At 64.8% G+C, this 57,671-nt stretch carries 48 protein-coding genes, 2 tRNA genes and 2 pseudogenes (1 of these 52 running past the window's edge); 34 read left to right on the top strand and 18 right to left on the bottom strand.

What is annotated here, in order from left to right:
- The 3 genes from AC1DKD_RS07595 to AC1DKD_RS07585 form a co-directional block, all read right to left on the bottom strand.
- Positions 1-484, bottom strand: the 5' portion of a protein-coding gene (locus AC1DKD_RS07595) for an AzlC family ABC transporter permease (RefSeq protein ID WP_441629317.1). The gene continues 335 nt to the left of window position 1, outside the view; only the first 484 of its 819 coding nucleotides appear in the window; it begins with the start codon at positions 482-484; its stop codon lies off the left edge, out of view.
- Between the two features lie 228 nt (positions 485-712).
- A complete protein-coding gene (locus AC1DKD_RS07590) occupies positions 713-1,738 on the bottom strand; it encodes a Bug family tripartite tricarboxylate transporter substrate binding protein (protein WP_441629315.1) in 1,026 nt (341 codons plus the stop codon).
- Positions 1,739-1,915: 177 nt separating this feature from the next.
- Complete coding sequence (locus tag AC1DKD_RS07585; RefSeq protein WP_477143154.1) at positions 1,916-4,855, bottom strand: DEAD/DEAH box helicase; 2,940 nt, start codon at positions 4,853-4,855, stop codon at positions 1,916-1,918.
- Between the two features lie 1,080 nt (positions 4,856-5,935).
- Between AC1DKD_RS07585 and AC1DKD_RS07580 the strand changes: the two genes are divergently transcribed.
- From AC1DKD_RS07580 to AC1DKD_RS07555, 6 genes and pseudogenes are all read left to right on the top strand, one after another.
- A complete protein-coding gene (locus AC1DKD_RS07580; protein ID WP_477143151.1) occupies positions 5,936-6,856 on the top strand; it encodes a branched-chain amino acid transaminase in 921 nt (306 codons plus the stop codon).
- Between the two features lie 58 nt (positions 6,857-6,914).
- Positions 6,915-7,040: pseudogene (locus AC1DKD_RS07575) on the top strand (zinc-finger domain-containing protein); the annotation flags it as partial.
- A gap of 20 nt (positions 7,041-7,060) precedes the next feature.
- Entirely contained in the window at positions 7,061-8,011 is a 951-nt protein-coding gene (gene waaF, locus AC1DKD_RS07570; protein WP_477143150.1) for a lipopolysaccharide heptosyltransferase II, read from the top strand.
- Between the two features lie 57 nt (positions 8,012-8,068).
- The gene (locus AC1DKD_RS07565) at positions 8,069-8,509 is read left to right on the top strand and encodes a YybH family protein (protein ID WP_035869293.1); all 441 of its coding nucleotides are present in this window, start codon (positions 8,069-8,071) and stop codon (positions 8,507-8,509) included.
- 55 nt (positions 8,510-8,564) lie between these two features.
- Positions 8,565-9,638: a YheT family hydrolase gene (locus tag AC1DKD_RS07560; protein ID WP_441629309.1), complete on the top strand. Its 1,074-nt coding sequence runs from the start codon at positions 8,565-8,567 to the stop codon at positions 9,636-9,638.
- 123 nt (positions 9,639-9,761) lie between these two features.
- Complete coding sequence (locus AC1DKD_RS07555) at positions 9,762-10,361, top strand: DUF2946 family protein (protein ID WP_441629307.1); 600 nt, start codon at positions 9,762-9,764, stop codon at positions 10,359-10,361.
- A gap of 37 nt (positions 10,362-10,398) precedes the next feature.
- Here the strand turns inward: AC1DKD_RS07555 and AC1DKD_RS07550 are convergent, their stop codons facing one another.
- Positions 10,399-12,153: a M48 family metallopeptidase gene (locus AC1DKD_RS07550; protein ID WP_441629330.1), complete on the bottom strand. Its 1,755-nt coding sequence runs from the start codon at positions 12,151-12,153 to the stop codon at positions 10,399-10,401.
- A 204-nt stretch (positions 12,154-12,357) separates the two neighbouring features.
- Here AC1DKD_RS07550 and moaC point away from each other — a divergent pair, with 204 nt between their 5' ends.
- From moaC to AC1DKD_RS07530, 4 genes are all read left to right on the top strand, one after another.
- Positions 12,358-12,840 (top strand): cyclic pyranopterin monophosphate synthase MoaC, encoded by a 483-nt coding sequence (gene moaC / locus AC1DKD_RS07545; RefSeq protein WP_441629305.1) that lies wholly within the window; start codon positions 12,358-12,360, stop codon positions 12,838-12,840.
- Between the two features lie 400 nt (positions 12,841-13,240).
- Positions 13,241-13,786 carry a Cache 3/Cache 2 fusion domain-containing protein gene (locus tag AC1DKD_RS07540; RefSeq protein WP_441629303.1) on the top strand — a complete coding sequence of 182 codons (546 nt, stop codon included), beginning with the start codon at positions 13,241-13,243 and terminating at the stop codon, positions 13,784-13,786.
- Between the two features lie 743 nt (positions 13,787-14,529).
- Entirely contained in the window at positions 14,530-15,030 is a 501-nt protein-coding gene (locus tag AC1DKD_RS07535; protein WP_477111783.1) for a hypothetical protein, read from the top strand.
- An 83-nt stretch (positions 15,031-15,113) separates the two neighbouring features.
- Positions 15,114-15,647 carry a YMGG-like glycine zipper-containing protein gene (locus AC1DKD_RS07530; protein ID WP_441629299.1) on the top strand — a complete coding sequence of 178 codons (534 nt, stop codon included), beginning with the start codon at positions 15,114-15,116 and terminating at the stop codon, positions 15,645-15,647.
- Between the two features lie 79 nt (positions 15,648-15,726).
- Here AC1DKD_RS07530 and AC1DKD_RS07525 read toward each other — a convergent pair whose 3' ends face one another.
- From AC1DKD_RS07525 to recA, 7 genes are all read right to left on the bottom strand, one after another.
- Positions 15,727-17,574: a PglL family O-oligosaccharyltransferase gene (locus AC1DKD_RS07525; protein WP_441629297.1), complete on the bottom strand. Its 1,848-nt coding sequence runs from the start codon at positions 17,572-17,574 to the stop codon at positions 15,727-15,729.
- A gap of 158 nt (positions 17,575-17,732) precedes the next feature.
- On the bottom strand, positions 17,733-18,428 hold the full coding sequence (locus AC1DKD_RS07520) for a TerC family protein (RefSeq protein WP_276291409.1): 696 nt from the start codon (positions 18,426-18,428) through the stop codon (positions 17,733-17,735).
- Positions 18,429-18,733: 305 nt separating this feature from the next.
- Positions 18,734-19,615 (bottom strand): succinate--CoA ligase subunit alpha, encoded by an 882-nt coding sequence (sucD, locus tag AC1DKD_RS07515; protein WP_035869320.1) that lies wholly within the window; start codon positions 19,613-19,615, stop codon positions 18,734-18,736.
- An 81-nt stretch (positions 19,616-19,696) separates the two neighbouring features.
- Entirely contained in the window at positions 19,697-20,863 is a 1,167-nt protein-coding gene (sucC, locus tag AC1DKD_RS07510; RefSeq protein WP_441629294.1) for an ADP-forming succinate--CoA ligase subunit beta, read from the bottom strand.
- 68 nt (positions 20,864-20,931) lie between these two features.
- Complete coding sequence (locus AC1DKD_RS07505; RefSeq protein ID WP_477143149.1) at positions 20,932-21,606, bottom strand: DUF2889 domain-containing protein; 675 nt, start codon at positions 21,604-21,606, stop codon at positions 20,932-20,934.
- 300 nt (positions 21,607-21,906) lie between these two features.
- Positions 21,907-22,374: a recombination regulator RecX gene (gene recX / locus AC1DKD_RS07500; RefSeq protein WP_441629290.1), complete on the bottom strand. Its 468-nt coding sequence runs from the start codon at positions 22,372-22,374 to the stop codon at positions 21,907-21,909.
- Between the two features lie 138 nt (positions 22,375-22,512).
- Positions 22,513-23,580: a recombinase RecA gene (gene recA, locus AC1DKD_RS07495; protein WP_045237253.1), complete on the bottom strand. Its 1,068-nt coding sequence runs from the start codon at positions 23,578-23,580 to the stop codon at positions 22,513-22,515.
- Between the two features lie 310 nt (positions 23,581-23,890).
- Here recA and AC1DKD_RS07490 point away from each other — a divergent pair, with 310 nt between their 5' ends.
- From AC1DKD_RS07490 to AC1DKD_RS07440, 11 genes and pseudogenes are all read left to right on the top strand, one after another.
- A complete protein-coding gene (locus AC1DKD_RS07490; RefSeq protein ID WP_035869333.1) occupies positions 23,891-24,577 on the top strand; it encodes a response regulator in 687 nt (228 codons plus the stop codon).
- A 97-nt stretch (positions 24,578-24,674) separates the two neighbouring features.
- Entirely contained in the window at positions 24,675-26,231 is a 1,557-nt protein-coding gene (locus AC1DKD_RS07485) for a sensor histidine kinase (RefSeq protein ID WP_441629288.1), read from the top strand.
- Positions 26,228-26,545, top strand: a complete 318-nt coding sequence (locus tag AC1DKD_RS07480) for a DUF4212 domain-containing protein (RefSeq protein WP_477143148.1) — start codon at positions 26,228-26,230, stop codon at positions 26,543-26,545. The genes AC1DKD_RS07485 and AC1DKD_RS07480 overlap by 4 nt, the downstream gene beginning before the upstream one ends.
- 257 nt (positions 26,546-26,802) lie before the next feature.
- A complete protein-coding gene (locus tag AC1DKD_RS07475; protein WP_477143147.1) occupies positions 26,803-28,503 on the top strand; it encodes an MFS transporter in 1,701 nt (566 codons plus the stop codon).
- A 182-nt stretch (positions 28,504-28,685) separates the two neighbouring features.
- Positions 28,686-28,762 (top strand) — tRNA-Met (locus AC1DKD_RS07470).
- 103 nt (positions 28,763-28,865) lie between these two features.
- Positions 28,866-29,027: pseudogene (locus tag AC1DKD_RS07465) on the top strand (ParA family protein); the annotation flags it as partial.
- A 20-nt stretch (positions 29,028-29,047) separates the two neighbouring features.
- Positions 29,048-29,419, top strand: coding sequence for a hypothetical protein (locus tag AC1DKD_RS07460; RefSeq protein WP_441629282.1), 372 nt, complete (start codon positions 29,048-29,050; stop codon positions 29,417-29,419).
- Positions 29,420-29,454: 35 nt separating this feature from the next.
- Positions 29,455-29,907 carry a calcium-binding protein gene (locus AC1DKD_RS07455; protein ID WP_441629280.1) on the top strand — a complete coding sequence of 151 codons (453 nt, stop codon included), beginning with the start codon at positions 29,455-29,457 and terminating at the stop codon, positions 29,905-29,907.
- Between the two features lie 384 nt (positions 29,908-30,291).
- Positions 30,292-31,971: an ABC-F family ATP-binding cassette domain-containing protein gene (locus AC1DKD_RS07450; RefSeq protein ID WP_477143146.1), complete on the top strand. Its 1,680-nt coding sequence runs from the start codon at positions 30,292-30,294 to the stop codon at positions 31,969-31,971.
- Positions 31,972-32,594: 623 nt separating this feature from the next.
- Positions 32,595-34,799 (top strand): OsmC domain/YcaO domain-containing protein, encoded by a 2,205-nt coding sequence (locus AC1DKD_RS07445; RefSeq protein WP_441629276.1) that lies wholly within the window; start codon positions 32,595-32,597, stop codon positions 34,797-34,799.
- 280 nt (positions 34,800-35,079) lie between these two features.
- A tRNA-Met gene (locus AC1DKD_RS07440) sits at positions 35,080-35,156 on the top strand.
- A 270-nt stretch (positions 35,157-35,426) separates the two neighbouring features.
- On the opposite strand, the gene AC1DKD_RS07435 is transcribed toward AC1DKD_RS07440, so the two are convergent.
- The 3 genes from AC1DKD_RS07435 to AC1DKD_RS07425 are packed head-to-tail and all read right to left on the bottom strand — an operon-like array spanning position 35,427 to position 40,720.
- Complete coding sequence (locus tag AC1DKD_RS07435; protein ID WP_441629274.1) at positions 35,427-37,928, bottom strand: spermidine synthase; 2,502 nt, start codon at positions 37,926-37,928, stop codon at positions 35,427-35,429.
- Between the two features lie 15 nt (positions 37,929-37,943).
- Positions 37,944-38,660: a protein-L-isoaspartate(D-aspartate) O-methyltransferase gene (locus AC1DKD_RS07430; protein WP_441629328.1), complete on the bottom strand. Its 717-nt coding sequence runs from the start codon at positions 38,658-38,660 to the stop codon at positions 37,944-37,946.
- Between the two features lie 23 nt (positions 38,661-38,683).
- Positions 38,684-40,720, bottom strand: a complete 2,037-nt coding sequence (locus AC1DKD_RS07425) for a thioredoxin domain-containing protein (protein ID WP_477111784.1) — start codon at positions 40,718-40,720, stop codon at positions 38,684-38,686.
- Positions 40,721-40,958: 238 nt separating this feature from the next.
- Between AC1DKD_RS07425 and AC1DKD_RS07420 the strand changes: the two genes are divergently transcribed.
- Together AC1DKD_RS07420 and AC1DKD_RS07415 are read left to right on the top strand one after the other, a co-directional pair.
- Positions 40,959-41,396, top strand: coding sequence for a universal stress protein (locus tag AC1DKD_RS07420; RefSeq protein ID WP_441629272.1), 438 nt, complete (start codon positions 40,959-40,961; stop codon positions 41,394-41,396).
- Positions 41,393-41,518, top strand: coding sequence for a hypothetical protein (locus AC1DKD_RS07415; protein ID WP_441629270.1), 126 nt, complete (start codon positions 41,393-41,395; stop codon positions 41,516-41,518). The genes AC1DKD_RS07420 and AC1DKD_RS07415 overlap by 4 nt, the downstream gene beginning before the upstream one ends.
- 57 nt (positions 41,519-41,575) lie before the next feature.
- Here the strand turns inward: AC1DKD_RS07415 and AC1DKD_RS07410 are convergent, their stop codons facing one another.
- A complete protein-coding gene (locus AC1DKD_RS07410; RefSeq protein ID WP_477143145.1) occupies positions 41,576-44,422 on the bottom strand; it encodes an AMP-binding protein in 2,847 nt (948 codons plus the stop codon).
- Between the two features lie 194 nt (positions 44,423-44,616).
- On the opposite strand from AC1DKD_RS07410, the gene AC1DKD_RS07405 reads away from it, so the two are divergent.
- From AC1DKD_RS07405 to AC1DKD_RS07360, 10 genes are all read left to right on the top strand, one after another.
- Complete coding sequence (locus tag AC1DKD_RS07405) at positions 44,617-45,318, top strand: TetR family transcriptional regulator (protein WP_441629324.1); 702 nt, start codon at positions 44,617-44,619, stop codon at positions 45,316-45,318.
- A 217-nt stretch (positions 45,319-45,535) separates the two neighbouring features.
- Positions 45,536-46,540 carry a 1,2-phenylacetyl-CoA epoxidase subunit PaaA gene (gene paaA / locus AC1DKD_RS07400; RefSeq protein ID WP_477143144.1) on the top strand — a complete coding sequence of 335 codons (1,005 nt, stop codon included), beginning with the start codon at positions 45,536-45,538 and terminating at the stop codon, positions 46,538-46,540.
- Between the two features lie 13 nt (positions 46,541-46,553).
- A complete protein-coding gene (gene paaB / locus AC1DKD_RS07395) occupies positions 46,554-46,838 on the top strand; it encodes a 1,2-phenylacetyl-CoA epoxidase subunit PaaB (protein WP_035869507.1) in 285 nt (94 codons plus the stop codon).
- Positions 46,839-46,849: 11 nt separating this feature from the next.
- Positions 46,850-47,653: a 1,2-phenylacetyl-CoA epoxidase subunit PaaC gene (gene paaC / locus AC1DKD_RS07390; protein ID WP_441629264.1), complete on the top strand. Its 804-nt coding sequence runs from the start codon at positions 46,850-46,852 to the stop codon at positions 47,651-47,653.
- 6 nt (positions 47,654-47,659) lie between these two features.
- Positions 47,660-48,205, top strand: a complete 546-nt coding sequence (paaD, locus tag AC1DKD_RS07385; RefSeq protein ID WP_477143143.1) for a 1,2-phenylacetyl-CoA epoxidase subunit PaaD — start codon at positions 47,660-47,662, stop codon at positions 48,203-48,205.
- A gap of 23 nt (positions 48,206-48,228) precedes the next feature.
- Positions 48,229-49,317: a 1,2-phenylacetyl-CoA epoxidase subunit PaaE gene (paaE, locus tag AC1DKD_RS07380; protein ID WP_035869387.1), complete on the top strand. Its 1,089-nt coding sequence runs from the start codon at positions 48,229-48,231 to the stop codon at positions 49,315-49,317.
- A 45-nt stretch (positions 49,318-49,362) separates the two neighbouring features.
- Positions 49,363-51,051 (top strand): phenylacetic acid degradation protein PaaN, encoded by a 1,689-nt coding sequence (gene paaN / locus AC1DKD_RS07375; RefSeq protein ID WP_477111782.1) that lies wholly within the window; start codon positions 49,363-49,365, stop codon positions 51,049-51,051.
- 285 nt (positions 51,052-51,336) lie between these two features.
- Positions 51,337-52,662 (top strand): phenylacetate--CoA ligase PaaK, encoded by a 1,326-nt coding sequence (gene paaK / locus AC1DKD_RS07370; RefSeq protein ID WP_477143142.1) that lies wholly within the window; start codon positions 51,337-51,339, stop codon positions 52,660-52,662.
- A gap of 138 nt (positions 52,663-52,800) precedes the next feature.
- Positions 52,801-53,763: a Bug family tripartite tricarboxylate transporter substrate binding protein gene (locus AC1DKD_RS07365; protein WP_477143153.1), complete on the top strand. Its 963-nt coding sequence runs from the start codon at positions 52,801-52,803 to the stop codon at positions 53,761-53,763.
- 178 nt (positions 53,764-53,941) lie between these two features.
- Complete coding sequence (locus AC1DKD_RS07360) at positions 53,942-54,181, top strand: DUF2789 domain-containing protein (protein ID WP_441629254.1); 240 nt, start codon at positions 53,942-53,944, stop codon at positions 54,179-54,181.
- Between the two features lie 75 nt (positions 54,182-54,256).
- Here the strand turns inward: AC1DKD_RS07360 and AC1DKD_RS07355 are convergent, their stop codons facing one another.
- From AC1DKD_RS07355 to ku, 3 genes are all read right to left on the bottom strand, one after another.
- Complete coding sequence (locus AC1DKD_RS07355; RefSeq protein WP_441629252.1) at positions 54,257-54,568, bottom strand: hypothetical protein; 312 nt, start codon at positions 54,566-54,568, stop codon at positions 54,257-54,259.
- 115 nt (positions 54,569-54,683) lie between these two features.
- The gene (locus AC1DKD_RS07350) at positions 54,684-55,490 is read right to left on the bottom strand and encodes a MerR family transcriptional regulator (protein WP_441629250.1); all 807 of its coding nucleotides are present in this window, start codon (positions 55,488-55,490) and stop codon (positions 54,684-54,686) included.
- Positions 55,491-55,497: 7 nt separating this feature from the next.
- Entirely contained in the window at positions 55,498-56,391 is an 894-nt protein-coding gene (gene ku, locus AC1DKD_RS07345; protein ID WP_477143141.1) for a non-homologous end joining protein Ku, read from the bottom strand.
- Between the two features lie 372 nt (positions 56,392-56,763).
- Here ku and tolA point away from each other — a divergent pair, with 372 nt between their 5' ends.
- Positions 56,764-57,477 carry a cell envelope integrity protein TolA gene (gene tolA, locus AC1DKD_RS07340; protein ID WP_441629246.1) on the top strand — a complete coding sequence of 238 codons (714 nt, stop codon included), beginning with the start codon at positions 56,764-56,766 and terminating at the stop codon, positions 57,475-57,477.
- Positions 57,478-57,671: the final 194 nt, after the last annotated feature.

Raw genomic sequence — 57,671 nt, 5'->3', positions numbered from 1 at the left:
GCCACATGGCGAAGTTGGTCAGCGCCATGCCCCAGAAGTAGCCCTCCTTGCCCGGCTCGTGGCCCGGCGTGGCATAGCGCTGCATGAAGTAGACGAAATGCAGGTCGCCGTTGAAGGACCCCAGCAGGGTGCGGCGCCACAGCGGCAGGTAACTGAAATGCGGCTGCAGTCCCGCACTGAAGATGACAAATCGCAGGTTGACGATGGCGGCGGTCAGCCAGACCGTCCACAACGGCAAACCCGCCGCGAACAGCGGCAGCACCGACAACTGGGCCGAGCCCGCGTAGACCAGCAGCGACATGCCGATCGCCTCGGGCACGTTCATCACCGATTTGCTCATGGCCACGCCGGTCACCAGCCCCCAGGAGAACACCGCGGGCAGGGACGGGGCGAAATAGCGCGCGCCCTCGATAAAGCCGGCCCGCTCGGCCGGGGCAATACGATGCCAGGGACGCAGCAGGGCCTGGGGCGGTCGGAATGTCATGTTCTAAGGTCTTGGGGGGAAGCGGCGCCGGCTCCGCCACAGTGGAAAGCCTGGGGCACGTGAGTTGCCCGACGGGCGGGGCCCGCGGGCAAGGCCCCATTATAGGGCCAGCCCCGGCCACTCGTAAGCAACCGCTTAACAGATTCGCCGTTGCCCTTGGCTGGGCTGCCTGCAAATAAAAAGCCCCCGCATGCGGGGGCCCTGCAGGTGGGGACGGCCGTGCGGGATTCAGTCGATCGAGGCGCCCACGCTCTTCACCACGCCGGCCCACTTCTGGCGATCCGCCTTCACGGTGGCCCGGAACTGTTCGACCGTCTCGATCCGCGGCGAATTGCCGGCATCGATCAGTTTCTGCCGGATCGCCGGCGTTTCCAGCGCGACCTGGACCGCGTCATTGATCTTCTTGCTGATCCTGGCGTCCAGTCCCTTGGGTCCGAAGAAACCAAACCAGATGGTGCTGTTAAACCCGGCCAGGCCACTCTCGGCAATCGTCGGCACCTCCGGGATCACCGCCACTCGGTTCCTGGTGGTCACGCCCAGCAGCCGGACCTTCCCCGCCCTGTATTGCGGCAACACGCTCTGCACCTGATTAAAAATGCAGCAAACCTCGCCCTTTAGCACGGCCTGCAACGCATCCGGGCCGCCCTTGTACGGCACGTGGACCATGTCCAGGCCGGCGCGCGCGTTGAACTCGGCGAAGGCCAGGTGGGTGCCGGTACCGTTGCCGGTGGACGCGTAGTTGTACTTGCCCGGATTGGCCTTGACCTTCTCGATGAATTCCTTCACCGACTTCACGTCGATCACGGACGGGTTGACCGTCAGCACATTGGACACTTCCACCAACGGTGCCACGGGCGTGAAATCGGCCTCGGCGTCGAACGGCAGGCTCTTGTACAGGGCCGGGTTGATGCCGTGGGTGGCGGCGGTGCCGAGCAGCAGGGTGTATCCGTCTGGCTTGGCGTGCGCGACCACTTCGGAGGCCACGTTGCCGCCCGCGCCGGGGCGGTAGTCATAAATGATGGTGGTCTTGAGCGACTTCTGCAGCGATTCCTGCAGGGTGCGGCCGACCATGTCCACGCCCGAACCGGCGGTAAAGCCCATCAGGATGGTAATCGGCTGGGCGGGCCATGCCGGGTCCTGGGCACGGGCCGGCGCGGCCAGCGTGCAAAGCGCGGCCAGGGCGCCCAGACCGGCTGCCAGGCGAGAAACCGGGCGGGAAACAAGGGAAATGCGGCGGGATGCAATGCGGAGCATGGGGGTACCGTCGGAAAAATGAATGCGGGTCGGGGCTGCCGGCCGGGGTCTGGCGCCCCGGGCCAAAACAGCAAGATACCAACGATCCGCCGCATTACCAACGATGGAGTTCGCTTGAAGGTATGCCATGTTGGTATAAGCAGACATGGAGCGGAATCGCGATGGGCAACGACGCCCCTAGTTGCGCAGCAGACCCACCAGTTCGTCGATGTCTGGCAGCGCGGCCGCCGTGCCGGTCAAGCCGTCCCCGCCCTCCCCGATCTCCAGGATGCCGTCGGCCAGCGCCCGCTTGCCGTGGTGCAGCGCAAGGATGCGCTCCTCGATGGTGCCCGCGCTGATCAGCCGGTACACCGTCACCGGCCGCTGCTGCCCGATGCGGTGGGCGCGGCCCATGGCCTGGTCCTCGGCGGCCGGGTTCCACCACGGGTCGGCGATGATCACGTAGTCCGCCGCGGTCAGGTTGAGGCCGAAACCACCGGCCTTCAGGCTGATCAGGAAGACATCGCCCTGCCCCGCCTGGAAAGCCGCCACGCGCCGGGTGCGCTCGGCTGCCGGCGTGGCGCCGTCCAGGTACTGCCACGCCAGCCCGGCCTCGTCCAGTCCCCGGCGCAGCAACTGCAGGAAGTCGACAAACTGGCTGAACACCAGCGTCTTGTGGCCGTTGGCGGCCAGTTCGCCGGCCAGTTGCACGAACGCGCGCACCTTGGCGCCCTCCTGCCCCAGATCCAGCTCGGGCGTGACCAGGCGCGCGTCGCAGGCGGCACGGCGCAGCCGCATCAGTTGCGCCAGCACATGGATGCGTGCCTCGGCGCCGGGCTGGCCGGAGGCGGTCCGGCGCGCCTTCGGGCCGCTGACCGCTGCCTCGGCTTCGGCCAGCGCCTGGCGGCGCAGCGCTTCATAGTGAGCCGCCTCGACCGGCTCCGGCTCGATGCGCAAGACCAGTTCGGTGCGTGGCGGCAGTTCGTCCAGCACCTGGGCCTTGGTCCGGCGCAGCACGAACGGCGCGATCATGCGGCGCAGCCGCTGGGCCGCCTCGCGCACGCCGTTGCGCTCGATCGGCACGGCGAAGTATTCGTTGAAGCGGACCAGCGAGCCAAGCAGGCCCGGGTTGCAGAAGCGCATGATCGACCACAACTCGGCCAGGCGGTTTTCCACCGGCGTGCCCGACAGCGCCATGCGGAAGCCGGAGCACAGCTCGAACATCGCCTGCGAGCGCTTGGTGGCGGCGTTCTTGAAGGCCTGCGCCTCGTCGGCCACCACCGTGTGCCATTCCCGCTTGCAGAACGCTTCCCGGGCCTGGAGCAACAAGGTGTACGAGACGATCACCATGTCATGCGGGCCGGCGTGTTCCAGCAAGGCCGCGCGCTCGCCCTCGGCATAGATGTGCACGCGCAGCGTCGGCGCGAAGCGCCGCGCCTCCTCGGCCCAGTTGCCGCAGACCGAGGTCGGCGCGATGACCAGCGCGGCGCCGCCGTCCGCCCGCGCCAGCATCACCGCCAGCGCCTGCAGGGTCTTGCCCAGTCCCATGTCGTCGGCCAGGCAGGCGCCGAAACCGGCTTCGGCCAGCGACATGGCCCAGCGGAAGCCGTCCTCCTGGTAAGGCCGCAACTCGGCGGCAAGGTTGGCAGGCAGCCGGGCATCGCCGTCGCGCGCCCGGCGCAGGCGCGCCACGCGCTGGCGGAAATGCGCGTCGGGATCGATGCCCGCGCCGGCCAGCACATCGTCCAGCCAGGGCGCCGCCATCAGCGGCACCTTGATGCCGCCGGGCACGCTGTGCGCCACGCTCGCGAGGTCGCGCAGCCGCGCGCGCAGGCTGCGCGTGAGCGCCACGTAGACGCCCTGGCCCATCGGCATGAAGCGCCCCGCATGGCTGCCGGCCCACGCCAGCAACTGGCCGAGCTGCAGCACCAGCCCCTCGGCCACGCTCAACTCGCCGACCAGCTTGAACCATTCGCTCTCGGTTTCGATATGCACCGCCAGTTGCGGGATGTCGGCGCCCACCACCCGTATTTCCTTGCCCCTGGGCCACTCCACCGCCAGCACGCCAGGCAGCCCGGGCAGCTGCTCGACCACCRACAGCGCTTCCTCCGGGTCGGCCAGGGTCCAGTCGTATTCGCCGCTCTCGGGCGAGCGCGGCACCAGGAAAGGCAGCGCGTCAAAGACTTCGGCCACGTGGGTCAGCTCGGACTTGAGATCGCGCACCGTGGCGAGGCTCTCCCCCTTGACCGCCGCCATCAGCCGTTCGCGCCCGCTGCCCGGCGCCAGCCGTGGCCCGAGCGGACCGAGCGGCGTCACCACCAGGCGCAGGGCCAGGCCCTCGCCCAGCGGCGACAGCTCGGCCCGCAGACGGCTCTCGGTCTCGAGTTCGCGGGCGCTGCCGTCGTGGTCAGAGTGCACCTGGAAATGGCCGGACAGCGCGCGCAGCGTGGCGTCGAGCTGGGCATGCGCTTCGGCTGGCACCGCCAGCCCGTCGGCGATCAGTTGCGCCGCGCCTTGCTGCGCGGGCGTCAGCCGGATCACGCGCAGGCGCTGCGAGCCTTCGCGCAGCACGGTGATCTGGCGCAAGGCCTCGGCATCCGCGCGGCTGCCGGCGGGCAGGAAGCTGTCCAGCGCCGGCGCCTCCCGCACCGGCGGCGAGACCCGCAGCGTATAGCGCCCGCCCTGGCGCACGACTTCCAGCGTGGGCGCCCCTTCCACCACTTCCAGCGTCTGCTCGGGCGCTTGCGCCAGCACGACGCCAGGATGCCCGACCAGGGCGAGCATGGCCGCGGCGCGATCGAGTACGTAGCGCCGGTGATAGGACTGGTCACGGCGGACCGCGCGGGCTACGCGGGCATCCCAGGGCTCCAGGCGGTCGTCCTCGGCGAGCCGGGCCAGCGGCAGCGGCCGCGGCTTGTTCCAGCCGCGCGGACCGCGCAGCTGCTCCAGCGGCTCGATGGTGCCGAGCGCGCCGTCGGCGTCCAGGCTGAGCGCCCACAAGATGCGGCTGGCACTGGCGCCGTCGGGCGCGCGCGCCTCGCCCGCAAGGGCCTGCAGCGCTTCGAGCGCCAGCCGCCAGCTCTCCTGGCGCTGGCCGGCGAAGAAGACGTCCGGCACCGGCTCGCCGGCCTCCAGCATCCGGGCCGCATTGAGTTGCTGCCCGAACCAGCGCAGGCCACAGGCTTGCAGACGGACATGCAGGCCGTCGATGGCTTCGGCGCGGGCCGCCGCTGGCTGGCGGCGTCCGCTGGCTTGCGCCACATCGCCCAGCCAGGCGCGCAGCATCACGCGCCAGAATTGCGCGAGCGGCGGCACTTCGGGACGCAACTCAAATGCGGCTTCGTCCAGGCGAGCGTCGCCGCGATGCACCGCGAGCGCATGACACCACAGCCCCCAGCGCCCGGTAGGCGCAGGGGTGCGCGAGCCGGCTTCCGCCTGGCAGAACTTGCGTGCCTGATCGAGGTGCGCGGGCGTGCGCTGGGCGAGCAAGGACAGCGGGTAGTATGGCGCCAGCGCGGGCGACAGCAAGCCGGTGCGCTGGCCGCGCTCGGTTCGCAGGCTCTTGAGCGCGGCTTCGAAACCGGCCTGGGCCCCCGCCCAGTCGCCATCCCCGGCATGCGTAAAGGCATGCAGCGCCAGCGCCTGGCCGCTGCCGGGCACCGTGGCCAGCACCGCCAGCGCACGCTGGCGCTCGCCGCCATACAGCAAGCCCTCGGCCAGCACCCCGCGTAACCGCCCCGGCACCGTGGCGAATTCGCCGTCGCCGCGTGCCTGCGCATCGGCCAGGTAGTCCAGATAGGGCCGCAGGGCCGGGTCCCAGTCCGCATACAGCGCATCCAGCACCGCGTGCAGCATGCGCCAGCGCCACGGCGATACCACCCGCGCCAGCGCCGCCGGCCCGCCGCTGCCCAGCGCCGCGGATACCAGCAGCCGGGGCAGGCCGGAACCCGTCTCCCATGGCGCCAGCAATTCGTCGATCTCCGCCTCCGGCGCCCCGGCGAACAGCATCCCGCGCAGCCGTTCGGCGCGCACACCGGCAAGCGGATCGGAATCAGAGGCGGCGGGTCGTGATGATGGCGAAAGGGGCACGGGTGGCGGTGGCGGCATACACAATGTGACGATTTTAGACCCCCGCGAGCCCGCGCCCGCGTTGGCACAAGGGGTCCCGGGGTTTACAATGCCTCCTTTGCATTGCTGACGGCCTCACGGAGAAGAACCATGTCGATGGCGGATCGCGACGGAAAAATCTGGATGGACGGCAAGCTGATCGAGTGGCGCGACGCCAAGATCCACGTGCTGACCCATACCCTGCACTACGGCATGGGCGTGTTCGAGGGCGTACGCGCCTACAAGACGCCGGCCGGGACCGCGATCTTCCGCCTCAAGGAGCACACTCGCCGCCTGTTCAACTCGGCCAAGATCTTCCAGATGCAGATGCCGTTCGACGAGGCCACGCTGGCGGCGGCGCAACGCGAGGTGGTGAAAGCCAACCAGCTCGAATCCTGCTACATCCGCCCGCTGGTCTGGATCGGCTCYGARAAGCTCGGCGTCTCSGCCARGGGCAACACCATCCACGTGGCSATCGCCGCMTGGMCSTGGGGCGCCTACCTGGGCGAAGAAGGCATGGAGCGCGGCATCCGCGTCAAGACCTCCTCCTTCACCCGCCATCACGTCAATGTCTCGCTGGTGCGGGCCAAGGCCAGCGGCTATTACATCAACTCGATCCTGGCCAACCAGGAAGCCACCAGCCTCGGCTACGACGAGGCCCTGCTGCTGGATACCGAAGGCTATGTGAGCGAAGGCTCGGGCGAGAACGTGTTCGTGGTGCGCAACGGCGTGATCTATACGCCTGACCTGGCCTCGTGCCTGGACGGCATCACCCGCGACGCGATCCTCACCATCGCCCACGATCTCGGCATCGAGGTGCGCGAGAAGCGCATCACGCGCGACGAAGTGTACTGCTCGGACGAAGCGTTCTTCACCGGCACCGCCGCCGAAGTCACGCCGATCCGCGAACTCGACGACCGCGTCATCGGCGAAGGCCGGCGCGGCCCGGTGACCAAGCGCATCCAGGATGCCTTCTTCGCCGCCGTCGGTGGCACCAGCGAACAATACAAGCACTGGCTGACCCTGGTCTGAACACCGGCCAGCCACTTACCTAGTCCTGACAAAAGACCAAGTCCATCCCCGCAACACCATGACGCAAACCGCATCCGTAATCGAAATCGGCGCAGAAGATCTTCCCCTGCACTGCCCCACCGGCAATACGCCCGCCTGGAATTACCATCCGCGCGTCTTCCTCGACGTGACCGACACCGGCGAGCGCAGCCGCTCTTCGCGCTGATGAAAGCGCGCCATCCGCGCCTGCAGATCGACGCACTCGCCCCCAAATGGGTGGCGCCGGTGCTGGCACGCATGCCCGAGATCCACCAGGTATTCCCCAGCGAACTGGCGCACGGCAAGCTGCAACTCTCCGCACGGCTGATGTTCGCCCAGCAGCTCAAGAACGAAGGCTACGACGCGGCCTACGTGCTGCCCAATTCGCTCAAGTCGGCCCTGATTCCCTGGCTGGCCGGCATCCCGCTGCGCGTGGGCTATCGCGGCGAAGCGCGCTTCGGCCTGCTCAATATCCGCCACGGCAACCCGCCGCGCGACCACCGCCCGCCCATGGTCGAGCACTACGCGCGGCTGGCGCTCAAGCCAGGCGCGCGCCTGCCCGAAGACCTGCCCGAGCCGCGCCTGCGCATCGACCCGGTGCGCATGGCCAAGACCGCGGAGCGCTTCGGYATTGCGCCGCAGACCCGCCTGATCGCCTTCTGCCCGGGTGCGGAATTCGGCCCGGCCAAGCGCTGGCCGGCGGCGCACTTCGCGGAACTGGCGCAGATGCTCAAGCGCTCGTTCCCGTATGCGCAGATCATCACGCTTGGCTCGCCCAAGGATGCCGCGATCGCCGACGAGATCGTCAAAGGCGCGCCGTTCGTGCGCAATCTCTGCGGCCAGACCTCGCTCGACGACGCCGTCGACCTGCTGGCGATGGCCGAAGGCGCCGTATGCAACGACTCCGGCCTGATGCACGTCACCGCGGCGCTGAACCGGCCGCAGGTGGCGGTGTTCGGCTCCAGTGACCCACGCCACACTCCCCCGCTGTCGCAGGCTGCGAGTATCATGTGGCTGCAGCTCGAATGCAGTCCGTGCTTCAAGCGTGAGTGCCCCCTCGGACACTTGCGGTGCCTGAAGGACATCGAGCCCGAAATGGTGTTTGTGGAGCTGCGCAAGCTCCTGCACCGGGCCTGAAGCGCTGACCCGCCGTTCGTAATCATCCGGCCAACGAATCCCTGAGCCCAGTCCACCATGCCTCGTTTTGCCCGCCTGTTCGATTCCGCCGAAGACATCGTAGAAGCCTTTCGCGAGGCCATGAAGCTGCGCGATGCGGACGGCGCCCTGCGCCTGTGGCTGGATGAGGATTCGGTAACGTGCGTGATGCCCGACGGCCAGCGCCTGATCGGCCACGAGCACCTGCGCCAGGCCTTCGCGCAGTTGCTGGCCTTGCAGCCGGTGCTGATCGACGTGATCGAGACCAGCAGCCACACCTCGATGGGGGTCGCCATCTTCGACGTGACCGAAGCCCTGCGCTTCGGCGACGACCGCATCGAAGCCGACCTCTACGTGCACACCACCTATGTGCTGATGCAGAACCACGAGGGCTGGCGACTGGCGCATATCCATTGCAGCCCGGCCAACGCCAGCCAGGTCGCCACCGTCAGCACGGCGCCGGGCCAGGCGCTTCACTAGCGGGATCCGGCGCGGCGCCACGGCCCGGCAGCCCGCCAGCTCCAAGCATCCAGGCATGAGCCAGCTTCCGCCATCGCACCACAGCCCCCCAGGGGCGGTGTCACCCGTTCCGGGCGCCTCCTCGTTCGGCGGCGGCCGCCGCATGCCGTGGTGGCTCTCCGGCGGCCACGCCCAGACCATCATCCCGGCGCGCTTCACGCAGCGCCCTGCGCGCGTGGCCTTCAAGCGCGAGCGCTGGACCGCGCCCGACGACGACTTCGTCGACCTCGACTGGACCACGCACCCGGTGGCGCCCGATACCCCGCTGCTGGTGATGTTCCACGGCCTGGAAGGCGACTCTGGCAGCCACTACGCGCAGGCCATGATGCATGCGCTGGCCGCGCGCGGATGGCAGGGCGTGGTCCCGCACTTTCGCGGCTGCTCGGGAGAGCTGAACCTGGCGCCGCGTTTCTATCACTCCGGCGACTCGGAGGAGGTCCACTGGATCCTGGAACGGCTGCACAGGCAGTATTGCGCGCATGGGCGCAAGCTGCTGGTGGTCGGCATCTCGCTGGGCGGCAATGCCCTGCTGCGCCTGCTCGGCGAACAGGGCAGCGGCGCGGCCTTCATCGGCGCCGCGGCGTCGGTGTCGGCGCCGCTGGACCTGGCCGGCGGTGGCGCGGCGCTGTCGCAGGGCTTCAACATGCTGTACACGCGCATGTTCCTGCAAACCCTCAAGCGCAAGTCCCTGGCCAAGCTAAAGCAGTATCCCGGCCTGTTCGACCGGGAAGCCATGCTCGCCAGCCGCGACCTGTACGCCTTCGACAATATCGTCACGGCGCCGCTGCATGGCTTTCGCGACACCGACGATTACTGGGCGCGCGCCTCCAGCAAGCCCGTGCTCGACCGCATCGCCGTGCCCACGCTGGTGCTCAACGCGCGCAACGACCCCTTCCTGCCGGCGCGCCACCTGCCGGGCCCGGCCGACGTCAGCCCGCAGGTCTGGCTGGAGCAGCCAGAGCACGGTGGTCACGTCGGTTTCATGACGCCGCGCGAAGATAAGCTGCGCGTGTTGCCGGTACTGCCCTATGCGGGGCATATCGAGTGGCTGCCGGCGCGCATCCTGCGGTTTTTCGACGCCGTGGCTTAGCGCGCCGGCGCAGCCCCGCACACCCGTTGCGAACGGATGGCAAACCCGGGCGGCCACCTGAATGAATGCGAGCGGGATGCCCTTCATGGACGGCATGAACGGCCCCGCAAGGAGACAGCGACGATGGATGACACAGTCAAGCAAGCAATGGCCCGCTGGCCCAACGTCCCCAACTGCTACGGCTGGCTGGCGCTGGACCGGCGCGGGCAATGGCGCATGCGCAACGAGTACGCCCAGCAGCACGGCCTGTCCGGCGACCCGATCCGGCACGAAGCGCTGATCGCGTTTATCGAGCGCAACTACCAGCACGACGAGCGCGGTGCCTGGTACTTCCAGAACGGCCCGCAGCGCGTGTTCGTGTCGCTGGCCTACGCGCCGTGGATCGCGCGGCTGCATCAGGGCCAGCTGCGGACCACATCGCAGCACGCCTTCGCGCTGCGCGCCTGCCATGCGGACGAGCATGGCAATGTGCTGCTGGTCGGCGAGGTGGAAGGAGAGAGCGGGAATGCGGGCAAGCCGCAGGTCGCGCTGCTGCACGACCATGACCTCGATGCCTTCAGCAGCGCCTGCACCTGGCACGGCGAGGCGTGCGGCGGCAATCTCGGCGTGTTTCATTTCAACGGTACCGACGTGGCGATCGAACCGATTGTCGAAGACGAGGTGCCGACGCGCTACGGCTTCGTGCGCCAGCCGCTGCCGCCCGCGGGCGAGCAGGCCGCCTGAGCGGCGGCGGCGGGAACAGCGGTAGCGGGCGTGGCCGTCAGTTAGGCATGCCCTTGCTGTCCTGCTTCTCTTCGCGGAACTGGCGCTCCAGCTGGTGCAGGCGCGCATCGACCTCCGACAGCGTGTAGAAATCGCCATCGCCCGCCTTGCGCGCGATCTGCAACTGCTCGATGGCGGCCTGGTAGGCGCCATCGACCGCATACTTCTCCGCCAGCGCCTGGTGCTGCTGTACACGCCGGCCCTGCGCGGCATAGGCCCGCGCCAGCATGTCCCACCACTCGGAACGCGCGACCTCTTCGCGCGTGCGTTCGCGCAGGAAGGTCACCGCCTGGTCCGTCCGGCCGGCACCGAGCAAGGTCGCCGCGTAGCTCAGCGCCACCGCGTGCGACAGCGGAAACGCCTTCATCGATACCATGGCCTGATTCAGCGCATCCTGCTGCCGGCCCTGCGCGCGCGCCAGCTCGATCGCCATCACATCGAGCATGGCGCTGCCGGAAGTGGCGCCGGGAATATTGCCGTACAGCCGGCGGGCTTCGGCCAGGGACTGCTCCGCGGCAGCGTTGCGGCCCAGCCGCTGCTCGGCGAAAGCCATCCCGTAATACAGCGCCGGCAAGCGCACCGGTGAAGCTGCCGCCAGTTGCGTCTGCAGCGCGGCACGCACGTTCTGCAGGTCGCTAGGCGTGGTTTCCTGGATGATGCGCGCACGCATGCGAGCGAACTCGTATTCCGGGGTATTTGGCACCTTGCGCACCGCCACATGGCTTACGCGGTCCTGCATGTCGGCGATCCGCTCCGAGGTGAGCGGGTGGGTGCGCACGTAGGCCGGCACCGAATTCTCCGAGATGCCCATCACCCGCTGCAGCCGCTTGAAGAAGTCAGGCATGCCCTGCGGATCGAAGCCGGCGGCGGTCATGATCTGGAACCCGACCCGGTCGGCCTCCCGTTCCGCCCCGCGCGAGAACGACAACTGGTTGGAGATGGCGGCCGCCTGCCCGCCCATGGCCAGCGCCGCGGCCGCATCGCCGCTCTTGGTGGCCGCCAGTCCCGCGAGCACCATCGATGCCAGCGCGATCCACATCGACTGGTCCTGCGTGGTGATGCCGCGCGCGATATGCCGCTGCATCACGTGGCCGATTTCGTGGCCGAGCACCGAAGCCAGCTCGGACTCGGTATCCGACTGCACCAGCAGGCCGGTGTGCACGCCGATGTACCCGCCCGGCAGCGCAAAGGCATTGATGGTACGGTCGCGCACCGCGAACAGCTCGAAGCCGGTCGCAAAGGTGCCGGCACCGTTGGAGCCGGAGATGTTCTGCCGGCGCGCCGCCTGCACCAGGCGATAACCAAGCATGTTCAGGTAATCGGCCAGCAGCGGATCCGACACATAGTCCGGATCGCGCCGGATATCGCGCATGATGCGATCGCCCAGGCGCTTTTCCATATCGGGCGTCAGCGACGCCGTGGACGGGTCTCCCAGGTCGGGCAACTGCGCGCCGTTGGTCTCTACCACCGTGTTGTTGCTGCGCAGCCCGAATTCGGACTTCTGCCCCGCCTTGACGCTGCGGTTCAGGTTGTCGTAGACCTGGTCGCTGCCACCGCCATCCGTCCCCGTGGTGGCGGCTGCGGCGGTGCGCGCGGGATCGTTCAGCAACACGCGCTGCTGGGGCCAGGCGGGTAACGCCATCGTCAGCGCCAACAGTGCCGCCAGCGAACGGCGCGCAAAGCGCCCCGGTTTCGCGGACGCGCGCAGGGGTACGGCCGCGGGAACGGCATCGGCATGGCGCACGGGGCCCATGCGAGATTTGAGGCGCGCCTGTCGGGCGGGCGAGGAGAGCGCTCCGGCGAGCGTTTGGTTCTTGCGCATATTGCTATGATAGCGGCCTCCGGAGGCCATTCCCACCGGGCATCGCCCGGTCTTGCCACGCCCTGCCCCGGCTAGCGCGGCAAATGCGGCGGACGCCTCCGCCACGCTTTCCTCTCGACTCCGCAGGTCCATGCCATGAGCCAGCTCACCCATTTCGATTCAGCCGGACAAGCCCATATGGTAGACGTCGGCGCCAAGGCCCATAGCCACCGCGTGGCCGTGGCCACCGGCACCATCACCATGCTGCCCGCCACATTCGCGCTCGTGCGGGACGGCACCGCCAAGAARGGCGAYGTGCTCGGCATYGCCCGSGTGGCCGCSATCATGGCSACCAAGCGCACCTCCGACCTGATCCCGCTATGCCACCCGATCTCGCTCACCAAGGTAGCGGTGGACTATGCGCTGGACGAAGCCAGCGGCACCATCCGCTGCACCGTGCGCACCGAGACGCACGGCCAGACCGGCGTGGAGATGGAAGCGCTGACCGGCGTGCAGGTGGCCCTGCTGACCATCTATGACATGTGCAAGGCGGTGGACCGGGGGATGGTGATGGGGGATGTGAAGTTGCTGGAGAAGCATGGGGGGAAGTCGGGGGACTGGGTGGCCGGCGACAGTTAAGCGATTGTTTTATAAGCCTTAGCCTGACGCACGTCATCACCCGCCCTGCTGACCAATTGCCTCATTGCCTTGACGGCAACGGATGCCATGGAGTGACGCAGAATCGATTTTGACCAAATTTTCTCCAAATGGTCACGGGAGATGGAATCGATGCGGCATTGGGAACAAGCGGCAGGCACGGGTTTCGCGCAACGGATTTCCACCGGAAGCAACGACTTCGATCGCGCCCAATTCGTTGAAATTCCCGCTGTCCCCAAGTAATGGTCTCCATAAGTGCTATTTGCCATCGTGCTGGTAAGCAAATCACGGCAACCTATACTCCAGACGGATGAATGGGCAATCGATCCTGTCCCGGGGATGTTGCCGCCCCGTTGCATCGGCAATCCTGTTCGGAGATGACATGATGCCGAATGTAAAGCGGACGAATTTCATTTTACGCTGGGTTGTCCTGGCGGCACATGGAATTGCATTCTCGATTTTTCTCCCCACCGTGGGTCACGCACAATCGGTGGACAACGTCAGATACGCCATGGTGCTGTTGAAGATGAAAGTGCTCAATTTGGGCGCACCGGCGATCAAAGGAGAAGAAGCCGTTGCCGGAAAACCCGCACCGGCCTTGTATTTTGGCGCTAACAAGATGAACAATAACTTTGCCGTGGTTGACGATGTGAAAAACACGGTGGGCGGTACCGCAACGCTATTCGTGAAGAGCGGTGAGGAATTCATCCGTGTGGCAACGAATGTGCAGAAAGACGATGGGTCGCGCGCCATTGGCACCGTACTCGATCCCAACGGCAAGGCTATCGCGGCAATTCGCGGCGGTGGCGCGTACTATGGCGATGCCGACATTCTCGGAAAGTCCTATATCACAGGCTATGAACCGATACAGGATCCCCTTGGCAGAGTCATCGGCATCTACTACGTAGGTTATCTCAAGGCGCAGTGAGTCTGCGTAGGCTCTACTTTATACCCCGCGTCGCCACCCCGGCGACGCGGGGCCCCGAAAGCCCGCTCACAGTAGGCGACACTACCGGCAATGGTCTGAACACTACTCCGAAAAAGCGCTATCCACGATAGCTTTCGGCCAAATTCCCAGGCATTCCGAATAGCACACTAAGCCTTGCTTCTACTTAAGGCACTTCCACCACACTTTCCCCTGACCAGCAATCTATTTCCAGATTTTGTCGGGATGCGCGCGACGCCATTATGGTCCGACGAAATTCCCTTATCAAATCCAAGAACCATCTCCTTGGACGGATCCGATCGAACAATGATTTTCCTGGTATCCAGTTCGATGCCATCAAAATTACCAACAACATCGGTTATCCCCAAGACACAAACGATTGACGCACCGCAGGAGCCCGTTACGTTCTTGGTTTCGACTTCATCCAGGGATTTCTCCCCTCTGCGCTTGCAGGGCGGGCGGTGGCCCACAGCAATCAAAGATGGATCCCGCCGGATCTCTGGCGCGCGCCTGCAAGTATCCGATCCGCATCACAGCCCCCCGCCTCTCTTATCCGCCATGACACACGCTTACGCCGTGGCCCCTTCCGCTGTAACAAGCGTAACGCCGCATTTCGCCAGCAGGGGGCACCGCGCCACATGCGTCAAATTGGTATTCAATGCAGTTAAGGGGGTGCAGGTGCAGCCCCGCGGGACATCGTTCCGCGTCGATCCAGGGTGAGCAACATGAACGGGCGTAGGGTTGGCCAGCTTTTGCTGGTGTTGGCGGCGCTGAGTGCGGGCGGGACGGCCCTGGCAGGCGGCGGCCACGGTGGAGGCGGCGGCGGCGGACATGGCGGGGGAGGCTGGCACGGGGGCGGCGGCTGGCACGGGGGCGGCGGCTGGCACGGCGGCGGTGGCTGGCATGGCGGCTGGCACGGGAGCGTGGGGATCTATGTCGGGCCCGGCTTTGGGTATGGATACGGTTGGGGCTACCCCTACTCCCCCTACTACTACCCTCCTGGCTACTACTATCCGCCCGCGGCAGTGGGAGTGCCGAGTTCTCCACCGCAATACATAGAGCAGGGCCAGGACGGATCGTGGGAAATGAACAGCGGCGCTGTCGCGGCACCGGCGCCCCGGCAGGAGGCGTACTGGTATCACTGCGCCAGGCCGGATGGCTACTATCCGTATATCAAGGCGTGCCCCGGCGGCTGGCAGAAGGTTCCAGCGCAGCCACCCGCCTAGCGCCTGGAGCGCGCGTTTCCAACCTGCGGCGCGCAGCACCGCTGTGTGCGATGTTTCGATGACCGAGGTACCGAGGTGCCGAGATGAAAGCCTTTGACCGTCCCAGCTTGCCTGGACTCCCGATCTTGCTGAGCCTGCCGCTGGCAGCGCTTGTTCTGGCCGGCTGTGCCGTGATGCCCAGCGGTCCCAGTGTGATGGTGCTGCCAGGCACCGGCAAGAACTTCGACCAGTTCCGGGCCGACGACTATGCCTGCCGCCAGTTCGCCTTCGGCCAGGTGGGCGGCGTGACCGCAAACCAGGCGGCAACCAACAGCGCGGTCGGCAGCGCCGCGGTCGGCACCGCGCTGGGAGCGGCAGCGGGTGCGGCGTTCAATGGCGGCTCCGGCGCGGCAGTGGGTGCGGGCATCGGCCTGCTCACCGGCGCGGCGATCGGCTCGAGTAATGCCCAATACGCCGGCTACGGCAGCCAGCGCCAGTACGACGCTGCTTATGTGCAGTGCATGTACGCCAGCGGTCATCGGGTGCCGGTCTACGGCAATATGGCGGCGGCCCCGCGGCCTGCCGCCCCGACTTACTACTATCCGCCGCCCCCTCCGGGCTACTACCCGCCGCAGTAACCCTGCGAGCCCCGGCCCGGGGTGCCGCAGCCGCGTACGGGCAGACTCCGCGCGCCGCGATCCGCCCGCCGTGGAGCGCTTATTCCGGCTTGCCCTTGTTGCGCGCCTTCACCCAGTCGCAGAAATCGCGCGGCCGCGCCGCCGCGTCGACTTCGGCGCAGAAGCGGGCCAGTTCGGCGAACTGGTTTGCCTCGTCGCCAGCAAAGTAGAAATGCAGGCGCTCCAGCCATGCGCGGCCCTGAACGGGATCGCCGCTCAAGGCCAGCAGCCAGGCGGTGCGGGCAATCAGCGTAGGCGTGGGCAGCAGGTGGACGGCGGCGATATGGGGCGCCAGCAGCTGCGCTGCATTCTCCGGCGTGATCCTGGCATCCTCGGTCGCATCCGCCGCGGCGGCCTGGCGAAACCAGAAATGCGGCATCGGCAGCGCTTTCCGGTGTTCGTCACGCGCATATTCGCGTGCCTCGGCACGCCGGTAGTCCTGCCACATGGTGGCAAGGATGACGGTCGTAGCGCCGATGAACGCCCCAACGGCCAGCACGGCAAGCCAGCGCGGCGTGCGCACGCGGCCGAACCCCGAGGGCTCCAGCCAGCCCAGCATGAAGCAGAACGGCAGCATGAAATACAGGTAGTGCAGCGGGTACTCCAGCATCGAATGTGCGCATAGCATCGCCAGCCACGTGAGCACCACCACCGTCTGCGCCCGGTCCGGCCCGTCTCCAAGCCACAGCCGCCGGTGCGCTACACGCCATAGCCACGCCAGCAATGAGAGCACGACACCGGCGGTGCCGACCAGGCCCGTTTTCGCCAGCAGGTCCAGCAGCGCGTTGTGCGCATGCAGGGACATTTCCACCGTCACGCCGACTTGCGCCAGCTGCTGGAACTGCGCCCAGCCGAACTCGCCCCAGCTCACCCCCAGCCAGGGATGCGCGCGGAACATTGCCCAGGCGTGGGACCACAGCGCCCCGCGCGCCGACACCTGGTCGGCTTGCCCCAACTGCGCCAGCGTATCGAACAGGCGCCAGTCGAAGACGTGCCCGGCGCTCTTCATCAGCGGCTGCAGGATCACCAGCACCACCACCATCGCCACCGCGGCGAAGGCAAGCCCGGCTGGCCGGCTCATGGGGTTGTGACCGGCATGGCCCGGACGTTGCATCGCACCCGGCCCGTCCCGCCCTGCCCCGCGCGCCATCCATGCGGCGAGCAATGCGTAGGCCGAGGCCAGCCCGACATGGAGGACACCGGTGCGCGATCCGGACAACACGATACCGCTCTCCAGCAACAGCACCGCCGCCAGCCAGGCTGGTGGTCGCAGCCAGCCGCGCGCGGCCAGCCACACGGCTGCCGCAAGCGCCAGGCCCTCAACCGTGGCCTGGTGATTGGGCTGGTTGAGGTTGCCCCACAGGCGTCGGTTGTCGTCGTAGAAGTAGGTGGAGACCATCCCGAACGTGTCGGACTCCAGGCCGAAGACCTGGACCCACTGCGCCAGCGTGCCGAGCAATCCGGCCACCAGCCAGGCAATCGCGAGCGCATCGGTCATCGCCTGGCGCTCGAGCGGAGACGCTGTCCGGCCTTGCCGCCAGGCTGCCCATATCACTGCGGCGGCAAGCGCGAGCACGAGTTCGGTGATCAGCCGGCTGCCCGACAGGTCCCTCATGCCGGTTAGCCCTTGCGTGACGCCGGTGGCGATCAGCCAGAGGGCAAATACGACGATCCACGGGAACTGAGCGGGAACGTCCCGATAAGCGAGCCCCGAGGCTTGCGGGTTTGCCACGGCAGCAAGCGCGATGACGGCCAGCGCGAACAGCAATGCCGAGGCCCATTCGCCATAGAAAGTGGCAATGGGGAGCGTGTGACGGGAGACCAGTAGCGGCGCAATCAGTGCGACGGCGAGGAAGCTGAGAGGTATGGCTGACCGGGAGGGCAGCATGCGGGGCGCCTTGTTATGCCTTGTTGGCAAAAGGCGGATGATAGCTCGGGGAGCAGGCAAAGAAAAAGCGCCCGAAGGCGCTTTTTCTTTCCGGACGGGCCGCACGCTGCCGTGCGGCCCGTCCATCGACAGACCGTCTGCCGACGGACTATTGTCCGTCAGGCCGGTTGTACCGACCGTTTCTGCAGCAGCTTGCCCACCACCACCACCAGCGCCGCGCCGATTGCGCCAAACACCAGGTGCGCATGCGGCACATGCATCTCGAACCACGCGGCGTCCACCGGATCGCTCACCAGCATCTCGCCTGCCAGGTAGCCCAGCAGCGCCGCGCCCAGCACGATGATGATGGGGAAGCGGTCCATGACCTTGAGCAGGATGGTGCTGCCGAACACGATCAGGGGAATCGACAGGCCCAGGCCAACGATCAGCAGCATCAGCTGGCTGCCTTCCGGCCCCTTCTGCGCCGCGGCGGCCACGGCCACCACGTTGTCGAGCGACATCACCAGGTCGGCGATCAGGATGGTGCGGATCGCGGACCAGATATTGTCCTTGGCGTCGTGGCCGTCCTCGTCGTCTTCGCCGGTCAGCAGCTGCACGCCGATGTAGACCAGCAGCAAGGCGCCGACGATCTTCAGGTAAGGCAGGCTCAGCAGCTTGACCGCGGCCACCGTCAGCACCACACGCATGATGATGGCGGCGGCACTGCCCCAGAAGATGGCTTTCTTCTGCTGGGCGGGCGGCAGGTTGCGGGAGGCCAGTGCGATCACCACGGCGTTGTCGCCGGAGAGCACGATGTTGGTCAGGATGATGGATCCCAACGCGATCCAGAACGCAGTGGAGGACAGCAGTTCCACGGTAAAGCTCCTCGAGTTTCTAAATTATGATTCGAACGCCACATATGTACCGATTATCACCGGTGCTTACGGAATTTCGGATGTCTGAGTCTTCAGACATGAAGATTTACCGTATCAAGCTTTCGATTCGGTTTCAATCGGCATGTCGCGCGCCTCCGGAGATACCCTAGGTGACTGGCGCTCCAGAATGAGATGCCCCCGCACGGAGGCGGGGGCATCGAGGTCCGATGTGCGGTTGCAGTCATGCAGCCGCACCGGCTCCGGCAATCTCTCCCGCCCGCGGGCGGAAAAGCTGCTGTTCGGTATTACAGGATCGACTTGAGCAGGCGAGCCATTTCCGACGGATTCTTGGTGACCTTGATACCGCAGGCTTCCATGATTTCCAGCTTGGCYTGSGCSGTGTCSGCACCRCCCGAGATCAGCGCGCCGGCGTGGCCCATGCGCTTGCCCGGAGGCGCGGTCACGCCAGCGATAAAGCCAACCACCGGCTTCTTCATGTTTTCCTTGATCCAGTAAGCCGCGTTGGCTTCGTCCGGGCCACCGATTTCGCCGATCATGACCACGGCGTCCGTTTCGGGATCGTCGTTGAACATCTTCATGATGTCGATGTGCTTCAGGCCGTTGATGGGGTCGCCACCAATGCCCACTGCCGACGACTGGCCCATGCCCAGCGCGGTCAGCTGACCCACCGCTTCATAGGTCAGCGTGCCCGAGCGCGACACCACGCCGATGCGGCCCTTGCGGTGGATGTGGCCCGGCATGATGCCGATCTTGATTTCATCAGGCGTGATCAGGCCCGGGCAGTTGGGTCCGAGCAGCAAGGTCTTCTTGTTGCCCTTCACCATCTTGTCCTTGAGCTCCATCATGTCGCGCACGGGGATGCCTTCGGTGATGCAGACCACCAGGTCCAGGTCAGCGTCAACGGCTTCCCAGATCGCGGCAGCGGCGCCGGCGGGCGGYACGTAGATCACGGAAACGGTGGCGCCCGTCGATGCCTTGGCATCCTTGACGCTGGCGTAGATGGGAATGCCTTCGAAGTCTTCGCCGGCTTTCTTCGGGTTCACGCCGGCAACGAAGCAGTTCTTGCCGTTGGCGTAGTCGCGGCAGCCACGGGTGTGGAACTGGCCGGTCTTACCGGTGATGCCCTGGGTGATGACCTTGGTGTCTTTATTGATCAGAATCGACATGCTGTAATCCTTTGCTTGGCTCAAAGCAGCGCGCGAAGGCCTGGCCCCGGCGCGCTGCTGGCGTTCGTGTTCGCGTCTGGCTTACTTGCCCGCGGCAGCGGCCACGACCTTCTGGGCGGCTTCTTCCATGGTGTCGGCCGCGATGATGGGCAGGCCCGAGTCGGCCAGCATCTTCTTGCCGATCTCTTCGTTGGTACCCTTCATGCGCACGACCAGCGGCACGGACAGCGACACGGCCTTGGATGCAGCGATCACGCCTTCGGCGATCACGTCGCAACGCATGATGCCGCCGAAGATGTTGACCAGGATGGCCTTCAGGTTCGGGTTCTTGAGCATCAGCTTGAAGGCTTCGGTCACCTTCTCGGTGGTGGCACCGCCGCCCACGTCGAGGAAGTTGGCCGGCTCGCCGCCGAACAACTTGATGGTGTCCATGGTGGCCATGGCCAGGCCGGCGCCGTTCACCAGGCAGCCGATATTGCCGTCCAGCGAGATGTAGGCCAGGTCGAACTTCGAAGCTTCGATTTCAGCCGGATCTTCTTCGTCCAGGTCGCGGTAAGCGACGATTTCCGGGTGACGGAACAGGGCGTTGGAGTCGAAGTTGAACTTGGCGTCGAGCGCGATCACCTTGCCGTCGCCGGTCAGGATCAGCGGGTTGATTTCAGCCAGCGAGGCGTCCGTGTCCCAGAATGCCTTGTACAGGCCTTGCAGGGCCTGGCGGGCTTGCGCCACGCTTGCGTCGGGCACGCCGATCTTGCGGGCGATGTCGTCAGCGTCCGCGTCGAGCAGGCCGGCCGACGGATCGATGATCAGCGTGTGGATCTTTTCCGGGCTGTGGGCAGCGACTTCTTCGATGTCCATGCCGCCTTCGCTGGAGGCCATCAGGGCCACCTTTTGCGAAACGCGATCGACGACCAGGCTGACGTACAGTTCCTTCTTGATGTCCGCGCCTTCTTCGATCAGCAGGCGGTTGACCTTCTTGCCTTCCGGGCCGGTCTGGTGCGTGACCAGCGTCATGCCCAGGATGTTGCTGGCGTAGGTCTTGACCTCGTCGATGCTCTTGGCCACCTTCACGCCGCCACCCTTGCCGCGGCCGCCCGCGTGGATCTGCGCTTTGACGACCCATACCGGGCCGCCCAGTTGTTCAGCAGCCTTCAGGGCCTCATCGACCGAGAACGCGGGGATGCCGCGCGGAACCGGCACATTGTATTTGCGCAGGATTTCCTTGCCTTGGTACTCATGGATATTCATGCGTGTTTCCTTTCGGGTAGGCGTAAAAAGTGGAGATGGAATCTCGGCGGATAGCAGGCCGGCCTGGCTTAGCCAGAGGTGCCGGTAGGCCTGCGGGACGTGGCGCCGCCATCGGTGGCGGCGAGCGYCTCCGAAGGTTGCGCCGCCGGGATCGGCGACCCTTCGGTCTTGATCCTCGGCTTTGGCTGGTGACCATACCAGCGCGGGTAAAACTGGCGCACCACCTCACCTTCGAAATGCAGGGCATGGCAGCCGTGCAACTGGTAAGGCGGTTCGGGATTGGTGTCTTCGGTGCCGGCGTCACGGATATTGAACACGTCGCCGGCAAAGGCCTGGATCGCGGTGGTCGGCAGCACGCCGGCCAGCTCGGTCAGGTGGGTGCAGCCCGACACGCCGGACAGGCGCTCTTTCACCGCCTTGCGGAAACCCTTCATCAGGTTCAGGCCGATCAGCTTGCGATAGGCCGGGCCGATGGTGTCGCACTGGCCGGGATACGGTACCCAGTCGGAACAGGCGTCGGCGTCCACGACGTTCATGCGCAGGTCAATGGTGATGCGCAGCCACAAATCATGCAGCGGCTCGCCCAACGGGCGCACGCCACCACCGGCAAGCGGGATCTCGCGGGGCTTGGTGTCGGTCAGGCGCGCTTCGATATCCCATAGGCCATCGTCCCTAAGATAGGCCTCGGCCGTGATGGCACGGCGGTGGCGCAGGGCGCGATTGACGGGCGGGGAAAGCGGCATAACACCAGGCAGGAGCGGGAGAAAAGGACGGCTGGGCCGGAAAACCGCAGGATTTTAACATGCCGGACAACTTTGGCCGGGAACAAACTGCACCCAGGGCTGTTGCCGGGAATTGTCGTGTGACGGGCAAGCGCTGTGGAGCGTCAAAATGCGCGGATGCGCGGGACTGAACCGGTGCCCGGATCACATGCGGTCAGCGCGGAATACGCCTACTGACAAAACAGGTATGCGCACCGCGCCGGTGCAAGACGCCATCGCGGCATCACTTCGGACCGCGATCCGGCAGGTCCGCCCACGGCATCAATCGCTGCCGTCCAGCCACTCATCCGCCCCCTTGATCACCTGGCTCACCACCGAGCGGGAAAAACCGCGCGCCACCAGAAAGCGGATCTGCCTGGCCTTTTCCTCGGGCGTGGCGGGTGGCGTGCCGAAACGCTTCTGCCAGACCGCGCGGCCACGCTCCAGTTCGGAGCCGCACAGGCGCTCCTGCAGGTCGGCGAGCTGTTCGCCGCCGAGCTGGTGGGTGCGGGCTTCCTGCATGACGCGGGCGGCGCCATAGCGGCTGGCGCGCCGGTGCACCAGGCTATCGACGAAGCGCTCGTTGGACAGCCAGTTCTCGCGCTCCAGCGCATCCAGCAATTGCTCAAGGGCTTCGGGCGATTCGGCGTGCGGGGCCAGCTTGCGTGCCAGCTCCGCCCGGCTGTGCTCGCGCCGCGACAGGTAGCCTACGGCGCGGGCCTTCAGGGAAAGAGGGGGACGGGTGGCCATGAGGATGGAGCTCGGCAGTGTGAGCTCGACATCGAGCTGTGAAAATGCGCTTCAAAAACGCAAACCGGGGCGGCGCGCGTCGCTGCGCGTGCCGCCCCGGGCGGGGTTCGCGGCCGGGAGCGCCCCGGCCGGCGAAGCTCAGTCTTCGGCGGTGGCCACAGCGGCGGCCGGCGTGCCATTCATCAGCACCACGCCCAGCGATTCGCGCACCTTGTTTTCGATCTCGTCGGCGATATCGGGATTTTCGCGCAGGTATTCRCGCGCGTTGTCCTTGCCCTGGCCGATCTTCTCGCCCTTGTAGCTGTACCAGGCGCCGGACTTCTCGACGATCTTGGCGTCCACGCCCAGGTCGATGATTTCGCCCTGGCGCGAGATGCCCTGGCCATACAGGATGTCGAAGAAGGCTTCGCGGAACGGCGGCGAGACCTTGTTCTTGACCACCTTGACCTTGGTTTCGTTGCCGATCACCTCGTCGCCCTTCTTGATCGAGCCGATGCGGCGRATRTCCAGRCGCACMGARGCGTAGAACTTCAGCGCRTTRCCRCCGGTRGTGGTTTCGGGCGAACCGAACATCACGCCGATCTTCATSCGGATCTGGTTGATGAAGATCACCAGGCAGTTGGTGCGCTTGATGGTGCCGGTCAGCTTGCGCAACGCCTGGCTCATCAGGCGGGCCTGCAGGCCAGGCAGCGAATCGCCCATCTCGCCTTCGATTTCGGCCTTGGGCACCAGGGCCGCCACCGAGTCGATCACGATCAGGTCGACCGAGCCCGAGCGCACCAGCGCATCGGTGATTTCCAGGGCCTGCTCGCCGGTGTCCGGCTGGGAGATCAGCAGATCGCCAACCGCCACGCCCAGCTTGCTGGCGTAGTTGACGTCGAGCGCATGCTCGGCGTCGATAAAGGCGCAGGTGCCGCCCAGCTTCTGCATCTCGGCCACGACCTGCAGCGTCAGGGTGGTCTTGCCCGAGGATTCCGGACCGTAGATTTCCACCACGCGGCCGCGCGGCAGGCCGCCAACGCCCAGCGCGATGTCCAGGCCCAGCGAGCCGGTGGACACGACCTGGATATCCTGCTCGACTTCGGCATCGCCCATTTTCATGATCGAGCCCTTGCCGAACTGCTTCTCGATCTGGGCCAGCGCGGCCGCCAGCGCCTTCTGCTTTTCGGCGCTTACGCCAGCACTCGCCTTCTTGCCGTCATCCATGGTCGTCCTTCCGTCAATGGTGTATAAATAGGCCGCATGTGGCGCGCCACCCGCTTTTTTCGGGCAACCGCCCAGCCCGCGCCGCGCCGCGAACTCCTGATGACGATGAACCTGGCAGCAGGGGCAAACATTGGGGCGAACGTTCGGTAAAAAACCAGTACAAATTCGGTAAAGCCCGGTTTGCATCGAAGACAAATCGAATGCGACCGGCATAAGCGGGTACTGTATAAAAAAACAGTATGCTTGGCAAGTCCCGCCCGCGTCATTTGATGGAAAGGGGCGACACAGCCGGGCCAGGGTGGAGACAACCATGCGTATTCTGATCGCCGAAGATGACGATGTGCTGGCAGATGGCCTGACGCGCTCGCTACGTCACTCGGGCTATGCCGTCGACCATGTGGCCAGCGGGGTCGAAGCCGATTCCGCGCTGTCGACCCAGACCTTCGACCTGCTGATCCTCGATCTCGGCCTGCCGCGCATGCCGGGGCTGGAAGTGCTCAAGCGGCTGCGCACGCGCGGCGCCATGCTGCCGGTGCTGATCCTGACCGCGGCCGATGGCGTTGACGAACGTGTCAAGGGCCTGGACCTGGGCGCCGACGACTACATGGCCAAGCCCTTCGCGCTCTCGGAGCTGGAAGCGCGGGTGCGCGCGCTGGTGCGGCGCGGCACGGGCGGCGGCGCCACGCTGACCCACCACGGCCCGCTCGCCTTCGACCAGGTCGGCCGCATCGCCTACCTGAACGATCAGATGCTGGATCTCTCGGCGCGCGAAGTGGGATTGCTGGAGATCCTGCTCACCCGCACCGGGCGGCTGGTGTCGAAGGAGCAGCTGGTCGACCACCTGTGCGAATGGGGCGAGGAAGTCAGCAACAACGCCATCGAAGTCTACGTGCACCGGCTGCGCAAGAAGATCGAGGTGGGTGGCATCCGCATTGCCACGGTACGCGGGCTGGGCTACTGCCTGGAGAAATTCCAGGCCGCCGTGGCGCACGACTAGGAGTCGCCATTAGAATCGGAATCAGCAACAGAACCCGCGCCATCCTTGCTTCATTGCCTGCCGGCCACGCCGCCAGGCCCTGCCACACCTTTTCCCAATGAGCCTGCTGCGACTGCCCCGGCGGCGCCAGCGGCCCGCGCGCGCCGCCCCTCCTCCCTCCGCGCCTGACGAGATCGTCAGCGACGAAGCGCTGGCCGGGGCCCTGCCACACCTTGAAGACAGCGCCGGCCACCCGTCGCCGCGCTCGCTGTTCGGCGAGATCCTGGACTGGATGCTGGCGCCGCTGCTCCTGCTGTGGCCGATGAGCATTGCGGTGACTTACCTGGTGGCAAAATCGATCGCCAACGGCCCTTTCGACCGCTCGCTGGAAGCCAGCGCCATTGTGCTCTCGCAGCAGGTGCGCGAGGTCAACGGGCGCGTCACGCTGCAACTGCCGCTGTCCGCGCGCGAGATCCTGCGCGCCGATGAAACCGACAATATCTACTACCAGGTGGTGGGCACGCATGGCGAATTCGTCGCCGGCGACAACGACATGCCGCTGCCAGGCGAAGACGACCGCGGCCATGCCGGGCTGGTCTCGCTGCGCGACGACCGCATCGCGGGCAACGACGTGCGCGTGGCCTACACCTATGTCGATCTCGAGCAGGGCGGCGACGCGCAGCCGGTGTTGGTGCAGGTTGGCGAAACCCTCGACAAGCGCGCGCGCCTGGCCAACGAAATCATCAAGGGCGTGATCCTGCCGCAGTTCGTGATCCTGCCGCTGGCGGTGGTGCTGGTGTGGTTCGGCCTGACGCGCGGGCTGGCCCCGCTGACCGCGATCCAGCAGCGCATCCGCGCACGCAATCCCGGTGACACCAGCCCCATCGACGAACACGCCGCACCGCAGGAAATCACGCCGCTGGTGGCCTCGTTCAACGACCTGCTGGCGCGGCTCGACGTTTCCGTGCAGACGCAAAAGCGCTTTATCGCCGATGCCGCCCACCAGATGAAAACGCCGCTGGCCGGGCTGCGCATGCAGGCGGAACTGGCGCAGCGCGAACAGTCGCCGGAGGAACTGCGCAAATCGCTGGCGCAGATCGCCGGCAGCTCGGAGCGCGCCGCCCACATGGTGACGCAGCTGCTGTCGCTGGCACGCATGGAAAACCTGGCCGGCGCGGGCAACATGGCGCCGCTTGATCTGGCCGCCCTGGCGCGCGAAGTGGTCAAGGACTGGTTGCCGCAGGCCTGGGCGCGCCGCATCGATCTGGGCGTGGATGCCGACGACCACCCCGTGATGGTGCAAGGCAACCGCCTGATGCTGACGGAGATGCTCAACAACCTGATCGACAACGCCATCCGCTACACGCCCGCGGATGGCCACGCTACCGTGCGGGTCAGCGCCGATGCATTCGAGCCTTTCGCGTATCTCGAAGTGGAAGACACCGGGCCCGGCATCCCGGTGTCCGAACGCGAGCGCGTGATGGAGCGGTTCTACCGCGTACTCGGCACCAAGACCCAGGGCAGTGGCCTGGGCCTGGCCATCGTGCGAGAGATCGTGCAGCAGCATGGCGGCGACGTCAGCATTCTCGACCACGTCTACCAGACGGAGCCGCGCCTGGCCGGCGCCTGCTTCCGCATTACGCTGCGCCGGCCCTCCACCCTGGAGCCAGCATGAACGATCCCGATCACACACGCGGCGGGCGCGACCAGGCCGACCAGTCCGAACGGCGCGCCTGGCATCGCAACCTGCGCTGGATCGCCGTGCTGCTGTCGATCTGGTTCGTGGTCACCTTCGGCGTGGCCTGGTTCGCCCGCGAGCTGCGCTTCGATTTCTTCGGCTGGCCCTTCTCCTTCTGGGTCGGCGCGCAGGGGGCGCTGRTCGTCTACGTCCTGATGGCGGCGCTATATGCCTGGCGCATGAACCGCGACAATGACGAAGATGCCGACAACGGTGGCGCGCCCGCCCGGCAGCATGACGATGCTGCATAGCAAGAAATACAGACGCGCCCCTTAACACTGGTTCCGGTGCGATTTTCCGCGGCCGCGCGCGTCGCGGCGCAGCAATGCCAAGCCCGTTTTTTGCCTAGCGTATACCCCGAGCACTTTGCGGCGTACGGCGCGGAAATTGTCAGAACGCAGTAAGTTTCACCACCCACAATCCATTGCAACTTCGGAGGTAATCGTGCGTGCTAGAGCTGGAGCGCGCATGCGGCCCCGAAAGATTCCGATCACAAACGGAGGAGACAATGGCTAATGCACAGAACGTGGCGGTGCCCGGAAGCAGCGCCCAGAGCTCGGCAATGACCGCCGAAGAGAGGAAGGTGATTTTTGCCTCCTCGCTCGGCACGGTGTTCGAGTGGTACGACTTTTACCTTTACGGTTCGCTGGCGGCCATCATCGCCAAGCAGTTCTTCGCCGGGCTGGATCCGACCGCGGCCTTCATCTTCGCGCTGCTCGCCTTTGCCGCTGGCTTTATCGTGCGCCCGTTCGGCGCGCTGGTATTCGGCCGCCTGGGTGACATGATCGGGCGCAAGTACACCTTCCTGGTGACAATCCTGATCATGGGGGTCTCGACCTTCATCGTGGGCCTGTTGCCGGGCTTCAACACCATTGGCTGGGCCGCCCCGATCATCCTGATCGGGCTGCGCATGCTACAGGGCCTCGCGCTCGGCGGCGAGTACGGCGGTGCTGCCACCTATGTGGCCGAGCACGCGCCGCACGGCAAGCGCGGCGCGTACACGGCCTGGATCCAGACCACCGCSACGCTCGGCCTGTTCCTGTCGCTGATCGTGATCCTGGTGTGCCGCAACCTGACCGGTCCGAACTTCGACGTATGGGGCTGGCGCATTCCGTTCCTCGTTTCGATCCTGCTGCTCGGCGTATCGGTGTATATCCGCCTGTCGATGAGCGAATCGCCCGCCTTCCAGAAAATGAAGGCCGAGGGCAAGACCTCCAAGGCACCGCTGACCGAGTCGTTCGGCCAGTGGCGCAACCTGAAGATCGTGATCCTGGCGCTGGTGGGCCTGACCGCCGGCCAGGCCGTGGTCTGGTACACGGGCCAGTTCTACTCGCTGTTCTTCCTGACCCAGGTGCTGAAGGTCGACGCCACCACCGCCAACCTGCTGATCGCGGGCGCCCTGGTGATCGGCACGCCCTTCTTCATCTTCTTCGGCTCGCTGTCGGACAAGGTTGGCCGCAAGTGGATCATCATGGCCGGCTGCGCGCTGGCGATGCTGACCTACTTCCCGCTGTTCAAGGCCCTCACCCACTACGCCAACCCGGCGCTGGAACGCGCGCAGCAAAGCGCCCAGATCGTGGTGACCGCTGATCCGAAGCAATGCTCCTTCCAGGGCAGCCCGATCGCCCGCGAAATCGATTTCCGCAGCTCCTGCGACATCGTCAAGCGGACCCTGGCACAAGCCTCGGCCAGCTATGAAGTCGTGGAAGCCCCGGCCGGCACGGTGGCATCGGTGAAGATCGGCGACAAGGAGATTGCCTCCTTCAACGCCGCACTGGTACCGGCGGGCCACAGCTTCGACGACGTCAGCAAGAAACAGATCGCCGCGTTCAAGAAGCAGGTGGGCGAATCGATGGCCTCGGCCGGCTACCCGACCAAGGCGGACCCCGCGCAGATGAACACCATCATGGTGCTGGTGATCCTCGTCATCCTGGTGATCTACGTGACCATGGTGTACGGCCCGATCGCGGCCATGCTGGTGGAAATGTTCCCGACCCGGATCCGCTACRCCTCGATGTCGCTGCCGTAYCACATCGGCAAYGGCTGGTTCGGCGGCCTGCTGCCCACCATCTCGTTTGCCCTGGTGGCCCAGAACGGCAACATCTACTACGGGCTCTGGTACCCGATCATCATCGCTGGCATCACCCTGGTCATCGGCTCGCTGTTCATCCGCGAAACCAAGGATGTGAACATCTACGCCAACGACTGATCCTGGCATCCAGGGCAACRAGCTCATGCACGACTGATCCGGTAATCAGTCGCTCCACCCGGCGGGCCACAAGGTCCGCCGGTTTTTTTTTGGGCGCGGCGAAGGCGCCTTGCACCCCCACAAAGTTTTTAGGAGAGGGTGTTGACAGGTCCAAATCCACATGTATAATAGCGGTCTTCGTTGGCGAATTAGCTCAGTCGGTTAGAGCGACGGAATCATAATCCGCAGGTCCGGGGTTCGAATCCCTGATTCGCCACCAGTATTTCTGTAGGAAATCAGTACTTGCCAGCCCCTTCAGGTCTCAGACCTGAAGGGGCTTTGCTTTTGGCCCTCCCGAAGTTTTCACTTTCGGAGCGCCAGCAATGATCAAGTTCTGCATGTTGTCCACCAAGGGCGGGGTCGGCAAGACCACGCTCGCCGCCTCCCTCGGCGGTCTGCTCGCCGATATGGGTCTGCGCGTCCTCCTCATCGACGCCGATATCCAGCCCTCCCTCTCCAAGTGCTACCCCGGATCCTGGAGAGCCGCCGGCACCTGCATATCGGCATGACCGCCAGCTACGTCGCCGACGATCTCATCCAGCCGCTGCGGCAGGGCCGTATCCTCGAGCTGCGGCAGACGCAGGCCGTGGTCGAGGACACCGCCACGCGCCGGCGCTGGGCCTTGCCCTATGCCGCGGTCATCGCCGATGCCACCGCTGCGGCCCAACCGTCACCGCAAACCTCTCCATCCCCGCCCCGTGCGCAACGTGCTGACTTCATGGTTGGTGACACGGTGGCCTTCACGGATCAGCACTTGCACGAGCGCATCGGCACCATCGTACGCGTCAACCAGAAGACTGCTTCTGTGCAGTGCAATCCCGATGAGGGCCACTGGCGTGTCTCGTTTGCACTTCTGCACAAGGTCGTCGACCTCTGAGCTTCCAGCCTTCCATCAACATCAGTACGACAAACATGCCTAAACGCAAGATCGAGCCGGACCGCGAACAGCGAATCGAGATGGAGGTGGTCGTCGACGCCTACAACTCAGAGGAGCGGTCTATGGCATGGTACGACTACCTCGAGGAGCAACTCACCATTCCGTTTGAAGCTGAGGTTCGCAAGAGATCGCCAACCTCACCGCTCAGCCCCGGCGACCGGGCTCAGGTGATCGCAATAGCGCCGGAGGAAGTGTGCGAGACTGAAGCCTTCATGTGCATACGATGGAACAAGCGCAAGCTTGCTGTACCACTAGCGCAACTCGTGCCACTGGCGAGCGACGAGCTGACGCAGCAGTATTCCAAAGTCAACATGGGCTCTGCTGACGGATACGTTTCAATCGCAGATGACGCTGCATATGAGCCAGTGCCGGACAATCGATTTCACTGGCTACCTCGGGTATGGCCGCTTCCCATCTTCGAGGAATAGATCGATAAGCATCAGATTCAGAACAGACGGAAGGTCGCCGCGCCCCACACTGCATCAATCCGGGACGCGCAAATGCGGCTTAATTTGTAGCCGATGAGCCGCCGTTTGGCTCGATGCGACTCAATGAACGTCCACGGAAGACTCTGAACTTCGATACACCGGCTGAACGATTCCATCAATCCGTTGCATCGACCGGTTGAATCCTCAGTCCAAGAGCCGTCATTCACCGCTATGTTCGCCGGCCCCGCAGCCGGTACGCCCGGTGCGCCAGGGCCTGCCTTGCTTTGTGGCCGGTGGGCGCCGCAAAGCGCAAGCGGCTCAGAAAAGAGACAGCCCTGCGCGTCCGGTCGGCTATCATGCTGATCCTCTCCGAAGTGGCTCCTTATGATTTCCGTCCGTAATGTCACGCTGCGCCGCGGCGTCAATGTCGTACTCGACCGCGCGTCCGTCACTTTCACCCCCGGAGAAAAGATTGGTCTTGTCGGCCGCAATGGCGCCGGCAAGTCATCCTTCTTCGGCCTTCTCAACGGCACGCTGCACGAAGACAGCGGCGAGTTCTCGATTCCCGCCGCATGGAAGATGGGCCAGGTCGCGCAGGAGATGCCGGAGACCGAGCAGAGCGCGACCGACTTCGTAGTCGAGGGTGACACCGGGCTGCTGGCCGCGCAGGCCGAAGTAGCCGCCGCCGAGGCCAGCGACGACGGCATGCGCATGGCGCACGCCTACATGGCCCTGCACGACGCCGGTGCACACGATGCCCCCGCACGTGCCCAAGCGCTGATCCTCGGCCTTGGCTTCAGTGCTGAGCAGCTTAGCCAGCCGGTCAACAGTTTCTCCGGCGGCTGGCGCATGCGACTGCAGCTGGCGCGCGCGCTCATGTGCCCGTCCGACCTGCTGCTGCTCGACGAGCCGACCAATCACCTCGACCTCGACGCGCTGGTCTGGCTGGAAGCCTGGCTCAAGCGCTATCAAGGAACCCTGGTAATGATCAGCCACGACCGCGAATTCCTCGACGCGGTGACGCAGGTGACGGTGCACGTCGACAACGCCAAGCTCGTGCGTTATGGCGGCAACTACAGCAAGTTCGAAGACATGCGCGCTGAGCAGCTCGTGTTGCAGCAGGCCGCGATGGCCAAGCAGGTGGAAAAGATCGCCCACCTGCAGAAATTCATCGACCGTTTCAAGGCCRAGGCCTCGAAGGCGAAGYAGGCGCAGAGCCGGGTCAAGGCGCTCGAACGCATGGAGAAGATCGCACCGGTGCTTGCCGATGCGGAGTTCAACTTCGAGTTCAAGGAGCCCCTCAACGTCCCGAACCCGCTGTTGTCGATGCTGGACGCGAGCTTCGGCTACCCCGCGCCGGCCGGCGCACTGCCGGGCACGCCGCCCACGGTCATCGTGCGGGGCATCAACCGTTCCGTGCTGGCAGGGCAGCGCATCGGCATTCTCGGTGCCAACGGCCAAGGCAAGTCCACGCTGGTGAAGACGGTGGCGCACGCGCTGGCGCCGATTGCCGGTGAAATCAGCGAAGGCAAAGGCCTGAACATCGGCTACTTCGCACAGCAGGAACTCGACGTGCTGCGCCCGCTCGACACGCCGCTGGAACACATGATCCGCCTTGCCAAAGAGACGCCAGCGCACATGCGCGCCCCTGGCCAGAGTGGCACCGAACAATCGCTTCGCACCTTCCTCGGCACATTCAGCTTCAGCGGCGACATGGTCCATCAGGCGGTTGGCACGATGAGCGGCGGCGAAAAGGCGCGGCTCGTGTTGTGCATGATCGTGTGGCAGCGTCCCAACCTGCTGCTGCTCGACGAGCCTACCAACCACCTCGACCTGGCCACACGCGAAGCGCTAGCCATGGCGCTCAACGAATTCGAAGGCACGGTGATGCTGGTCAGTCACGACCGGGCCCTGCTGCGCGCCGTATGCGACGAGTTCTGGCTGGTCACCAAGGGCGGCGTCGAGCCCTTCGACGGCGATCTGGACGATTACCAGCAGTTTCTGCGCGACGAAGCGCGTCGCATGCGCGAGCAGGCTGCCGCAGAGCAGAAGGTCTTCGCCTGAGATTTACCGCTGGCGGGCGGCGGGCGTTGCATGGGAGGCGAAGCGCGGACGTTCGCCAAGGACTTCAGCAATCGTGCGGACAGGCGCGCCAGCTGCCGGCGACTAACGCCAACGCATGGCGAGCCCGACGATACTTGGAACGCATGGCGCGAATAGGCTCAAGGCTGTCTGCAGTCTGATCGGTGGCGACGTGGGCAATGCGGCCACCAGTGCACAACGTCGTTCCGAAATCGCCCGCCAGGAGGCGCTGGCAGGTGGCGCGGATGCAGCCGGCTCGTGCTGAGACAACGCCGCGCTGCGCGTGTTGGAGAGTTCCGACCCGTTCCCGCGCGATGAGAACGGCAAAGGGCCGGTTAGCCTCATCATCACATTCCGTCCCAACGACTAATAAGGCACCTCCAAGTGGGCAGCACGCTACGCAGCCTGTGCCGCCCCCCCCTGGCGCTGCCCAGAATATCGCCATGGCGTGACGTTCCAGCCACGTCCTGCGCAAATTGCGTTCGCCTGTCAAATTATCCGTATGCGACGGCGCTTGTAGAAAGCATCGATATATTACAATGCACCAGCGCGGCGTCGGATAATAGCGGTCGCATCATTTTGAGCACCATTTTGGAATTACCCCCATGGAAATTAAGGTCAACTTTCTCGATAAGCTACGTCTTGAAGCCAAGTTCGATGACTTCACGGTGATAGCCGACCAGCCTGTCCGCTATAAAGGCGATGGCTCCGCGCCGGGTCCGTTCGATTATTTTCTGGCCTCGTCGGCATTGTGTGCGGCTTATTTTGTTAAGTTGTACTGCGTAACTCGCGACATTCCGACCGATAACATCCGCCTGTCGCAGAATAATATTGTTGATCCGGAAAACCGATATCAGCAGATTTTCAAGATTCAAGTTGAGTTGCCGGCGGATATTTCCGCCAAAGACCGCCAGGGTATTTTGCGCTCCATCGATCGCTGTACGGTAAAAAAAGTGGTGCAAGCCGGACCCGAGTTTGTGATCGAAGAGGTAGAGAACTTGGATGCCGATGCTCAGTCGTTGCTGGCGCTGAAGCCGGCGTCTGACGCCAGCACCTATATTGCGGGCAAGGATCTGCCATTGGAGCAAACCATCGCCAATATGTCGGGCATTTTGGCGGACTTGGGGATGAAGATTGAAATCGCTTCATGGCGTAATATCGTTCCCAATGTCTGGTCGCTGCATATCCGTGACGCACACTCGTCAATGTGTTTTACCAATGGCAAGGGTGCGACCAAGGAAAGCGCGTTGGCGTCGGCGTTGGGAGAATTTATCGAACGCCTGAATTGCAACCATTTTTATGCCGGTACGTTTTGGGGCGAAGACCTCGCCAATGGGGCGTTTTTACATTACCCGAACGAGCGCTGGTTCAAGCCTGGACGCAAAGATGCGCTACCGGCTGAAATTCTCGATGAATACTGCCTGCCCATTTACAATCCCGATGGCGAGTTACGTGGCTCGCACCTGTATGAAACCAACTCGGGAAATGTGCAGCGCGGTATTTGTTCGCTGCCGTTTGTACGGCAGTCGGACGGCGAAGTGGTGTATTTTCCCTCCAACCTGGTCGAAAACCTCTACGCCAGCAATGGCATGAGTGCCGGTAATACACTGGCCGAAGCCCAAGTGCAATGCTTGTCCGAGATTTTCGAACGGGCGGTAAAGCGCGAAATTCTGGAGGGCGAAATGGCATTGCCTGATGTGCCCCATGAAGTGCTGGCGAAATACCCAGGCATTCTGGCTGGCATTCAGGGGCTGGAAGAGCAAGGCTTTCCGATATTGGTGAAGGATGCTTCGTTGGGTGGAATTTATCCGGTGATGTGCGTCACCTTGATGAACCCACGAACCGGCGGTGTCTTTGCTTCATTCGGCGCGCACCCAAGCCTCGAGGTGGCGCTGGAACGGAGTCTGACAGAATTGCTACAGGGTCGCAGTTTTGAAGGCCTGAACGATTTGCCACAGCCCACCTTTGTCAGTAACGCCGTGACTGAGCCGAACAATTTTGTTGAGCACTTCATTGATTCCAGCGGCGTGGTGTCGTGGCGCTTTTTCAGCGCCAAGGCGAATTTCGATTTTGTCGAGTGGGATTTTTCTGCCCAGGGCGAGAACTCCAATGCCGAGGAAGCAGCAACCTTGCTCGGCATTCTTGAGGACATGGGCAAAGAGGTGTACATGGCGGTGTATGACCAGCTAGGCGCCGTAGCTTGCCGGATTTTGGTTCCGGGCTATTCGGAAGTCTATCCTGTAGAAGATTTGATCTGGGATAACACCAACAAGGCACTGTCGTTCCGCGCAGATATCTTGAACTTGCATTGCCTGGACGACGCAAGCCTGGAGGCCCTGCTTGAGCGTCTGGATAACAGTGAGCTCGATGAATACGCCGACATCGCCACGCTGATCGGCATCGAATTTGACGAGAATACGGATTGGGGGCAGCTGACAGTTTTGGAGTTGAAGCTGCTCATTCATCTCGCCTTGCAGCAATTTGAAGCGGCGCACGAGCTGGTGGGCGCCTTCTTGCAGTACAACGACAACACGGTCGAGCGCGGACTGTTTTACCAGGCATTGAATGTGGTGCTGGAGGTGCTGTTGGATGACGACCTGAACCTGGACGACTACGCGGTCAACTTCCGTCGGATGTATGGCAATGCGCGGATGGACGCAGTGCTGGGTTCAGTGGACGGCAGCGTGCGTTTCTTTGGTTTGACGCCAACCAGCATGAAATTGGAGGGGCTCGACAGGCACCACCGCTTGATTGACAGCTACAAAAAATTGCACTCGGCGCGGGCAAATGTGGCGGCTACAGCCAGTTAGGGCTAAGGGTCAAGAAGGCGGTGAAGGCCGCCATCGGGAAGCACTCGCCTTTAGTGTCCGCTTTCGAGAAAGCTCAAAGCCCGCTCAGGGTCGAGGCCGTCTGGAAACGTCTCTCGAATCGCACCGATGCGCGTCCCCTCCGGGGCGTAGACTTCTTGTCGAGCGTCTTTAGACATGACGTGGCTTGTTGACAAAAGCTTCCGTCTTCGGCAACATTCGCCGCTCAGGGGGGCAAGGCAGCAACGGGTCTTGGTTCCCTACAGAAACACGCAAAATCTTTGGCGAATTAGCTCAGTCGGTTAGAGCGACGGAATCATAATCCGCAGGTCCGGGGTTCGAATCCCTGATTCGCCACCATATTCGTTGGCGCCTGGCAACGGGCCACAACAAAAACCCCTCCCGATCGCAAGATCGGGAGGGGTTTTGCTTTTGGGCGCTCGAAACACGCGATTCGGCGGCATGTTGAAAATGCCAGCCAGATCGGACCACTGCCGAAATGTCCCATGTCGGCATGAAGCGCCAGACGGCAGGCGTCAGCACGCATCACCATGGAAGAGCGGGCGCCGAACAGTCCCACGAGCAGGATCGGCGTGAGCGTGCATCAGTCTCTCGTGTGACGCCCGAGGTTTATGGACAAATGAATGCCGCCGCGAGATACAGCAAAAGCGCTATCAGCACCACCGCGGTAAAGCCAAGATGGATTGCTAACAGCGTGGCCAGGACTGCAGCCACCACCGAAGCACAGGCGTTGATGCCCCAGGCCCATGGCACGAGCGGTTCAACGCGGGAGGCAACGCGCCCGAGTCCCAGCGGAAACGGCATTCCCATCGCGAACGCGAGCGGCGCGACCAGCAATGCGGAGATGGCGATCCTGGCCGGGTCCGGGAGGGAAATCAGCAGCCGAAACAAGGTTGGCAGGATCGCCAGGTAGAGCAGCGAGATAAGACAGATCGCGCAAACGACCCACCCGAGCGGGTACCACCGCCCCGTCCTCCGGCCCGGATCCGGCGTGGGGCCGCGTGAAGGCGGGCCACCCGCTTGCAGGCGCTGTGAGTATCGGCTTCCCAGTCCGGCAAACGACAGGAAGGCGCATAACACCACCGCCACCGTATAGAGCGGGTGACTCAAAAACAGGATGAACTTCTGAATAAACGCGATCTCGACGAACATGAAGGCGGCGCCGACCGCCAGGAAGTAGAGCACGACGCGCCGGCCCGACAGGCCCTTTGCTTCTGTGCCATCGCCGGCAAGGGATGTCGCCGGCGGCGACGGCTCATGAACCAGCCCGGGACGGCGTCTTATCACCCAGAGCGGAAGGACGATCAATACCAGGGTTGCGAGTACGGCCTGAAGCAGCGTCGCGACCAGCACGGGATAGCCCCACTCCAGCAATGGCAGGCTTCCTTGCGCCTTCAGGGCGAGGAGTTCGGGTAGCGAGCGCCATTTGAAGAAGTGGAAGAAGTACGGCTTATCGTCGGTGGCGGGCCGGACATCGAACTTGTAGCGCGCCCAGAATCCGTCGCGATCGGTGCCCTGCAAGGCTTGCGCCGCGTCGAAGAAATACGGTTCCTCGAGCAGGTTGTACTGGTTTGCCTCCGCGGCCGCCATGCCGGAGTAGTAGTCGACGTCGAACGAACGGGCACGGCAGAATTCGTGCAACGCGGCGATTTCCGCACCGCTGATGTCCCCGTTCTTGACCACCAGCGTTGCCGTCTTCCAGCCACGAATCAGCGCGAGCCGGCGCGACGGCTGCGACACGCCGTTGCGTTCCATCGCGATCAGCGCGGTGCCGAATAATTTGGGGATATCGCGCGGCGGTAGCGTGACCCAGCGCGTGATTGCCAGCAGGCCACCGGGATTGAGATGGCGGAGGTAGTCCTGGAACGCTTCCACCGTGTACAGATAGCTCTCGGAAAGCGCGTAGAGGCCGGCCGACGAGGCGCCAAACGAATCCAGCAGCGCGACCTGGATAAGGTCGTAGTGTTCGCCGCGACCAGCCATGAAGCCGCGCGCTTCGCCCACGAAGACACGGACGTTGGGCGCGCTGTAGGGCTTGCCGGAGAAGCCGGCAAAGCGGTCCTGCACCAGGTCGATCACCTGCGGATTCAACTCTACCGCGTCGATGGCGCCCGCCTGGTGGTAAATCGCCTGCAACACATCGGCCCCGGCGCCGCTTCCAAGTATCAGGACCCGGGGGCGCTCCAGCAGGTGATAGGGAAGCGCGGAGGTGAGGTAGTCCAGATAGCCAAGTGGCTTTCGCCGCCCGTCATAGCGATTGAGCGCGGAGAGCCCGTCACCATCCGTAAACACGCCCAGCTGTGGCGGCGGTTCCAGGGCCGCGTTGAGGCTCAGCCCGGGTGCATGCCGGAAAGGGATCGAAGCGTTTTCCACCACCGTGATGAGACCCAATGGGCTTGAGCTTTCGGCGGCCACCCGTGCGCCCTTGATGCGCAGGGTCTGACTCAATTCCTTGTAGTCGGAGGGCCGCAGTGCGATCCAGTCGCCTGGCAGGCTAGCCGGCACAATGACCGCTGCGGCCACAAGCAGTACCGGCAACCAGCGCCGATGCCAATGGCACTCGATGCTTGCCAGCGCGGCCGCCGCCAGACCCGCGCTGCCCACAAGGCGGAGCGCATTCACAGGCGTCAAGCCAAATAGGGCAACGATGATGGCAATGCAGCCTATCCCGGCTCCCAGAATGTCAAAGCTGTAGATGCGGTGGACCTGATGATGGAACCGCGTGAAGGTGAGACAGACACACGTCGCAGCGCAGAAAAAGGGAACGAACAGGAGCAGATAGATCAACAGCAAACGCAGCGCCTGCCGCGGTTCCCACAAGATCTCCAGAGGATTGAATGCGACGCGCTGGGCGAGCGCGAAACAAGCGATCGCAGAAACGCCGAACAACAGTGCGCCGGTCACGAACACCGCTGCAAACCTCGGCGTGATCGTGCGCTGCATCAGGGCCACGATCGCACCGGCCGCGCCGTAGCCCAGCAGGGCGACACTGATCATCATGTAGGCGAAGTGGTGCCATTGGATGATGGAGAGCAGGCGCATCAGCAGGATTTCGTAGCCAAGCGCGGATGCGGAAAGCAGGGAAAGGGCGAAGAGCGGCGGGGAGAGCATGATGGCGTGACGACATCAGCGCCCACCGACCAACGGCACGAACCTGACAGGCAAGATCTGTTTGGTGGAAATCGTGCCGTCCCCCGCTTTCTCGATCAGCAGCAAGTACTGGGTCAGGAACTGGGCGCCCACCGGGACCACCATCCTGCCGCCGGGTTTCAGTTGCCGGATGAGCGGGGGCGGAACATGACTTGCAGCTGCGGTGACGATGATGGCGTCATAGAGTGCGTTGTCCTCCCAGCCGTAGTAGCCGTCGCCCACCTTGGTCTTCACTTGCGTGTATGCGAGGCGTTTCAAGCGTTCCTGCGCCTGTGCCCCCAGCGGCTCGATGATTTCGATCGTATAGACCGCTCGCGCCAGCTCTGCGAGGATCGCCGCCTGGTAGCCGGAGCCGGTGCCGATTTCCAGCACGACGTCGGTGGGCTTGACCCTCATCAGGTCGGTCATCAGGGCAACGATGTAAGGCTGCGAGATGGTCTGGCCGTAGCCGATGGGCAGCGGGCGGTTCTCATATGCGTTGCCCTCCTGCTCCGGTGGAACAAACTGGTGGCGGGGCACCTTCTCCATGGCCGCCATGACGCGCGCATCAAAGGCATGCCTGCCCGTTTCGGCGCCGGTATGAACCGATAGCGCTGCGATTTCCTTGACCATCAGAGTCCGGAGCGACGCAAAATCATCGGCGGCGCGGACGCCGGCGGACGCCACCGCCAGCGCGATTGCCGGAATCAACATGTGCAGCAGGAGCGTCGCTGGTTTCACAATGGCCTCCCTGCTTGCGCACGCACGGGGTGCTTCGCGTCTGCGCCTTCCGCGCAGCGTTCAAGCAGCGCCTTGCCACTCGTAACCGGCGTTGCACAGGTGCGATGCCGGCATACGTAGGCTGCCGGCCGGCCCTTGACGGGGTGYCGCCCCCGGCCGTTCGGGACGTCTTCGGCAAATGCCAGGACGCGTGCCGGCAGGTACGCGCGGTGAACGCTTTCCACGAGAGCCGCTGCCGCCGCCTTGTCGCCAGCAAAAATGATCTCGAACGGGCCGCGCTGCGCGAAATCCCGGGCGGCCAGCAGGTGTGGGAAGCCGGCCGGGGCCGCGGCGGCGGCGGCCCGGTATCTGTCGAATTCTTGCTCGGCGATGTCACGATAGAAATCGAGGCCGGTGAGCGCATGCAGGCGCAGGAAGGCGAACACGCTGGTTGATATGCCTGACGGCCAGGCGCTGTCGTGCGGCGCCCGGGGCCTATGCACCAATGGCTCGCCATCGCGGGGCGTGAAAAACAGTCCGTCCTCGCGGAACTTGTCGAGGATGAGCGCCACGAGTTCGACCGCGCGATCCAGGTATCGCTTGTCGAAGCAGGACTCGTAGAGGTCGATCAGCGCGTTGGCCAGGAAGGCATAGTCTTCGAGGAACCCAGGCACCTTGGCTACCCCGTCCTTCCAGGCCCGGTACACGCCACCGTCCGGCATGGTGAGTTTTTCCTCGATAGCGCTGGCGGCACGCCTCGCGGCAGCGAGGTACGCAACGGCGCCCGTCGCTTGGTAAGCCGCACAGAGTCCCTGGATCATGAGGCCGTTCCAGCCCGTGAGAATGTTGTCGTCACGGCCAGGGCGCGCGCGTTGGGTACGCGCCGCCAGGAGCCGCTCGCGCCAGTCTTCGAGGCGCGCCTCGTCCAATGCGTCCAGCGCGGCAGCACGGTGGAGCACCGATGTACCGTGTTCGAAGTTCCCGCGATCGGTCACGCCGTAGGCCAGGCAAGCCCGCGCGCCCTCGGAATCGCCCAGGACCGCCTTCACCTCGGCCGGCGTCCAGACATAAAACCGGCCTTCCGCCCCTTCGCTATCGGCATCTTCGCCAGCGTAAAAGCCGCCATCGGGATGCGTCATGTCGCGCAGAATGTACGCGATGGTGTTCTCAAAGACACGGCGCCAGGATGGCTTGCCAGTCAGGCGATAGGCGTTGGCGTAGAGCGCGACGAGCTGGCCGTTGTCATAGAGCATCTTTTCGAAGTGGGGCACGCCCCAGCGTTCGTCGACGCTGTAGCGCGCAAAGCCGCCACCGAGCTGGTCATGGATGCCCCCCGCCGCCATGCTGTCGAGCGTGCGCTCCAGCGCTTCAAGCAGCGCGGGTTCACCGGTACGGTGATAGATCCGCAGCACGAGGTCGTAGCCGCTCGCGTTGGGAAACTTGGGGGCGCCGCCAAATCCACCATGGACCGGGTCGGTGCCTCGTGCCAGGGCGCGAGCTGTCTCTGCGGGCAGGTCCTCGACTTCAGCGGCTTCACGGCGCAGGTCCGCCTGGTCGAGCCGTCTGAACTCCGACTGAAACTGCTTGACCATGTCGTGCAGTTCGTCGCGGCGATGCGTCCAGGCATCGCTCAGGCTCAGCAGCAGCCGCACGAACCCTGGCCGGCCGTAGCGGTCATCGGGCGGGAAGTAGGTGCCGCCGAAGAACGGTTCGCCTTGCGGGGTCAGGAACACCGTCAGCGGCCAGCCGCCGCCCTGCCCCATCATCAGGGGGACTTTCTGGTAAACGTCGTCGATGTCGGGACGCTCCTGCCGATCTACCTTGATGCTGATGAAACGTTCATTCAACAGGCCGGCGATCCGGGAGTTCTCGAACGATTCGTGTGCCATGACGTGGCACCAGTGGCACGCGGCGTAGCCGACGGAAAGCAGAACCGGCTTGTCTTCGTCGCGCGCACGGCAAAAGGCCGCTTCGCTCCAGGGATACCAGTCGATTGGATTGTCCGCGTGTTGTCGGAGGTAAGGCGAGGTTTCTGTGGCGAGCCGGTTTCTCATCATCGTCTCCAGCCGGATCCGATAGAACAACTGTGGCGCAGAGCAAGGCGTCCTGCAAGCGCGTGTTCGGGTCGTTTGACGTGCGGCCTTCGGCACCTATACTCACTTCAGGTGGCGGGCGACTGGAGGCAACCAATGGGGCCTTGCGCTTTCGATTGTCGCCTTGCCATCGCACGCCTTCCGGCGCGAAAACGCAACCGGCTCCATGAGCCCCGAAGCGGGGTACAAGGAGAGCAGTATGTTTACGCACCTTCTGCTGGCGGTTGACGGTTCCCCCCTGTCCGACGCGGCATTCCACAATGCGCTCCTGTTGGCGCAGGAAATGGAAGCGCGGATCACTGCGCTGCGAGTCGGGCCCAAGTACCACCTGTTCGCCTATCACACCGAAATGCTGACGGACAGCCGGGAGCTGTTCGCGGAAGAGATTGGGGAAGCAGCAAAGAAGTATCTGGAAAGGATCGCGCTGGAGGCAGCCGAGGCTGGTGTGACTTGTGCGACGACCTTTCTGGTCGACGATCACCCGTACGAAGCCATCATCAAGACTGCCGAAGACAGGGGCTGTGACCTGATCGTGATGGCGTCTCATGGAAGGCGCGGCGTGCAGGGTGTGCTGCTCGGCAGCGAAACACAGAAGGTGCTGACCCACAGCAAGATCCCCGTGCTGGTTTACCGTTGACACCAGCGTTTTCGCGTTCGCCCCACGTGCGCGAGCCGGACACGTCCGAGTGGAACTTCACCAGCGCGCTGCTCGGTTCGTTTGAACGCAGGCAAGCCAAGGTGTTCGCGCTCGAGCCTTGAGCGAGCCAGCAGCATGGCCTGGCGCAAGATGCGCGACGCCGGGCATGGGCTATGGTTCTATATCCGCCTGGAACCCCGGTGTGTCGCGCGCAAGCCATCCGGCTCGCCGCAATAGTGCAGGATCTCTGTGCGCGCGGTATTGCGCAGGCGCACGGCGGCGGGCCAGTCGTCGCCATCCGGCCACAGCGGGCTGCCGATGACCACACCGATCGGTCCGCGCCGCGGCAGCCATTGTCCGTCCCGCAGTACGGAGCGCGTACCCCGGATGGCGACCGGCACCACCGGCGCGCCGGCGTGCGCGGCGGCCAGGAATGCGCCCGTGCGGAAGCTTTGCAGGCCGGGCGTGCGCCCAAACGTGCCCTCCGGAAAAAACAGGACAGAGTGCCCGGCGCGCACCGCCGCCACGATCCGCTCCACGTCCTCGTGCTCTCGCCGCGGATCAAGGCGGTCGATGAAATCCGCGCCGATGCTGGCCAGGTAGGCGCCGGGTATGCGCTGGGATTGAAGCTCGCGCTTGGCCACGAAGCAGATCGGCCTGGGCAGGGCCGCCACCAGGACAATACCGTCCAGGTAGCTGGCGTGGTTCGATACCAGGATGCACGGCTGGTCRCGCGGCAGGCGCTCGGCCTCGTCCACGAACCAGGGTATCGCGCTCAGCCTGAGCAGCAGCCTTGCGGCGCGGTGGCTGACGGCCCAGCCCAGTTGCGGCCGATGCAGTACTACCGAGGCCAGCCAGGTCGCCGGGGTCAGCGCGGCGAACAAGGCCCAGGCGTAGCAGGCATAGGCCAGGCCTGCGCCGGTCTGCCGGATGCGCCGCAGTTGGGGAAGCATCGCCTGCCATCCGAAGCGGGCGATCTGCAGCCAGGGAGCGCCCTGCCCCCGGCCGAGCCGGCCTTGCTCGAAGCGCTCCCGGCAGGCGGCGCGGCGGATCTTGCCACTCGAGGTCTTCAGGATGCTGTGCGGCGAGACCAGGGCAATGTGGTCGGGAGGCAGGCCCAGCACGTCGATGGCCGTCTTCAGCACCTGCCGGTGCAGCATCCGGCGCGCATGTAGATCCTTCACGGCGGTTTCGGCCATCACCACGATGCGTTCCGTGCCGCTGCTGGGGTCCGGGCAACCGAAAACGGCAACACAGCCCTTGCGCATGCCCGCGATGGCGCCGATCGCCTGCTCGAGCTCGTACGGGTAGATATTGCGGCCGCCGCGCACGATCATCTCCTTGGCGCGGCCGGTGATGAAGACATCATTGCCGGCGACATAGGCGTAATCCCCGGTGTTTACCCAGTCGTGATCAAAGAGCAGGCGCGTCTGCTCCGGATTGCGGAAATACCCGCTGGTAGCCGACGGGCCGCGGAACTGCAGCAGCCCCTCGTGGCGCTCGGCCAACTCGTGCCCGCTGGCATCGACGATGCGCACTTCATGGCCGGGGAGCGGCCTGCCGCAGGCGGGGAACTCCAGCACATCGCTATCCTGCTCCGCCGCGGCGGCTGCCCTGGCGGCGCGCATGAATTCGGTCCGGCCGATGCGATCGACCAGCAGGCCGCGGTCCAGCGGAGGAAAGCTGAGGCCCAGCGAGGCCTCGGCCAGCCCATACACGGGGGAAATGGCCTCCGGGCGCAGGCCGTAGCGTACAAAGCGCTGCGCAAAGGCGCGCATGGTCTGCACGCTTACTGGCTCGGCACCATTGAAGGCGAAGCGCCAACTACCCAGGTCAAGTCCGGCCAGCGCCGCATCGGCCAGCTTGCGCAGACAGAGTTCGTAGGCAAAGTTGGGGCCGCCCGACAGCGTGCCCCGATACTTGTGGATCGCCCAGAGCCAGCGCTCTGGCCGCGCAAGGAAGGCCAGCGGCGACATCACGACCAGGGGATAGGCGTAGTAGAGGCTACCCAGCCACGCCCCGATCAGCCCCATATCGTGGTACAGCGGCAGCCAGCTGACGAAGACATCCTGGGAGCCAACGCCCAGGGCCTGCCCCATCGCCCGCAGGTTGGCCAGCAGGTTGGCGTGGGTCAGGACGACGCCCTTGGGCGAGCCGGTGCTGCCAGAGGTGTACTGCAGCAGGGCGATATCGTGCGCACGCACGATCGCGTGCACCGGCGCGCYGCCACCCGTGCAAGCCTCCAGTTCCGTCGGCGTCACCACGTCGTGCAGCGTACCGGTGCTGGCCTTGAGCAGTGCGGCCAGCGGCTTGGCTTGCGCGACCGTAACCAGGATGGGTGCCTGGGCATTGGCCAGGATGCCGGCATGGCGCTGCAGATGATCGCCGATCTGCGCCAGCCGCGCCGGCGGATAGAGCGGAACGGGGATGCCACCGGCAATTAGCACGGCGCAGAAACTGTAGAAGTACTCAGGGCTGGTGGGCAGCATGATGGCCACGGCCGTGCCCGGACGCAGACCCCGTTCGGCCAGCCCCGTGGCCATGGCCGTCGCGCGCTGGTGCAGTTGGGCAAAGCTGATCGGGATGTCGTCGCTGCTGCCGTCCTGCAGGATGATATGAGTTCGGTCCGGATGGCGGCGCAGATGCCAGCCGAGCACATCGGTCAAGGTGACGGCACTCTCCGGAGCCTGGGCCGCAGGGAACGGGCGGGCACGCCGCGGGAGCGTTCCGCCCGTGCCAGGCGGCAGATCCTTGGCGGCCAGCAAGGCGCGCAGCAGGGCGCGCGGCGTGTCGGCCTGGGCCAGGACTTGCTCGGGCAGGCTGACGCCAAACCGCTGCTCGACGCGAGTGAGGAGTTCGACGCGCGTCAGGCTATCGAAGCCCAAGTCGCCTTCGAGCGTGCTGTCCAGCGAGACCGGCATCTCGGCGGTCCCTTGCTGCTGCACTGCCGACGACATCTCCCGGACAATGTCGAGCAGCGCGTTGTCGTAGCTTTCCCGGGAGGGTGAATTTGGTCCCATGCGCATGGCAGCCGTTCCGTCCAAGCCGGCGGCGCGCCCGCCGCTACTGAGGGGATGCGGCAAATGTGGCGTACAGGGTGCTCGGATAGCGGCACAGAGTGACACACCCTTAAGATAGACCGCCTGCCAGCTTTGTCGAGGCGGGCAGGGCCGGACCCGGCGCGCTTGGCCACTCCGGCGCCGGCTCGCTATCCTTGGAAGTGGCGCAGTTGCGGATTCTCAAGGAAGTGCGAGCCATGAAGGAGCACGCCGATCTGGCCGACAGGATTCTGGAGGTCGCGCTGAGACTCGCCGAGCGCGGCGGATGGGATGCATTGCATCTCCATGAGATTGCCGCGTCCATGGAGATCGGTCTGGCCGACATTTACCGGCACTACCGGCAGAAGGACGATCTGGCAGAGGCCTGGTTCGGCCGGGCCGACTTCGCGCTGGTTTGCGCAACCCAGCGCGAAGGCTGGCATGGCCTGTCCACGCGCGAGCGCCTCTCGCTAGCCATCCTCGCCTGGCTGGAGGCCCTGGCGCCGCATCGGCGGCTCACCGCGGAGATGCTGCGCTACAAGCTGCAGCCGGAGCACTTGCATCTGCAGGCGCAAGGCCTGCTGCATATCAGCCGCACCGTGCAATGGATCCGGGAGGCCGCCTGCCTGCCGGCGGCCGGCTTGCGCCGGGAGGCGGAAGAGGTCGTGCTGACCGGGATCTTTCTCTCCACATTTGGCGTCTGGCTACACGACCCGTCACCGGAGGCCAGCCGCACGCAGGCCTGGCTAGACCGGCAACTACGGCTTGCCGAGCGGCTGGCCTTGCGCACGCCCGGCGGCGCGGGGGGCGCCCGCCCAATTGCGATGACCATTCGGCAAACTCCGACCGGTCCACATGCGCCCTGGTCGTTTCCCCGCTCCTAGCGGGTGATCCAGCCGCAGCGAACGAAAACCGTCAAATCCGGCAAACGACGGATCAACCCCACTGCAGGCAGCCTCACGCACACCCGCGCAACGCCGCGTAGCTAACCCTCCACACTCACCCCTCAAAACTATCACTTGATTAAATTCATCCAAACAATTCATCGACCGACCGGTCGGTTTATAAATATACTGCGGCATCGCCTCACAGGAAATCTCCATGTACACCCAATCTCTCGATCTCCCGGGCAACGCGCAACAGCCCGGCACGGCGCCGGCCGATACCTCGCCGCAGCAAGCGCATTTCGACGCCCTGATGGCGGCTGACGGCAAGATCGAGGCGCAGGACTGGATGCCCGATGCGTATCGCAAGACGCTGATCCGGCAGATTTCCCAGCACGCGCACTCGGAAATCATCGGCATGCAGCCCGAGGGCAACTGGATCAGCCGGGCCCCGAGCCTGAAGCGCAAGGCGATCCTGCTCGCCAAGGTGCAGGACGAGGGTGGGCATGGCCTGTATCTGTATAGCGCAGCCGAAACGATGGGCGTGTCGCGCGACCAATTGGTCGATGCCCTGCACGCCGGCAAAGCCAAGTACTCGAGCATCTTCAATTACCCCACGCCGACCTGGGCGGACGTGGGCGTGATCGRCTGGCTGGTGGATGGCGCGGCGATCATGAACCAGATCCCGCTGTGCCGTTGCACCTACGGCCCGTATGCCCGCGCCATGATCCGCATCTGCAAGGAGGAGTCCTTCCACCAGCGCCAGGGCTTCGACGCCCTGCTGTCGATGATGAAGGGCACCCAGGCGCAAAAGGACATGGTGCAGCAGGCGGTGGACCGCTGGTGGTGGCCGGTGCTGATGATGTTCGGCCCGAGCGACAAGGATTCCATCCATAGCGGCCAGTCGTTCCAATGGGGCATCAAGCGGATCTCGAACGACGACCTGCGCCAGAAGTTCGTCGATGCCACCGTCGAACAAGCCCGCATCCTCGGCGTGACGCTGCCCGATCCGGACCTGAAGTGGAATGAAGAGCGCAAGGCGCACGACTACGGCGCGATCGACTGGGAAGAATTCTGGCGCGTCGTGAACGGCGACGGGCCTTGCAACAAGGAGCGCCTCGCCACCCGGGTGAAGGCGCACAACGATGGCGCGTGGGTGCGCGAAGCCGCGCTGGCGTATGCCGAAAAACAGGCCGCGCGGGCTCACAAGCAAGCCGCTTGAACAGGAGATGAAGATGAACAAGGAATGGCCGATCTGGGAAGTATTCGTGCGCAGCAAGCAGGGCCTGGACCACAAGCACTGCGGCAGCCTGCACGCATCCGATGCGAGCGCCGCACTGCGCATGGCGCGCGACGTCTACACGCGCCGGCAGGAAGGCGTAAGCATCTGGGTGGTGCCGTCGGCGGCAATCACGGCATCCGATCCTGCCGACAAGGAGTCTTTCTTCGAGCCGGCCGGCGACAAGATCTATCGCCATCCGACCTTCTTCGTGCTGCCTGCCGAAATCGACCACATGTAAGACGAGACGCAATGATGACCACGCCCCAACATTTGTCGTACGTGCTGCGCCTGGCCGACAACGCGCTGATCCTCGGCCAGCGCAACAGCGAGTGGTGCAGCCATGGCCCGGCGCTCGAGGAGGACATCGCGCTGGCGAATATCAGCCTCGACCTGATCGGCCAGGCGCGGCTGCTGTACTCGCACGCGGCTACGCTCGACGAAGCGCTGAGCGGCGCGAAGAAAACCGAAGACAGCTACGCCTACTTCCGCTCCGAGCGCGAGTTCGCCAACTACACGATGGTGGAGTTGCCGCACTTCGGGCCGTTCGCAGGCACCGCTCGCACCGAACGCGACTATGCCGTCACGATAGTGCGCAACTTCCTCTACTCCGCGCTGATGGCCCATCTGTGGACGGCATTGCAATCGTCCAACGACGAGCAACTGGCGGCCATCGCCGCGAAATCGCTGAAGGAGACGCGCTACCACCTCAGCCATGCCAGCGAGTGGCTGATCCGCTTCGGCGACGGCACGGCGGAGTCGCACCGGCGCGCACAGGCGGCGCTGGACTACCTGATGCCGTACACGCGGGAGTTCTTCGCAACCGATGCGGTGGAAATCGCGATGGCCGAGGCCGGCGTCGGCCCCCTGGTGGCTGGCCTCGAACCTGCATGGCAGGCAGACGTTGAGCAGGCCATTGCCCAGGCCACCCTCAAGCTGCCGTCGCCGGTGAAACACGTTACGACCGGCAAGCACGGCGAACATTCGGAACACATGGGCTTCCTGCTTGCCGAAATGCAGTCCCTGGCACGCCAGCATCCCGGCGCTACCTGGTAGATCGCGATGACCGCCGCCACATTGATGCATGCCGACACCACGCTGGAACGTGCCTGGACCGTACTTGAGGCGGTCCCGGACCCGGAGATCCCCGTGGTATCGATTCGCGAGCTGGGCATCCTGCGCGACGTGCGCCGCGGCGCCGACGACGCCGTCGAAGTCGTCATCACGCCAACCTATTCGGGGTGCCCGGCGATGTCGCAGATTRCCGAGGATATCGGACAGGCGCTGGACGCCGCCGGGATCGTCCCCCATCGCATCGTCACCGTGCTTGCCCCTGCGTGGAGCACCGACTGGATGACCGGCGAAGCGCGCGACAAGCTGCGCCGCTATGGCATTGCGCCACCTGCCGGCAACTGCGGCAGCGCGGATGCGCCGCAAGAAAAGACCATCCGCTTCGTGCCTCGCGCGGCCGCCCGGGACAAGCCGGCCTGCCCGCAATGCGGCTCGGTGCACACCGAACTCCTCGCCCAGTTCGGCTCGACGGCATGCAAGGCGCTGTACCGCTGCATCGATTGCCGCGAGCCGTTCGATTACTTCAAACCGTACTGACCGTACTGACCTGGACCGACATTATGGCGACTCCACAATTCCATCCTTTGCGTATCCGCGAGGTACGGCCCGAAACCGCCGATGCCGTGACCGTCTCCTTCGAGGTGCCCGAGGACCTGCGCGATGCGTACCGCTTCACGCAAGGACAATTCGTCACGCTGAAGGCGCATCTCGATGGCGAGGAAACCCGGCGCTCGTATTCGATCTGCGTGGGCGTCACCGACTACGACCGCGATGGCGAACTGCGCATCGGCATCAAGCGCGTGCGCGGCGGGCGCTTTTCGAACTTCGCGTTCGACACGCTGCAACCTGGCCATGAGATCGAGGTGATGACGCCCGATGGCCGCTTCTTCACGCACCTGAACGCCGACCTGTCCCGGACCTACGTGGCGTTCTCGGGAGGCTCGGGCATCACGCCCGTGCTCGCGATCATCAAGACCACGCTTGAGACGGAGCCGACCAGCCGGTTCACGCTGGTGTACGGCAACCGCAGCGTCGACGCGATCATGTTCGCCGAGGAACTGGAAGACCTGAAGAACCGCTATATGAGCCGGTTCTCGCTGTATCACGTGTTGTCCGACGATTTGCAGGAAGTCGAACTGTTCAACGGCGTGCTGGATCAGGAGAAATGCCGGGCATTCCTGGAAACGCTCACGCCGGCCGACGAAATCGATGAAGCGTTCATCTGCGGCCCCGGCCCGATGATGGATGCAGCCGAAGCCGCGCTAAAGGCAGCCGGCGTGGCGCCGGAGAAAGTGCACGTCGAACGCTTCGGCACACCGCTGCCGCAAGCGGGCGTGCCGCCCATCGAAATCACCGACGACATGCCGGCGGCGGACCTGGAAGTGATCATCGACGGCAAGCGGCGCAAGCTGCGGCTGCCTTATGTGGGGGTCAGCGTACTCGATGTCGGCCTGAAAGCGGGCCTTGCCCTGCCCTACGCCTGCAAGGGCGGCGTGTGCTGCACGTGCCGCGCGAAAGTCCTCGAAGGCGAAGTGAAGATGGAAAAGAACTACACGCTCGAACAACATGAAATCGACGATGGCTTCGTCCTCACCTGCCAATGCCATCCGGTGTCGGATCGGGTTGTCGTCAGCTACGACGAACGGTAAACGCTAATCGCAGTCCTGCAACCTCTAAAAAATACGCCCCCCGCAATGAATCATTCCCTCTTCAGCAAACACGAAAAGACGCTCGAGCGCGCCCTGGAAGCCATCCGGACGCGCGGCTATTGGAGTCCCTTCAACGAGATGCCCAGCCCGCGCGCCTATGGTGAAACCGCCGCCGCCGACGGCGAAGCGGCATTCAAGGCACAGCTTGGCCAGCCCTTCACACTCGATCAACCCGGCAGCAACGGCACGATCGGCGAAGAGCGCTCGCCATTCGGCCAGACCTTGCATATCGGCTACCCCAAAGCGGATCCGGACGCGCTGATCTCGGCGGCACAAAAGGCGCAGGCACAGTACCGCAAGGCCGGTCCGAAAGCCTGGGTGGGCGTGAGCCTGGAAATCCTGGCGCGGCTGAATCAGGCCAGCTTCGAGATCGCGCACAGCGTCATGCACACCACCGGGCAGGCGTTCATGATGGCGTTCCAGGCCGGCGGCCCGCACGCGCAGGATCGCGCGCTCGAGGCCATCGCCTACGCGTGGGACGCGATGCGCGACATTCCGGAGACGGCCTACTGGGAAAAGCCGCAGGGCAAGAATCCTCCGCTAGCCATGGAGAAGCGCTTCACCGTCGTGCCGCGCGGCATCGGCCTGGTGATCGGCTGCTGCACGTTTCCCACCTGGAACAGCTACCCGGGGATGTTCGCCGACCTTGCAACCGGCAATGCCGTCATCGTCAAGCCACATCCGGCCGCGATCCTGCCGCTCGCGATCACCGTGCGTATCGCGCGGCAAGTGCTGCAGGACGCCGGCTTCGATCCCAACGTCGTGACCTTGCTGGCGACCGCACCCAACGACGGCCCGCTTGTGCAGTCGCTGGCCACGCGCGACGAGATACGGCTGATCGATTTCACCGGCAGCACCGCCAATGGCGACTGGCTCGAGACACATGCGCCGCAGGCCCAGGTCTACACGGAGAAGGCTGGCGTCAACCAGATCGTGATCGATTCGGCGGACGAACTCAAAGCGGTGGCCCGCAACATCGCGTTTTCTCTCGCGCTGTATTCCGGCCAGATGTGCACCGCGCCGCAGAATATCTATGTGCCGCGTGGCGGCATCAAGACAGCCGAAGGCACCGTCCCGTTTGAAGAGGTCGCCCGATCCATCGCCGGCGCCGTGCAGAAGCTGACTGCCGATGCGGCCCGTGCCGTCGAACTCACCGGCGCGATCCAGAACCAGGGCGTGCTCGCCCGGATCGACGAGGTCGCCGCGCTCGGCACGCCGCTGCTCGCCAGCCAGCGCCTCGTGCATCCCGAATTCCCCGACGCAACGATCGCCACCCCGGTCCTGCTGCAACTCGACGCCAGCCGCGACGAGGCTACCTTCACGCAGGAATGGTTCGGCCCGATCGCGTTTGTGATCGCGACCGACTCCAGCGCGCAGTCGCTGGCACTCGCGGCGCGCATCGCCCGCACGCGCGGTGCCCTGACGCTGTCCGTCTACAGCACGGACGAAGCGGTGCTCGATGCCGCCGGGGAGGCTGCCGTGGAAGGCGGCGTCGCCTTGTCCGTCAACCTGACGGGCGGCGTCTTCGTGAACCAGTCCGCAGCGTTCTCGGACTTCCACGCAACGGGTGCAAACCCCGCGGCCAACGCCAGCCTTGCCGATACCGCGTTTGTTGCCAATCGCTTCCGCGTCGTGCAAAGCCGCCGGCATGTCCCGCAGCGCGAGCCGTCGTAAGCGTCGCTGACGAAGCCGCGGATTCGCCCGTCCCGGGCGTTCAGGTGGCTTCGCATCGTCATCCGCAGTCAAGCCAGGGTGCCCGCTATCCGGCCGGCCGGCGCGCATGCGTCGGCCGGGTGGGCGCCGCTATGGAGTTATGGAGTTCCGGATGCTTGACGACCCGGCACGGCACCACGGCAAAGACCGTTGCCGCGCATAGCCGGGTTGCCGAGCCGTCGTGTGGCGCCCCCAATCCCGCCACCGTTCCATCCTATTCAGTCGCTTCACCATCAGGAGACAACCGTGGTCCAGCCAATTCCCCAACCGGGCGAACTCGAGCCCATCGAACTCGCCAGCCGCGACGAACTCCAGGCGCTGCAACTCTCACGGCTCAAATGGTCGCTCCGTCATGCGTATGACAACGTTCCGCACTACCGCAGCGCCTTCGACGCCGCCGGCGTGCACCCGGACGACCTGCGCCAGTTGTCCGACCTGGCGAAGTTCCCCACCACCTCGAAGAAAGACCTGCGCGACAACTATCCGTTCGGGCTGTTTGCCGTGCCCAGGGACGAGGTCGTGCGCGTGCATGCATCTAGCGGCACGACCGGCAAGCCGACCGTGGTGGGCTACACCGCGAAAGACATCGACACCTGGGCCAACGTAACGGCCCGCTCCATCCGCGCGGCGGGCGGCCGCCGCGGCGATACGCTGCACAACGCATTCGGCTATGGACTGTTCACCGGCGGCCTGGGCATCCATTACGGCGCGGAGCGCCTCGGCTGCATGGTCGTGCCGATGTCCGGCGGACAGACCGAGAAGCAAGTCCAGCTGATCCGCGACTTTGAGCCGTCGATCATTCTCGTCACGCCCTCCTACATGCTCAACCTGCTCGACGAGATGGCGCGCCAGGGCATGGATCCGGCGGCGTCAGCGCTGAAGATCGGCATCTTCGGCGCCGAGCCGTGGACGCAGGGCATGCGCGCCGAGATCGAGACGCGCGCGGGCATCCAGGCCATCGATATCTACGGGCTCTCGGAGATCATGGGCCCCGGCGTTGCTTGCGAATGCATTGAAAGCAAGGATGGACCGGTCATCTGGGAAGATCACTTCTATCCCGAGATCATCGATCCGATCTCCGGCGAAGTGCTGCCCGACGGCAGCCAGGGCGAGCTGGTATTCACCTCGCTGTCGAAGGAGGCCATGCCCATGATCCGCTACCGCACGCGCGACCTGAYCACGCTGCTGCCGCCGACATCGCGCTCGATGCGCCGGCTGGCGAAGATCACCGGGCGTTCGGACGACATGCTGATCATCCGCGGCGTCAACGTGTTCCCGAGCCAGATCGAGGAGCTGATCCTGGGCATCGGCCGCCTGAGCGGCAACTACCAGTTGTGCATCACCCGCGAAGGGCATATGGACTCCCTGTCCGTCTCGGTCGAGGCGCGCGCCGGGGTCTGCGACGCGCTCACCGACAGCGACCGTGCGCAGCTGGGACGCGAACTGCAGCACCGGGTGAAGACCATGGTGGGCGTTTCCACGGCGGTACGCGTGCTGAACGCCGGTGAGATCAAGACTACAGCCACCGGCAAGGCCCAGCGCGTGCTCGACCTGCGCCACGTCGGCGCCTGAGTCCGGGCAACGGGGCCGCCCGCGCCGGATGAACGGTGGCAGGCGGCCCGGCAGATAAGAAAGAATGCAAAAAAGCGGAAGACAACGCCGCAAGCAAAATTCAAAACAGGAGACAAGATGATCACCATCCGCAAATTGATGGCAGTTGGCCTCGGCCTGGCTGCCCTGCCCTGGACCGCGGCAACGGYTGGCGCGGAACCCGCCTTCCCGAGCAAGCCCGTGCGCTGGATCGTGCCCTACCCCGCCGGAGGCGGTTCGGACTTCCTGGCGCGCTCCATCGGGCAGCCGCTCTCGACCCGCCTGGGCCAGCCGGTCGTGGTGGACAACAAACCCGGCGGCAACACCGCCATCGCCGCGGCGGAAACCGCTCGCGCGCCGGCGGATGGCTACACAGTGCTGTCGGCGGACAACGGCACGCTGGTGTTCAACCCCGCGCTGTACAAGTCCCTTTCCTACAATCCGTTAAAAGACCTGGCGCCGGTTACGCTGCTTGGCCGCTTCCCGATGATCCTGGTGGTGGGTCCGGGGATACGTGCCAGCAACGTGCAAGAATTCATTGCCGCGGCGAAAGCCAAGCCGGGCGGCATCGACTATGCTTCCGCGGGTGCAGGCAGCCCGCATCATCTGGCGATGGAACTGCTCAAGGTGGAAGCTGGCCTGACCATGGTCCACGCGCCGTATCGCGGCGCGGCGCCTGCGCTGGCCGACGTTGCCGGCGGGCAGGTCCCGGCCATGATGGTGGATCTTGCCTCGGGCGCCGGTTTCATCAAGGGCGGCAAGGTCAAGGCACTGGCCGTGGCCAATCCCACCCGCCTGCCGCAGTTGCCCGATGTGCCGACCTTCGCCGAGGCAGGTTACAAGAACGTGGAGGCCGCCGCGCTCGTCGGAATGGTGGCGCCGTCGGCCACGCCTCCCGAGGTGATCGCCATCCTGAACAAGCAGGTCGTGGCTGCCATCAGGGAGCCGGCAGTCAACAAGCGGCTGGTGGAGTTCGGGGTGGAACCCGTGGGCAGTACGCCGGCGCAGTTTGCCGATCTGCTGCGCAGCGAGACCGCTCGCTGGCACAAGCTCATCCGGGATCTGAAGATCAAGCTGGATTAAGGCGGAGACGAGCGGTGCCGCCGCCCGCTACCGGCGGCACCGTGCCATTGCCCGTTGCCCGCCTGTAGCCTGTACCGTTCGATGTTGCGCACAAAAGCTGCGTTGTCGCATAGCATGGTGGCAATGCACTCGCCGAGCTGCACGAACATCGATCTCTTGAGCAGAAGGGGCAACCATCATGGACCAGGGCTTTCATCACTTTTCCGAACTGTTCGCGCAACTGGGATTGCCGGCCAGCGAAGCGGAGATCCGGACCTTCATCGCCACGCATTCCCCGCTCGCCGACGACGTGCCGCTCGCGGACGCACCGTTCTGGACGCCCGCCCAGGCGGCGCTGCTGCAGGACGAAATCCTTGAGGACGCCGATTGGGCGGAAGTGGTGGACCAGCTGAATGTGGCCCTGCGATGCTCGAAATGACAACATCCCGGCACGCGGGGTGAATCTACCCTGAAGAATGCGTACGGCCCGTGGCAGTGCGGCGCTCGCGGCCTCTCAATGCGCAGGCATGCACCTGAGCACGGAGGCGAAGTGATCCATCGAGATCTCAACCTCGTCCTCCAGCCTGACTCCGCCGAATTCCGCAAGCCGCTGGCCGGCTCGCTCGATGCTGAAGACCACAGCCTTCCAGGTGCCGTCGGGCACCGAGAGCGTCAGGCGCGTATTAAATTCCACCTGGGGATCGATCCGGCTTCGCACTGTCACAAGGTCGCCCGCCTGCGGGCGGATGGCGCCAACCGCAACCACGTCGCCGACAACAGGTTGCCCTGCCGGGTATGCTGCGCTCGCCATGTCTTCGTGATTCATGGTCCCAAACCCTCCTTTGCGTTAATCCTACAAAATGGCCGCCGCTTTTTCAAAGCGGGGAACCGTGCGGAAGCACCCGATGGCACGCGCCGCCAGCGCCACGCGCGGCGGGCATTCACTGCGGCTGCAGCTTCCGGTATGCGTTGAAATGCCGGATCGCACGCATATCGTCCCCCAAGGTTTCATACAGCCGCGCTGCATTGAAGTGGGCATCCGCGAACTCCGGGGCGAGTTCGATGCAATGCCCATAGCTGGCCAGCGCCTCTGCCTGCAGCCCGTCGTCTTCCAGCGCGACGGCCAGGTTGAAGTGCATCAGCGGTTCGTCCGGCAGATGCGCAAGCCCGCAGCGGTAGAGCGCGATCGCCTCTCCGAAGTGGCCGGCGGCGCAGAGCATGCACCCCAGGTTGAGATAGGGTTCGAGATAGCTCCCATCGGCTGAGAGCGCACGGCGGTATGCCTGCTCCGCTTCGCCAGGCGCCTCGGCTTCCAGCTTGCAACCGGTCTGGAACCAGATGCTCGCTTCGGCGGACGGGGCTTGGTGCAGGGAATGGACGGCGGCTGCGCCGGCCTCCTCTGGCTCGAAATCCATCAGCAGCTGGCCCGATTCCGCCTGCCACTGCCTGACGGTGTCGCGGGTCGCCACCTCATTGCCGATCGCGCGAATCCGCACGCCGGTCAGCGGCGCTTCCTGCCCTCTGGACGCCTTCAGTTTCGAAAGCGCGCGCGAGATGCGGCGGCTCGGGATCTGCGCCTCGCGCAATGAGTTCGCGGTGCGCAGCATCACCATGTCCTGGAAGGTGAAGAGGTATTCGCGGCGCGCGCCGCGGCTTGGCGTGACCACGCCATCCGCGATCAGCCTGGCGGCAACCGAGCGCGGGATGCCGAGCATGGCCTGGACCTCGCGCAACGTATATAGCGTCATCTGCCGGTCACTTCTTGCCTGCCGCTCGGCGCGCGGGTGCCGGCGCGGGCGCGGTGGCGCGGCGCGCGGTCTTGCGTGCCTTCGGCGCATCCGGCGCCGCGGCCGTTTTCCCGGCTGCGCGTTTGCGCTGCTGCACACTGGCGCGCAACGCTTCCATCAGGTCGATGACTTCCGCGCCCTGCGTGGCTTCGCGCTGTTCCGTCACGGTGATCTTCTTGCCGGCGATTTTCTTGTCGATTGCCGCGAGGACCMGCGCCTTTTCTTCGTCGGCGTAGGCGGCGGGATCGTAGCTGCCCACCGAATTCTGCTCGATCAGTTGCTGCGCCAGCGCCAGTTCCGCGGGCTGTACGTCCGCCTTCTCCACATGCAGGTCGGCCATGGGGCGCACTTCGTCGGCATAGAGCAACTGCTGCAGGATCAGGCCATCGTCGCCTGGCCGCACCTGGACCATGTACTGCTTGCCTTTCCACACCCATCGGGCCAGCGCGCAGGTGCCGGTCCGGCGCATCGCTTCGGTCAGCAAGGCATACGGCTTCGCTCCGCGCTTGTCCGGGCCGAGGTAATAGGCATTGTCGAAGTAAATCGGATCGATCGCGCCGGCCGGCACGAACGACACGATGTCGATCGTATGGCGGCCCTCCGCCTCCAGCGCATCCAGTTCTTCCGGCTCAAAGACCACATAGTGATCCTTCTCGAACTCGTACCCCTTCACCATCTCGGAGCGCTCCACCACCACATCTTCGCGCAGGCAGATGTACTGCTGTTTCAGGCGCGATCCGCACCCTTTGTGCAGCAGGTTGAAGCTCACCCCGGATTGGCTTTCCGTCGCGGTGTACACCTTGACCGGAATCGAGACCAGCCCGAAGCTGAGGGAAAGCGAAGCGAGGGAACGAGCAGCCATGGCGAATCACCCTGCGAGGACGGGAGCGGGATCTTTCGCATATAGCTTAGACCGTGCCCGGCAAAGGGTTGAATGCATGGACGCCCGCGGAGGCAGAGTCGCCACTTTTTGGGCCTGTAGGCGATTTTTTGACGTGCAAGCTCGGCGGACCGGACGTGTAAATTCTGCGATGGACGGAGTCCGGCATGGCGCGGCGGCAGCCCCACGGAATCTCGCTTGCCTAGGCAGCCAATGCCGACCTAAGCTCCATACAGAGGATCCTAAGCGCGGGTTGGAGCACAAACCATCGCGAAGTGTCCTTTCATATCGATGTCAGAGTGATGCCAGAGCTATGCCGCGTGGAACACCTGCGGCCTCTGGCCAGCCCGCGCCATGGAGCCCATCGCCTATCCGTATCAACTGGTACAGGAGCGGGGAACGCTGAAATGTTTCCTGCTGGCTCTGTTCATGCATCTGCTGCTGGGCATCTTGCTCTACTACGGCGTGCACTGGCAAAGCCGCACGCCGGCAGGCGTGGAAGCCGAATTGTGGGACAGTGTTCCCGACATTGCGCAGCCCCAGCCGGTGGTCCAGCCGAACCCCGAATCCGTGGTCAAGCCGGAGGAAAACGCCGATATCGCGCTGCAGGCGCAGAAGCGCCGCCAGGCCGCGGCGGCGGCGGCGGAAGCCAGACAGGCCGAGCAGCGCGAGCGTCAGGCGGCGCTCAAGCAACAGCGCCAGAGCGAACTGGCACGCCTGCAAGCCATGGCCAACAGCGCCCCCACCACCGGTGGCGTGGGCAACCGTGCGGGCACCGGCGCCGGCGCGGGCGGCGCTGCGTCGCCCGGCTACGCGGACCGCGTGCGGCGCCGCGTCAAGCCGAACATCATCTTCACCGAAGAGGTGGCCGGCAACCCGGCCGCGGTGGTGACGGTGCAACTGGCGCCGGACGGCTCGTTGCTGTCGGCCCGCCTGACCAAGTCCAGCGGCAATGCCGGCTGGGACAACGCGGTGCTGCGCGCGGTGGAGCGATCCGATCCGCTGCCGCGCGACGAGAACGGCCTGGCGCCCGCCAAGGTCATCATCACCTTCATGCCGAGGGAATAGGCAGGCAGCCAGACCGCAAGGCCCAACGAAAAACCCCCTCCGGATCGCAGGATCCGGAGGGGGTTTTGTCCTGGCAAGCCAGCGCGGGACCAATGAAGCCCCCGCATCGCCCGCGCACTCAGAACGAAGGCACCATCGCGCCCTTGAACTCGTTCTTCATGAACTGCTTCACCTCTTCCGACTGGTAGGCAGCC

The organism is Cupriavidus sp. 05T313 (genome assembly GCF_056396665.1).
This window is presented reverse-complemented; position numbering and strand designations above follow the sequence as displayed.

What these genes read in the sequence shown, in the direction of transcription:
- AC1DKD_RS07550 (WP_441629330.1), bottom strand. Translation starts at nt 12,153, where the DNA reads ATGGGCCCCGTGCGCCATGCCGATGCCGTTCCCGCGGCCGTACCCCTG.
- paaC (WP_441629264.1), top strand. Translation starts at nt 46,850, where the DNA reads ATGATGACCACGCCCCAACATTTGTCGTACGTGCTGCGCCTGGCCGAC.
- paaE (WP_035869387.1), top strand. Translation starts at nt 48,229, where the DNA reads ATGGCGACTCCACAATTCCATCCTTTGCGTATCCGCGAGGTACGGCCC.
- AC1DKD_RS07560 (WP_441629309.1), top strand. Translation starts at nt 8,565, where the DNA reads ATGAGCCAGCTTCCGCCATCGCACCACAGCCCCCCAGGGGCGGTGTCA.
- AC1DKD_RS07350 (WP_441629250.1), bottom strand. Translation starts at nt 55,490, where the DNA reads ATGACGCTATATACGTTGCGCGAGGTCCAGGCCATGCTCGGCATCCCG.
- AC1DKD_RS07435 (WP_441629274.1), bottom strand. Translation starts at nt 37,928, where the DNA reads ATGCTCTCCCCGCCGCTCTTCGCCCTTTCCCTGCTTTCCGCATCCGCG.
- AC1DKD_RS07360 (WP_441629254.1), top strand. Translation starts at nt 53,942, where the DNA reads ATGGACCAGGGCTTTCATCACTTTTCCGAACTGTTCGCGCAACTGGGA.
- AC1DKD_RS07540 (WP_441629303.1), top strand. Translation starts at nt 13,241, where the DNA reads ATGATGCCGAATGTAAAGCGGACGAATTTCATTTTACGCTGGGTTGTC.
- AC1DKD_RS07530 (WP_441629299.1), top strand. Translation starts at nt 15,114, where the DNA reads ATGAAAGCCTTTGACCGTCCCAGCTTGCCTGGACTCCCGATCTTGCTG.
- AC1DKD_RS07430 (WP_441629328.1), bottom strand. Translation starts at nt 38,660, where the DNA reads ATGTTGATTCCGGCAATCGCGCTGGCGGTGGCGTCCGCCGGCGTCCGC.
- paaB (WP_035869507.1), top strand. Translation starts at nt 46,554, where the DNA reads ATGAACAAGGAATGGCCGATCTGGGAAGTATTCGTGCGCAGCAAGCAG.
- AC1DKD_RS07565 (WP_035869293.1), top strand. Translation starts at nt 8,069, where the DNA reads ATGCCTCGTTTTGCCCGCCTGTTCGATTCCGCCGAAGACATCGTAGAA.
- AC1DKD_RS07555 (WP_441629307.1), top strand. Translation starts at nt 9,762, where the DNA reads ATGGATGACACAGTCAAGCAAGCAATGGCCCGCTGGCCCAACGTCCCC.
- AC1DKD_RS07355 (WP_441629252.1), bottom strand. Translation starts at nt 54,568, where the DNA reads ATGAATCACGAAGACATGGCGAGCGCAGCATACCCGGCAGGGCAACCT.
- sucC (WP_441629294.1), bottom strand. Translation starts at nt 20,863, where the DNA reads ATGAATATCCATGAGTACCAAGGCAAGGAAATCCTGCGCAAATACAAT.
- AC1DKD_RS07485 (WP_441629288.1), top strand. Translation starts at nt 24,675, where the DNA reads ATGAGCCTGCTGCGACTGCCCCGGCGGCGCCAGCGGCCCGCGCGCGCC.
- paaN (WP_477111782.1), top strand. Translation starts at nt 49,363, where the DNA reads ATGAATCATTCCCTCTTCAGCAAACACGAAAAGACGCTCGAGCGCGCC.
- AC1DKD_RS07590 (WP_441629315.1), bottom strand. Translation starts at nt 1,738, where the DNA reads ATGCTCCGCATTGCATCCCGCCGCATTTCCCTTGTTTCCCGCCCGGTT.
- AC1DKD_RS07445 (WP_441629276.1), top strand. Translation starts at nt 32,595, where the DNA reads ATGGAAATTAAGGTCAACTTTCTCGATAAGCTACGTCTTGAAGCCAAG.
- AC1DKD_RS07535 (WP_477111783.1), top strand. Translation starts at nt 14,530, where the DNA reads ATGAACGGGCGTAGGGTTGGCCAGCTTTTGCTGGTGTTGGCGGCGCTG.
- tolA (WP_441629246.1), top strand. Translation starts at nt 56,764, where the DNA reads ATGGAGCCCATCGCCTATCCGTATCAACTGGTACAGGAGCGGGGAACG.
- AC1DKD_RS07490 (WP_035869333.1), top strand. Translation starts at nt 23,891, where the DNA reads ATGCGTATTCTGATCGCCGAAGATGACGATGTGCTGGCAGATGGCCTG.
- AC1DKD_RS07460 (WP_441629282.1), top strand. Translation starts at nt 29,048, where the DNA reads ATGACCGCCAGCTACGTCGCCGACGATCTCATCCAGCCGCTGCGGCAG.
- AC1DKD_RS07455 (WP_441629280.1), top strand. Translation starts at nt 29,455, where the DNA reads ATGCCTAAACGCAAGATCGAGCCGGACCGCGAACAGCGAATCGAGATG.
- recX (WP_441629290.1), bottom strand. Translation starts at nt 22,374, where the DNA reads ATGGCCACCCGTCCCCCTCTTTCCCTGAAGGCCCGCGCCGTAGGCTAC.
- AC1DKD_RS07420 (WP_441629272.1), top strand. Translation starts at nt 40,959, where the DNA reads ATGTTTACGCACCTTCTGCTGGCGGTTGACGGTTCCCCCCTGTCCGAC.
- AC1DKD_RS07525 (WP_441629297.1), bottom strand. Translation starts at nt 17,574, where the DNA reads ATGCTGCCCTCCCGGTCAGCCATACCTCTCAGCTTCCTCGCCGTCGCA.